Origin of the sequence: Spongiactinospora sp. 9N601, assembly GCF_044326295.1 — a bacterium.
Lineage (GTDB): Bacteria > Actinomycetota > Actinomycetes > Streptosporangiales > Streptosporangiaceae > Spongiactinospora > Spongiactinospora gelatinilytica.
Window position 1 is genome coordinate 225,577 of the sequence record NZ_JBIRBB010000005.1, and the last position, 57,069, is coordinate 282,645.

Here is a 57,069-nt window from a genome sequence, read left to right on the forward strand (position 1 = left end):
AGCTCCCACAGGAAGCCGAAGTCGCCGTGCCGCACGGCGTAGCGCACCGCCCGATCGTGCAGCTCCCTGGCGGAAAGCGACTCCAGACCGTCCGCTCCCATCGAACGCCACCCCCTCTCGGTGCTCTTCCCCGCCGTGGTCGTGATCACGCTGCCTTACCCTGATGTCCGCCGGCTAACCCCCGCGACACCCCCTCCTGGCCCCAGGTGGACGCATAGAGTCGATCTGGGCAGGGTTTTCCGCCCCGGGCACTACCCGTCCGCCGATCAGACCTGGGAGGATGCCTCAGCGTGAAAATAATCATCAAGATTCTCGTGGTGGCCGCCGCGCTATGGGTGGCCACCCAGCTCGTGCCGGGCATCAGCGTCGGTGGTGAAACCACCACGAAGACGGCGCTGACCCTGCTGGGCGTGGCGTTGATCTTCGGTCTGGTCAACGCGGTGCTCAAGCCGATCATCCACACCCTCGGCTGCGCGTTCTACATCCTCACGCTGGGGTTGTTCGCCCTCGTGGTGAACGCCGGCCTGATGCTGCTGACCAGTTGGATCGCCCAGCAGCTCGGCCTGGCCTTCCATGTCGAGGGTTTCGTCAGCGCCCTGCTCGGCGCGCTGATCGTCGGCATCGTGAGCTGGATTCTGGACCTCATCATCCCCGACTGACCGCGAGCGCCGGCCCGGGAAACGGCTCAGCCGACACCCGGGCCGAGCGCGGCGGGCGGCGCCCGATCAGCCGGCCTGGCCGACCGACCCGCGTTCGCGAAGCTCCGGGGCCTGGACGATACGGCGGCGGCGGGTGCCGCCGTCGGCGGCGGCGATAATCAGGCGTACGGCGGCGCGGACGATGCCGTCGATGTCCCAGTTGACGGTGGTGAGCCCCGGGGTGAGCAGGCTCGACATGGGATGGTCGTCGTATCCCATCACCGACAGGTCCCCCGGGATGCGCAGCCCGCGTTCGTCCGCCGCCGCGTAGACGCCGTACGCGATCGAGTCGGCGAAGCAGAACACCGCCCCCGGCGGGTCGTCCCCGCCGAGCACGCCGTGCGCCGCCGCGGTGGCCCCCGCCAGCGATTGAGGGGCGGTGACCAGCTCGATGTCCAGGCCGAGCCGGACGGCCTCGGCCGTGACGTGGACGTCGGCGGGCCGGTCGGGGGTGCTGGCCATGGTCGGGGTGAGCACGGCGATCCGGCGGTGGCCGTTGTCGCGCAGGTGCTCCAGGGCCATCGTGGTGCCGCGGCGGTTGTCGAAGACGACCTCGCCCGCCGTACGGGCCTCGCCCAGGGCGTCGCCGATCGCGACCACAGGAACGCTGTCGCACATCTCGGCCCAGAACTCCGCGGCCGGATCGACCGGCTGCACGATGAGCCCGTCCACCCGCTGGTCGCGAAGCTGCTGGGCGAGGGTCCGCTCGCGGGTCGGGTCGCCGGAGGCGTCCAGGATGAGCGCGTAGCGGTCGTTGTCCTTCAGTGCCCGGCCGATGCCGACCGCCAGGGCCTGCTGCCACAGGTCGGCCAGCGAGCCGCAGAGCAGGCCGATCATGCCGGTCCGGCCGCTGGCCAGGGCGCGGGCGATGGGATCGGCCTCATAACCCAGCTCGGCGGCGGCCTGACGGACGCGCACGATCGTCTCGTCGGAGACCTGCATGCCGCGCAGCGCGTAGGAGACCGCGGCCGGGGAGAGGCCGGTGGCCTTGGCCACTTCGCGGATGGTGGCTCTCTTACGCGGCTGCGTCACCTCGCAAGCTTATGTCGAACCCGGCCGGAGGGCGCGCTTACGCCCCGACGCGGCGGCCGGGTGGGCGAGTTGACACCTCGCGGTCCAGAGCGGTTCACTGAACCGCATCACTGAACCGATTCACACCCCTCCTTCAACTCGACGAGCACCTATTGCCTATATTATCAGTAGGGAATTGGGGGTTGAGAGATGGACGTGCACCAGCACCTGTGGACACCGGGCTTCATCGCCGCGCTGCGCCGCCGGCACGCGCCGCCACGCCTGGACGGCTGGACCCTGCACCTCTCCGGCGAGGCCCCTTACGAGGTCGATCCACGCCACCACGACATCGCGCACCGCGCCTCCCTGGAGGACGCGAACGACCTGGCGCTGGTCGCGCTGTCCAGCCCGCTCGGCGTCGAGCACCTGCCCGCCGCCGAGGCCGTGCCGATCATCGACGCCTACCACGAGGACGCCCTGGCCCTCCCCCGCCCCTTCCGCGCGTGGGCGGCGACCTGCCTGGACGACCCCGACCCCGGGCGTCTGGAGAAGAACCTCGCCCAGGGCATGGCCGGGCTCCAGCTCCCGGCGACCGCCCTGCTCGACGCGGCGGGCTTCGAGCGGGTGGCCGCGCTGCTGGACGCGCTGACGGCCGCCGACCTGCCGCTCTTCGTCCACCCCGGACCCGCCGCCCCCCACGGGGCGGGTCCGTCCTGGTGGCCCGCCGTGGTCGGCTATGTGCAGCAGATGCACGCGGCCTGGTACGCGTTCCAGGCGTACGGCCGGCCGCGCCATCCGCGCCTGCGGGTCTGCTTCGCGCTACTGGCCGGCCTGGCCCCGCTGCACACCGAACGCCTGATCGCCAGGGGCGGCGGCGGGCGCGGCAGGGTCGATCCCCTGACCTTTGTGGAGACCTCCTCCTACGGCCCGCGCGCCATCGACGCGGTGGTGCGCGAGCTGGGCGTGGACGTCGTGGTGAACGGGTCCGACCGGCCCTACGCCACGGCCCCTGCGACGGGCCTGGGGGCCGCCGCCGACCACGCCATCAACACCGTCAATCCACGGCGGCTGCTCGGCCTTCCCGCGATAGCCACCTGTGTCTGAGATACGAGAGGAAACCAACGTGAGCCAGATTTTCGCCGACGTACCCGAGCGCAATCTCGACCGCCGGGAGCTGCGCGAGCTGGTCGACCGGCTCGCCGCCGAGCAGGCGGCGTGGGCGGAGCACGTCGACTTCCCCGACGACGGGGAGGGCAGGCACTACGCCTCCCTGCACCGCGACTCCTATGTGGACGTCTGGTTGCTGTGCTGGCGGCCGGAGGACGACACGGGCTGGCACGACCACGACACCTCCTCGGGGGCCGTCCGTGTGGTGACCGGCAAGCTGAAGGAGTGCAACCCGAGGATCGGCGGGGAGCACCTGGAGACGGAGGTGGCGGCCGGGGACTCGTTCTCGTTCGGCCCCGACCACATCCACCGCCTCACCGGCGCGGTCCACGGCAGCGTGTCGATCCACGCCTACTCCCCGCCGCTGTGGCGGATGGGCCAGTACTCGATCAGCGAGACCGGCGTGATGCGCCGCGTCTCGGTCAGCTACGCCGACGAACTGCGCCCGTTGGACACCGCCGTGGAGGGTGTCCAGGTGGCCTAGCGGGACCTGGCCGCGAGCACCGCGCGGGCGGTGCCGGGGTCGTCGGCGAAGACGCCGTCCACGCCCAGTTCGTACAGCCGGCCCAGCCAGCCGGTGACGTCGCCGTGGGCGCGGGCGTAGACCGGGCTCGCCGGGTTGCCGGTCCGGTGGTCCAGCGGGAGCTGGGAATTCTCGTTGCGGACCGTCCAGGTGTGCACGGCGAGCCGGGTCCGGTGCGCGTCGCGGATCAGCGTGGTCGGCGGCAGCAGCCTGCCGTCCGGCCCGGCCGGGACGATCCGGCGGGTGTCCACTCCGACCCCGTCCGCGTACTTCGCGATGTCGCGCAGCCCGGCGGGCGTGACCATCTGGTCATAGGTCAGCGGGTCGCCCGCCGCCACCCTGTCGTACGGCGCGCCGGAGGCCGAGATGAGCTGGATCAGCGGCAGCCGGGTCATCCTGCTCAGTTCGCGCAGGTTGGCGGTCTCGAACGACTGGATGAAGACCGGGTCCCTGCCGCCCCGCCAGCCGTTCGCGGCGAGCGTGGCGAGCAGCGGCTCCTCCAGCGACAGGCCGATGGAGTCGAAGTACGTCGGGTGCTTGGTCTCGGGGTACACGCCGACGCCGTGCCGCTGGGCGAGCTTGATCACCTCGTCGAAGGTCGGCACCACGGCCAGGCCGTCGTAGGCGGTGTTGCCCGGACGCAGCTCGGGCAGCCGCTCCTTGGCGCGCAGGGTGCGCAGCTCGGCCAGCGTGAAGTCCTCGGTGAACCAGCCGGTGACCTGCGCGCCGTCGATGGTCTTGGTGGTCCGGCGGCCGGCGAACTCCGGGTGCTGGCCCACGTCCGTGGTGCCGGAGATCTCGTTCTCGTGCCGGGCCACCAGAACGCCGTCCTTGGTGGAGACCAGGTCGGGTTCGATGTAGTCGGCACCGAGGGCGATGGCGGTCTCGTACGAGAGCAGGGTGTGTTCGGGGCGCAGCGCGCTCGCGCCCCGATGGCCGATGACGATGGCGGCGTCGGGGCGCCGCCGGTCCGCCGCGGCGGTCTCGGGTTGTAGCAGCACACCGGCGACGGTACCGCCGAGCAGCACGGCGAGGGCACCGGCCGCGAGGGCCTTGAGGGTCGTCATGCCCGGGAACGTACGGTCCCGGGGTGAAGATCAGGTGTTCTTCGCGCTACTCGCGGACACACAGCAGGTGGCGCACGGCTCGGTGTCCGGCAGCGTGACCCACAGGCAGCAGGTGCGCCGCCGGTAGCCGTCGGCGGTGAAGTCGATCAGGCCGCCGACCGGGTCGCCCACCGCGGCCAGCAGGTCGGCCGGGTGGGCGCCTGGGGGCAGCGTGTCCGCGAACGCGCGCACCGGGTGGACCAGCGACTCGGCGGTGGACCCCCACAGGTTGCGCTCGCCGACCTTGGTCAGCCGGCTGATCGCCCTGATCAGCGGGAGCTGGGCGGTCAGCAGCGCCTCCCTGACGGCGGTGCCCAGGTCGTCCACCACGACGGTGCCCGGCGCGCCCGCCAGCGGGTCGCCGGGGAGCACGGCGGTGCGGATCGAGGTGGCGGCGATGGTGATCCCCGTGTCGGAGGCCCGGTAGACGGTCTCGTCGAAGGGCATCAGCGGCACCCGCCGGTTGAGCGCCCAGCCGAGCGCCATCGGCATCGTGTGCCAGTAGGCGTAGGTCTTCCACATCAGCGCGGCGCGTACGTGCCGGGGCGCGTCGCGGACCACCGAGATGTGGTCGATCAGCCCGGCCAGCAGGTCGTACGGCGGGCGCGCCAGCTCGGCCACGGGAATCCAGCCGCCCTCGCCGGGGTCGGCGGTCAGGCCAGGGAGCAGCCCGGGAAGGCCGCCGCGCTCCGCGGCGTACCGCTCCAGCAGCTCACGCAGGCCGGCCAACGGCTCGGCCAGGGTAACCGTCATGATCCCCCCGAGGGAACGCCCACCAATTTAGGGAAGGCTCACCTTACTGAACACGCCTCCAAGTTACTACGGCCCCTGCCGTCTCGCGAGCGGCCCCTCCTGGTCCGGGGGAGTTCGGCATCCGTACAATCATTCACAACGCGAACAAGGCTCGACATCGGGAGCGACGGTGCCCTCAGACGTCTACGTGCTCGACGCAGTACGCACGCCCATCGGCAGGCACTCCGGCGCGCTCGCCGGAGTGCGGCCCGACGATCTGGCGGCGCATGTCGTGCGGTCCGTCGCGGGCCGGGCCCCTGACCTCGACCCCGCCGGGATCGACGACGTGTTCTTCGGCGCGGCCAACGCCGCCGGCGAGGACAACCGCAACGTCGCGCGGATGGCCGTGCTGCTGTCCGGGCTGCCGGTCACCGTGCCCGGCACCACCGTCAACCGGCTGTGCGGATCGGGCCTGGAGGCCGCCATCGCGGCCTCCCGCGCGATCGCGGTCGGCGACGCCTCACTGGTCGTCGCGGGCGGGTCGGAGTCGATGAGCCGCGCCCCGTGGGTGATGGCCAAGCCGGAACGCGGCTACGCGCGCGGCCCGCAGACCCTCCACGACACCGCGCTCGGCTGGCGGATGGTCAACCCCGAGATGCCGGAGCAGTGGACGGCCGCGCTCGGCGAGGGCGCGGAGATCCTGGCCGACCGCTACTCGCTGACCCGCGAGGCCCAGGACGCCTTCGCGCTGCGCAGCCACCACAACGCCGCCGCGGCCTGGGACCGCGGCGTCTACGCCGACGAAATCGTCCCGATCGCGGACCTGGACCGCGACGAGGGCATCCGCCCCGACGCAACGCCCGAGTCGCTGGGCAAGCTGAAGCCGGTCTTCCGCCGCGACGGCACCGTGACGGCGGGCAACGCCTCCCCGCTCAGCGACGGGGCCGCCGCGCTGCTGCTCGGCGACGAGGCGGGCGCGGCCACGGCCGGCAAGACCCCGCTGGCCAGGATCGTGGCCAGGGGCGTCGCCGGGGTCGAGCCGCACCTGTTCGGCATCGGCCCGGTCGAGGCGGCCCGTACCGCGCTCAAGCGGGCCGGGCTGACCTGGTCCGACCTGGCGGTCGTGGAGCTGAACGAGGCGTTCGCCGCGCAGTCGCTGGCCTGCCTGGCCGAATGGCCCGACCTGGACCCCGCGATCGTCAACCCGCACGGCGGGGCCATCGCGATCGGCCACCCGCTCGGCTGCTCGGGCGCGCGCGTCCTCGGCTCGCTGGCCTGGGAGCTGCACCGCCGGGGCGGCGGGTACGGCATGGCCGCCATCTGCATCGGCGTCGGCCAGGGCCTCGCGGTCGTGCTGGAAGGCTGCTGACCGTGGAGAGCGTGTTCGCCGGAACGCTTGCCAGGGGCGCCACGGCGAGCGAGGTCTCCGGCGCGGCCTGGCTCGCCGCGATGCTCGACGCCGAGGCCGGGCTGGCCGCCGCGCACGCGGCGCTCGGCCTGGTGCCCGCCGACGCCGCGGCGGCGATCGCCGCGGCCTGCCGTCCCGAGCGGTTCGACGCGCACGCGCTGGGCGAGCGGGCGGGCCTTTCCGGCAATCCGGTGGTCCCGCTGGTCAAGGCGCTGCGCGAGCTGGTCCCCGCCGAGCACCGGGGGCACGTGCACCTGGGGGCGACCAGCCAGGACATCCTGGACACCGCGGCGATGCTGGTCGCCGGGCGCGCGCTGGTCCCGCTCGCGGCCGACCTCGACGCCGCCGCCGACGCCTGCGCCGCCCTCGCCGTCCGGCACCGGGACACCGTGCTGCCCGGCCGCACCCTGCTCCAGCAGGCCGTGCCCACCACGTTCGGGCTCAAGGCCGCGGGGTGGCTGACCGCCCTGACCGCCGCCCGCGACCGGCTGCGCGCACTGCGCCGCCCCGTCCAGTACGGCGGGGCCGCGGGCACCCTGTCGGCGCTCGGCGACCGGGGCCACGAGGTCGTCGCCGCGTTCGCCTCCGAACTCGGCCTGGACGAACCGCTCATCCCCTGGCACACCGACCGCACCCCGGTGGCCGGGCTGGCCTGCGCGCTCGGCATCGCCGCCGGAGTGCTGGCCAAGATCGCCACCGATGTGAAGCTGCTGGCCCAGACCGAGGTCGGTGAGGCGGCCGAGCCGTCCGCGCCGGGCCGGGGCGGGTCCAGCGCGATGCCGCACAAGCGCAACCCGGTCGGCGCGATCTCCGTGCTGGCCTGCGCGCAGCGCGTACCCGGGCTGGTCGGCGCGGTGCTCGCCGGGATGGCCCAGGAGCACGAACGCGCCGCCGGGGCCTGGCAGGCCGAGCAGGAGACGCTGAGCGACCTGCTGCGGCTGACCGGCTCGGCCGCGTCCTGGGCGCGGGAGATCCTGGAAGGGCTGAGCGTGGACGAGGCGCGGATGCGCGCCAACCTCGCGGCCACCGGCGGCCTGCCGATGGCCGAGAGCGTGGTGGCCCGGCTGGGCGGCGGCCCGCGGGCCCGCGCCCTGGTGGACGCCGCCTGCGCGCGGGCCGTCGCCGAGGGCAGGCCGCTGGGCGAGGTCCTGGCCGCCGACGAAGACGTACGGCTCACGCCCGCCGAGATCGACGCCGCTCTCGATCCGGCCGGCTACCTCGGCTCCGCAGGGGCCTTCGTGGACCGTGCGCTGGCTCGCCGCAACACCCGGGAGGACCGATGATCATGCCCTACTACGAGACCGCGGGCGACCCCGCGGCGCCGGCCCTCGTGCTGTCCAACTCCCTCGGCACGACCACCGCCATGTGGGACGCGCTGGTCCCCCGGCTGGCCGAACACCACTGGGTGATCCGGTACGACCATCGCGGGCAGGGCCGCTCGCCGGTGCCCGCGGGGCCGTACCGGATCGGCGACCTGGGCGGCGACGTGCTCGCCCTGCTGGACCACCTGGGCGTCGGGCGGGCCCGCTTCGCCGGGGTGTCGCTGGGCGGAATGACCGGGATGTGGCTGGGCGCGCACGCCCCCGAGCGGATCGCGAGCCTGGCGCTGGTGTGCACCTCGGCCAAGATGGGGCCGCCGGAGATGTGGTCCCAGCGGATCACCACCGTGCTCGCCGAAGGGCCGCCCGCCGTGATCGAGGCGACGTTCAGCCGGTGGTTCACCCCTGGCTTCCCCGAACGCGAACCCGAGCTGGCGCGGACCTACCGGGCCATGTATCTCGGCAACCCGGCGGAAGGGTTCGCCGCCCTCTACGCCGCGATCAGGGACATGGACCTGACCGGCGACCTGCCGCAGATCACCGCGCCGACGCTGGTCGTGGCCGGGGCCGAGGACCGCTCGACGCCGCGCGAGCACGCCGAGACGATCGCCGGGCTGGTGCCCGGCGCCCGGCTCGCGGTGCTTCCCGGCGCGGCCCACCTGGCGGCCGTCGAACGACCGGACGACGTGCTGCGCCTGCTGATCGACCACTTCGGAAAGGACTGATCCGTTGGACCGGCGTGCTCAGGGCGAGGCGAGGCGGCGTGCCGTACTCGGGGACGAGCATGTGGACCGGGCGGCGGCCCGGACCACCCCCTTCACCGCCGACTTCCAGGACTTCATCACCCGCTACGCCTGGGGCGACATCTGGACCCGCCCCGGGCTGGACCTGCGTACCCGCAGTTGCATAACGCTCGCCCTGCTCACCGGGCTCGGCCACGAGCACGAGCTGGCCATGCACGTGCGCGCGGCGCTGCGCAACGGGGTGACCCCGGAGGAGATCAAGGAGGTCCTGCTCCATACCGGCGTTTACGCGGGGCTGCCCCCGGCCAACCGCGCGTTCGCCATCGCCCAGGACGTGCTCGCCGAAGACGCGGGAAAACCCGATGACGGACCCGGCTGACCCCGCTGCCGACCCTACTGCCGGCCCTCCTGTCGGCCCCGTTGCCGAACGGGCGCCCGAGCACGTCCAGTCGCTGGCCCGCGGGCTCGCGGTGATCCGCGCCTTCGGCGCCGACGCCCCCGAACTCACGCTGAGCGAGGTCGCCAGGGCCAGCGGGCTGACCCGCGCGGCGGCCAGGCGGTTCCTGCTCACGCTGGTCGACGTCGGATACGTGCGCACCGACGGGCGGCTGTTCGCGCTGTCGCCGCGCGTACTGGAACTCGGCTACGCCTACCTGTCCGGCCTCACCCTGCCCGAGGTCGCCCAGCCGCACCTGGAACGGCTGGTCGCCGAGGTCCACGAGTCGGCGTCGGTGGCGGTGCTGGACGCCGACGAGGTCGTCTACGTCGCCCGGGTGGCCACCAGCCGGATCATGCGGGTGGCCATCAACATCGGCACCCGCTTTCCCGCGCACTGCACCTCGATGGGCCGGGTGCTGCTGGCCTGGCTGCCCGGCCTGGCCGAACGGCTGGCGGGCATGGAACTGCACGGGCCGACCTCCCGGACCATCACCTCCCCCGGCGCGCTGGCCGCCGAGCTGGCCTCGGTGCGCGAACAGGGCTGGGCGCTGGTGGACCAGGAGCTGGAGGAGGGACTGCGGTCGATCGCCGCGCCGATCAGGAACCGGGCAGGGACGGTGGTCGCTGCGGTCAACCTGTCCACGCACGCCAGCCGTACCAGCGTCGCAGCCGCCCAGCGGGCCCTGCTGCCGCCGCTGCTGGCCACGGCGGGGCGGATCGAAGCCGACCTGCACGCGACGGGCGCGATGGCGAGCCGACTCACCGCCCCGTGACCGGCGCGTATTTGGGGGCTGTTTCTTTACGGCGGAGCCCAATGCCCGCCGCCCACCGTCCTCGGTAGAGATCGCGTCCCGCCGAGTGGTGGAAATTCCGTCTGCCTCCGCGCTGGTGTAATAGTCCAGTAATCACGTTCATACCTCGCGGACCGGCAGGAACGACCGCCGTCTCACCGCATCCTCAACTCCCGGCCGCACCGTGTTTCAGCGAACTCTCCTGCTGGCGGCGACACGGCCGCAAGGCCGCGGGCGCGGTCTCAGGCGGTGGCCGGGGTGGCCGCTGGTCTGGTACACCGGCGGGCGACTGGAGTACCGCGATGACGCTCTGCCGACCATGGAGCCGCCCTTCCCGGCTCTGCTCTGCCCCCGGCCGGTCATCGGGGTCACCATGGTCGGCGTCGTCACCGTTCACAGTCGGCTCGTCGTGCCGGAAGTGAGCACGTCAGCCCCGCCGAGTTCAGCCGAGGAACAAGCCGTTCCAGCCGTAACCCACCCTGGTGCCGGTGCCGGTGAAGGGGGTGGCGGCGTTGCCGGTGTGAGCGAACAGCAGGAGGTCGCCCGTGCTGGTCTTGCGGGCCAGCAGGTCGATTTTGTGGTCGTTGTCGAAGTCGCCGGAGAGGAGGGCGTTCATGTCATTGAGGCGGGGGCCGGCGACGGTTCCAGTGCCGGTGAAGGGGGCGGCCGGGTTGCCGGTGTGGGCGAACAGCAGCAGTTCGTTGTTGCTGAGTCTGCGGCTGATCAGGTCCACCTTGCCGTCCATGTTGAGGTCGCCCGGGAGAAGGGAGGCGCTGGCGTCGAAGCCGACGCCGACGACGGTTGCCTTCCCCGTGAAGGGGGCGGCCCGGTTGCCGGTGTGCGCGAGTAGCAGCAGTTCGCCGGTGCTGGCTTTGCGGCTGATCAGGTCCACCTTGCCATCGAGGGTGAAGTCGCCCGCGAGGAGGGCGTTGCTCGCGTCGAAGCCGGTGCCGATGACGGTTCCGGTGCTGGTGAAGGGGGCGGCCGGGTTGCCGGTGTGGGCGAACAGCAGCAGTTCGCCGCTGTCGGCTTTGCGGGTGACCAGGTCCGCCTTGCCGTCGAGGGTGAAGTCGGCGGTGACCCAGGCGTTGCTGACGTTGAAGCCGCTGCCGACGCGGTAGGGGACCTTGAAGCTGGGGGCTCCGGTGCCGGGATACAGGAGGAGGTCGCCGGTCGCGTCCCGGGCCAGGACGTCGGCCTTGCCGTCGAGGTCGAAGTCCGCGAGGGATCCCAGCGGGGCTTTCAGGCCGGCGGCGACGTCGAGTTCCAGCCGCGGGGTGGTGGCGGTCCCGGTAGGGATCCGCCGGCCGGTGCTCTCGATCTTCGTTTCGAGTTCCCCTATGGCGATCCGCGGGAAGACCTGGCGCAGCACGGCATAGGCGCCGGTGACGTGCGGGGCGGCCATGGAGGTCCCGCTCATGGAGCCCTGTTTGTTGCCGGGGATCGAGGAGACGATGTCGGTTCCTGGGGCGAAGACGTCCAGCAGCGGGCCGCGGTTGCTGAAGTCGGACACCTGGTCCGCCTTGGTGGTGCTGCCCACGGCGATGGCCGAGGAGACGCAGGAGGGCGAGTTGACGGCGTCGGAGTAGCCGCTGTTGCCGGCCGCGACGACGGTGGCCACCCCGGCCGTGAGCAGGGCGTCGATGGCCGGTTTGAGCGTGTCGCTGTCGCAGTACGCCCTGTACCGGCCGCCGCCCAGGCTGAGATTGACCGCCACCACCGGGGTACCGGCCTGGCGTAACTGGCGGACCTTCTCCAGCGCGGCGATCTGGGCGCTGGGGAAGGAGAGGATGCACGGCGACCCGTCAAGTCCGCAGTAGGAGTCGGAGTCGAACTTGCTGAAGACCTGGATCGCGACGACCTTCGCGGCCGGAGCGACGCCGCCCGCGCCCGCGGCGATTCCGGCCACGTGGGTGCCGTGCGCGCAGTCAAGGCCACCCTGGGCGCAGGGGCCCTTCTCAGAGTCGGCGGTGCCCGGCCCCTCCTGCTGGGCGGTGCCGTTCGGGCATAGGCTGGTGGCGGAGTAGTTCGCGTCGATGGGGGAGAAGCACGCCTCGGCCACGACCCGGCCGCCCAGGAAGGGGTGCCGGGTGGCCACCCCCGTGTCCAGGATGGCGACCGCGGTGCCGGTGCCGGTGAACCCGGCGGCACGGGTACGGTTCGCGCCGATGAGCGGGATGCTCCTGTCGAGCGCCGGGGGGACGGGGGTGTCCTCGGAGACGCTGACCACCCCCGGCTGGCGCCTCAGCCTCTCCAGCGCGGCCCGGTCGCCGCGCACGGTGACCACGGGGAGCTCGGTGAACGTCTGGAGCACCGGACCGGTGGCCGCCGCGTCCGGGAGGTCGGCGCGGTTCTTGGTCACCACGTTCAGCCGGACGTGGCCGCCGGCCGACAGCTTGTCCGCCAGACCGGGTTCCACCCACGGGCTGTCAGGGCCGGGTGGTGCGGCGGCGGCCACGCCACCGGGAACCACCGATAGGGCCACCGCTGTCGCGAGGGCCACCGCTGCCGCCAGGGCGCGACGGGCCAGAGGAATCATGACCACTCTCCGCTCGAATCAGGGATCACGGCCGCCGGTTCGGGGGCCGCGCAGGGGGATCCAGAGCAACCAGGCTTGCAGTGCACCGCAGGCCGCCATCGCGGCGGTCAGTGCGGGGCCGTCGAGTTCCCTTGTGAGGAACCCGGCCCAGGGCGGTGCCATGACAAGGAGGGACGAGGGCAGGGCGACGGCGATCAACAACAGCGCCGCGACGATCGGGGTGCCCCGATACCGGGTGTAGCAGACGACATAAGCCGTGGACGCCGCGACGACGACGAGGTACGTACCCGGCCGCCCATGCGGCCCGCCTGCCGTGCGTGCGCCTGCGGATTCTGGTGACGATCCAGCTCATGAGCGTTCACCGGCCCGGGAAGAGTACGGCGGGGTGGTGGGGCCGGTCGGCCGACCGGCCCCACCTTGACGGACACACGTGCAAGATCAGGAGCTGTGTTCGGCCTGCGCCGTTCTTAGGATTACCGCAGCGGACGCCCCGCCGGTAGACCCACGGCACAACCACTCTTTCGCCGCCCAGCATGCCCCGTTACGGCCTGGTGCCCGGTGTTTCGCGTGCGCCGTGGTCGTGTCCCACCGAGTGGTTTTAACGAGAGCAGTCCGAGCGGAGTTCGTGCAGGTCGGCTGCTTCCGGCGGACAGAAATTCCACCACTCTGCGGGCACTATTGGCGAGATGACCGGCAGTTCGCGATGACCGGTAGGTGGAGCCGGAGGATTGTGTCGTCGGTCGGTGCGAGGCGACGGAGGCGGCAAGTGGCAAGTGGCAAGGGATGCCGACCGGTCGCGTCCGGGTCTGCGGGCGAGAGGCAACGGTCGTCTGCGAATTCGCCAACCGTATCCTCTGCGAGACGCGATCCTCGCCATTCCAGCACCGGCCAAAGAGAGAAGTCTTTTCAGACGTGTCCCGCCGTTGTCCATGTCGCCCGCCCTTACCCACTCACCGCCCTTTACAGGGGGATGCCACCACCTCGGGTTCGCGTCAGGAGATCGACACCCGACACCACCGTAGAGCTCACCAGAAGCAGCACCGCTCCACGAGCCGTCCCCCCACGACACCCCCGAGACCGGGACACACGGCACACGAGAACCCCAACGTCGGGCGAAGCCCGATCCCGGGAAAACGCCCGAGCGCCAGCACGCACTTCAGCACGCGCAACGCGCTCGCGTCCCCGCGAGTGGTGGAAATTCCACCGGTCTCCGCGTTCCGACGCGCCGGAGGGCGTCGGCGGACGCCGGGCGCGTCGTGCGCCTCACGGTGGTGGTGTGGCCGGGCGGTGAGGGTGCGGTAAACGGTGACCGTTCCTGCCGGTCTGCAAGGCTGATCATGATCATCGGGCCTTTACACCATTCGGTGGGACACGACCTACGATAATCCCGAGACCGGGACACACGGCAGATGACCAACCCCGACGTCGGGCGAAGCCCGACCCCAGAAAGCGCCCGAGCACCAGCGAGGCCCACCCGCTCCCCCGCGACCGTGCCGATGGGAAAATGTGGCGGTTGTCGTTCGCTCCACGGAAAGGCTTTTCGCTATGGCCGTCATTCATCACACCACCGTCAAACCGACCAAGCTGGAACTGCTCACCTCCTGGCTGCCCACGCGGCCGTGGTACACCGGCGGCGCGGGCGGCCCTGCCCTCGCCAGGGCGGGCGGCTTTCGCCTGGACGACCCGCAGGGCGCGGTCGGGATCGAGTTCATCGTGGTCAACGACACCTCCGGCACCGCACCTGCCACCTACCTGGTGCCGCTGACCTATCGCGGCGCCCCGCTCGACGGGGCCGAACACGCGCTCCTCGGCACCATGGAGCACGGGGTGCTGGGACGGCGCTGGATCTATGACGGCTGCCACGACCCGGTGCTGCTCGCCGAGCTGCCGGCCCTGATCGGCGGCCGGGTACAGGCCCAGGACCAGAACATCAGCGACACCCTCGACCCGGACGTCGTCCGCTCCTGCGCGGGCCCTGTCCCGGACGGTTTCACCACCGCCACCGACGAGCCGGAGGCCACGGTGCTCTCCGCGCCCGCGCACGGGGCCACCCTGCGGGTGCAGCGGGTGCTGCGCCCCGCCGTGGACGACGCGCCCGTCCTGGCCACGGAGGCGCTTGGCCACGTCGCCGGGGCCTGGGACCTGCCGGACGGCACCCGCGCGCGGGGGTTGTTCGCGGTCCTGTACGCCTGAGCCGGTCATCGCCCACCCCGGCAGGGTGGGTAATGTCTGGGTGTCAGAAGTTAGGGTGACCTAAGGGGGAAGCGCCCATGGAGTCGATCGCGACGGTGGCCACCGACCGCCCCGAACGCTATCTCAAGCAGCTCTGCTCGCACCTGGGCCGCAAGGTGCAGGCCGACTACACCGAGACGCAGGGCCTGCTGACCTTCGCCTACGGCCAGTGCGAACTGGCCGTGCGGCCGGGGGGCCTGGTGCTCAACGCCGCCGCGCCGACCGCCGACGACCTCGCCAAGGTGGAGGACGTGGTCGGCCGCCACCTCATCCGCTTCGGCGAGCGCGACGAACTGGACGTCCAGTGGAAGGCGGCCGGGGAGAGCTGACCACCCCGGCGCCGGTACGGGGATATGCCGTCGCTAAATGTCAGTGGGCCGGGTCACACTGTCAGCATGGCCCGCTCCCCCCGCGCGACGGCACCGCGAGACGGTGCAGACGAAGGTGACGGCGAAGAGCCGATCGAAGGGCTGGGCGAGCTGGCCCTGCCCAAGTGGTTCGCCCTCAACGACAAGATGGCCGGGGTGGGGTTCCTCACCGTGGCCAGGCGGCTGCCCTCGCTGGTCCGCCACGCCCTGCGGATGGCCTGGCAGGCCAGCCCCCGCGACACCGCCGCCACCATCGCGCTGAGCCTGCTCGGCGGGGTCTTCACCGCGTTCGGGCTGCTCGCCACGACCGGCGTCCTTGAGGCGCTGTTCGCCGAGGGTCCCACCCCCGAGCGGATCACGGCGGCGCTGCCCAGCCTCGCCGTGGTCGCCGCCGCCGCGGCCATCCGCACCTCGCTCTCGGCCGGCGCGGGCTGGGCGCAGGCCCGGCTCGACCCGCAGGTCAGCCGGATCGCCGAACAGCGCCTCTACGGCATGACCAGCCAGGTCGAGCTGGTCGCCTTCGACGACCCCGACTTCCACGACGCCCTGCAACGGGCCCGGCTGCGCGGCGTCGGGAGCGCCGACTCCGTGGTGAGCGGGGCGATCGACGTGCTGACCGGCACGGTGGGCATCGCCGCCGTGGCGAGCGTGCTCGGCGTGCTGCATCCGGTGCTGCTGTCGCTGCTGGTCCTCGCCGTGCTGCCGGACGCCTGGGCGGCGGTCCGGTCGGCGCGGATGCGCTACACGACGATGCGGGCGCTGATCCCCGCGCACCGCCGCAAGTGGATCGTCTCCGAGCTGCTGGCCGACCGCGATCCGGCGGCCGAGGTCCGGTCGTTCACGATGCGCGCGTTCCTGATGCGCATGCACGACACGGTGGCCAGGGTCGAGCAGCGGATCATGATACGACTGGCCGGCCGGCAGACCGCCGCCCGGCTGATCGGCGAGGCGCTGAGCGGCGTCGGCAGCGGCGCGGTCTATGTCGCGCTCGGGCTGTTGCTGATGGCGGGGGCGGTCCCGCTGGCGGTCGCGGGCACCGCCGTCCTCGCGATCAGGTCCGGGCAGGCCTCCCTGAACACCCTGCTGTACGCGACCAACCGGCTCTATGAGGAAGGTCTCTACTTCACCGACTTCCTCGACTTCTGCGCCGAGGCCGAGGCCAGGCTCCAGCGGCGGCCCCGGTCCGTCCCGGCCCCCGCGTCCTTCGAGCGGATCTCCGTCGAAGACGTCACGTTCACCTATCCGGCCGCCGACTCCCCCGCGCTGCGCGGCGTGTCGCTGCACGTCGCGCGGGGCGAGGTGGTCGCGCTGGTCGGCGAGAACGGCTCCGGCAAGACCACCCTGGCCAAGATCCTCGCGGGCCTGTACGAGCCCGACGGAGGCCGGGTGACCTGGGACGACACCGATCTCGCCGGCATCGACCCGCACGAGCTGCGCGCCCGCATCGCGGTCATCGCCCAAGATCACACCCGCTGGCCGCTGACCGCCCGGCACAACATCACCATGGGCACCGACAAGGGCGAGCCCGCGATGATCTCCGCGGCGGAGGTCGCCGGGGCCGACGAGGTGGTGGCCGAGCTGCCGGCCGGCTACGAAACACTGCTGGACCGGCGGTTCAAGGACGGCAAGGAGCTGTCCGGCGGCCAGTGGCAGCGCATCGCCGTGGCCCGGGGCTTCTACCGTGACGCGCCGCTGCTCATCTGCGACGAGCCGACCGCCGCCCTCGACGCCCGCGCCGAGCACGCCCTGTTCGAGCGGGTCAGGCGGCACGCCGACGGCCGCACGGTGCTGCTGATCACCCATCGGATGGCCAGCGTCCGCTACGCCGACCGCATCTACGTCCTCGACCACGGCGAGGTCGCCGAACAGGGCACCCACGGCGAGCTGCTGGCCCGCGGCGGCATCTACGCCGATCTCTACACCATCCAGGCCCGCGCCTACGCCGCCGACCCCGCACCGCGCTGACCTCGGGCCGACCTCGGGCCGCGCTGACCTCGGGCCGACCTCGGGCCGACCCCGATCCGACCCCGATCCGACCTCGGGCCGACCTCGGCTCGGCTCACCCGGCCGTCATCGACTTCAGCACGGCGGTGGCCACCGCGCGGGCCGGGTTCGGCCCGGCGGTCCCCTCCGCCGCGCCGTGCGGCTCCACGGTCACCCCGACCGCCACCTCCGGCCGCCCGGCGGGGGCGAAGCCGGTGGCCACCGTCGCCTCGCCCGGGGTCGCCGCCCCGGCGGCGGTGCCGACGTCGTCGCCGTCCCGGGTCATCATCCGGGCGATCCGGCCCGCCACCCGGGCGGACATCGCCCGGCGGTACGCCCTCGGCGCGGTGCGTTCGAGGAGCGTGCCGTCGCGTGTCCGGATCTCGTGCACCAGGTGCGGGCGCATCAGCACGCCCCCGTTCGCGATGGCCGCCGACAGCATGGCGATCTCCAGCGGCGTGGCCCTGGCCCCCTTCCCCGGGAACACGCTCGGCGCCACCCGCAGCGGGACGTACAGGTCGGGGGCGTTGAAGCCGAGCCCCTCCGCCTGCCGGCGCACCGGACCGCCGCCGAGCCGGGCGGCCCGGGTGACGATCCCGAGCGCGGGGCCGAGCGGATATGACCTGTTCAGCGCCCGGTTCACCAGTGGATCGCCGCTGGTGCGGGCCAGCTCGGCCTCGGTACGGCGCAGCGCGGCCGGATCGTGGGTGGCCAGCCGGTCGGGGTCGTAGGAGGGCTGCGAGACCAGCGCCAGGATGGCGCCGGTGGCCGGTTCGAGCACGACGACCGCGCCCCGCCGCCCGGTCGCGCGCAACGCCTGGTGCGCGGCCCGCTGCGCGCGCTCGTCGATGGTCAGCCGTACCGAGGCCGCGGCCCCCGGGCCGAAGCCGCCGATGAGGGCCCGGACCCGCACCCGCGGATCGGCGCCGGACAGCACCGCGTTCCGCGCCGCCTCCATGCCGGTGGCCCCGTGCAGCGAGAGGTAGCCGGTCACCGCGGCATAGGACGCCCCGCCCGGATAGACCCGCTGGAAGCCGAACCGCCCGCGCTGCCGCACGCTCGCCGCCAGGATCCCGCCGCCCCTGGTGAGCAGTTCCCCCCGAGGGCGGCCGAACCGGTCGAGCTGGGCGCGCAGGTTGCGATGATCGAGGCGCAGGCCGTCCGCGCCGAACGTCTGCACCTGGCTGACCTGCCCGAGCGAGACGAACATCAGCACCGCGCAGCCCACCGCGACGCGCCGCAGCGGAACGTTCATCCGCCTCGCCCACGCCCCGCCCATCCCGGCTCCCCAGCCCGTGTACCGTCCCTTTCGTCCGGTCTAACAAGCGAGCGGGAAAGCCCGCCCCCGCTGCGGGCAACCACCGGCTCAAAGCTGGGGATCTCAGACCGTGATGGGACGCAGGTCGTTTTCGGGGGCGGCCACTGAGGTCTCGGCTGAGGTCCCGGCGGCCCGCAGGATGTCCTGGTACCAGGAGATCTTGCTCTTGATCGCCTGCTGCTGCGCCCGCAGATGGCCGAGCCGGTCCTCCACCCGCCGGTCGTGCCGGGCCAGCAGGGCCACCCGATCGGCGATCGTATGGTCACCGGCCCGGGTCAGCTCCGCGAACCTCAGCATCTCCGCGATCGGCATCCCGGTGTCACGCAGGCACCGGACCATGCTCAGCCAGTTCAGATCCCGATCGACGAACCGCCGCTGGCCGGCGGCGTTACGCATGATCGGTTCCAGCAGCCCGATCCGCTCGTAGTAGCGCAAGGTGTCAAGGCTGAACCCCGTCCGCTCGACCACCTGCGCCGGTGTGTAGGTCTCCACCGTCGCAGCATTCCACCTGGAGGGCACTCCAGGTCAAACTCCATCCTGTGGGACGCGACGGCGGCGATATGCGGCAAGCTAGAGGCATATGTCGGCAACCGGGGTTTCGATGCACTTCGTCCGGGCCGCCGTCGAGTCCACCGAGAGGGCCGGGCTCGACGTTCGCCGGGCGATGCGGGAGCAGGCGCTGTGGCCGCTCGCGCCACGGGCGTCCGCCACGCATGTCAGTTGCGAGCGGGCCGTCGAAGCGCTGCGCGTCCTTTGGCGGCTCACCGGCGACGAACTCCTCCGGCTCGGCCCCCGGCCGGTCCCGCTCGGCACCTTCCGCATGATCTCCCTCGGGCTGATCCACGTTCCGGACCTGCGGGCCGCGCTCGAACGCCTCGCGGACTTCGCGTCGATCACCACCGGCTACTCCCGCAGCCGTTTCGTCACGGACGGCTCAGCCGGCCGGATCGAACTCGCCGCCGACCCGGCGACGCCGGCCGTACCGCCGCTCGCCGCCGAGATCATGCTCGCCCAGATCCATCGGTTCGCGGCCTGGCTCACCGGCCGCCGGATTCCGCTCTCCCGGCTGGAGCTGCCGTTCCCCGAACCCGGCTACAGCGCCGAGTATCCGGCGATCTTCGGAATGGCGCCGTCCTTCGGCGCGCCGGTGGCGTCCATCGGGTTCGAGGCCCGTCACCTCGCCGTCCCGGTCATCCGCGCCGAACCGGACCTGCTGCACTACATCGACCGGTCGCCGGCCGACCTGATCTACCGCCGCGACTACGGCACGACCACCGCCGACCAGGTGCGCAACGCCGTGGAACGGTACGGGCCGGGCAACCGGGCCCGCGCCGAGGACGTCGCCGCCAGGCTGTCGATCAGCGTCCAGCACATGCGCCGCCTGCTGCGCCGGGAAGGGACCTCCTTCCACCGGATCCGCGACGAGGTGCTGCGCGACATCGCGGTCGCCGGACTCCGGGACGGCGGCGAGTCGGTCGAGGAGATCTCGCGCCGGCTCGGGTTCTCCGAGCCCAGCGCGTTCCGGCGGGCCTTCACCCGCTGGGTCGGCAGCCCGCCGGGCCGGTACCGCGACGAACACGCCCAGGCGGTCAGGGCATGACCCGCGCCCGGCGGAACGACAGGCCGATCCCGGCGAGCGTGCCCGCCAGGCACATCCAGGCGAAGAGGTCGCCGGCGTTCCCGTACCCGGTGACGGTTCCGCGCGTCGGCACGTCGGAGAACACCACATGCCGGTCTCCGCTCGCGTGGTCGTGGGCGGCGAGCGTCCGGCCCTGCGGGTCGAAGGCCCCCGACACGCCGAACTCGGCCTGCCTGATCATCGAGTACCCGTTCTCGACCGCCCGCAGGAGGGCCTTCTGGCTGTGCACCGGACCGATCTCCGCCCAGTCGCGGGCCGGCACGAGCATGATGTCGGCGCTCACCCGGGCCAGCGCGGGGAAGTCGGCGTCGAAGCAGGTCACCGTGGCCAGCCGCCCGTACGGCGTGCGCACCACCGGCACCACGCCGGGCCCCGGCGGATACGCCTCAAGGCCGGGGATGGGGTGACTCTTGTCGTATGTCCACAACCGGGTGCCGGAAGGGTCGAACAGGTAGGTGCGGTTGGCCGCGTACGGCGGTCGCGGCAGGAAGACGTACGCGGCGGCCTGGAGGTAGATCCGCCGCTCCCTGGCGAGGGCGGCGACCTGGTCCAGGTAGGCCCGCTCACCGGCGGCCGGTACGTTCGCCGCCTGCTCGGACCACACCACGATCTTGGCGCCCGCCTCGGCGGCCTCCCGGGTCCGGGTCAGCAGGTTGGCGTTGACCTGGCCGAACGCCGCGCGCACCCTGGTCTGGTCCAGCCGGGCCACCGACTCCCCGGAGAAATTCTCGCCGATCACGGCGCGCAGCGCGCGGGCGGCCGAGGTGTCCGGGCTGACGCCCGCGACCCGCACGCTCTCCCCCGCGGGCGGGAACAACACGAGCCGGCCACCGCCCACGAGCAGCAGGAGGACCATCACGGCCGCGTAGGACGCCACCGCGGCCCGTGCCCGGCGCAGCGCCCCGGCGTCGGCCCAGACGCGATCCTCCCAGAGCCGGTTGAGCACGGTGGCCGACCAGCCGATCAGGAACCCCATGCCGTAGGGGCCGGTCACCGCCACGATCTGGAGCAGCGCCAGGGTGTCGTGCTGCGTCGCGGCCGAGACCCCGAAGGCGGTGCCGAAGGGGCTGACGATCGTCATCAGGAACTGGCAGGCCGCCATCGCCGCCGGGAACAGCAGCAGCGCCGTGACCTTGCCCGCCCTCGGTGTGACCAGCCGGTCGGCGGCATAGGGCAGGACGGTCATGGTGCCCAGGCCGATCACGCCCAGCACGGTGATCGGCGTCATCGGCACGGCGGTCTCGACCATCCAGAAGACGCCCGCCACTGCGGACGCCGCCCACACCGCGGCCGGTCCGGTGAAGGCCGGGCCGGTCCGCACGTACCGCAGCAGGAAGACCGGCGACAGCCAGGCCGCCACCGCGAGGTCGAACCGGCCGTGTACGGCCATCAGCCCCAGCACGGCCCCGGCCACCAGCCACACCCACCGCCGGCGCACGCGCGCCGTGGCCGGTGCGGCCGGCGCCGTCGGCGTGCCGGCCGCGCTTCGGGCATCGGCCCGTTCCATGGACACAACGTCACCCCTCCGGTCGGGAAACCCATCGCGGCTCGACGTTATGAGCGGAGGGCGTCGCGGGGCTGTGACCCTGGCTCGCACGTCCCATGACCGAAACGCGCAGCCCGCGGGCGGGCCCCTCCGTACCGGCCCGGAAAGTTGACGCGGCCACCCCGCTGTGAGATCCTGATCCCGGCACCGAGGTTGACATTAGTAGTAAGTCTAGACATTCGTTTGCCTTTTGCGGTACGCTGCCCTTTCGCGCCGCTTTTCGACGCCCCGGCTTTCCGGGGCGTTTGGCGTGCGCGCAGTTCGATTCCATCCGTGCCCTCCGGAAGGACATCTATTGGCAGCCCCGCGCAACGCCCCCGCCATACCCGCCGGTCCCCGTCGCATCTCCTTTTCGCGCATCCACGAGCCCCTTGAAGTCCCCGACCTCCTTGCCCTCCAGATCGAGTCGTTCGACTGGTTGCTCGGCAACGAGAAGTGGAAGGCCCGGGTCGAGGCGGCTCGCCAGGCCGGGCGCAAGGACGTTCCGGCCCAGTCCGGTCTCGAAGAGATCTTTGAAGAGATCAGTCCCATCGAGGACTTCTCCGGAACCATGTCCCTGTCGTTCCGCGATCACCGGTTCGAGCCGCCGAAGCACTCCGTCGATGAGTGCAAAGACAAGGACATGACCTACTCCACGCCGATGTTCGTCACGGCGGAGTTCATCAACAACACCACCGGTGAGATCAAGAGCCAGACGGTGTTCATGGGCGACTTCCCGCTCATGACGCCGAAAGGCACGTTCATCGTCAACGGCACCGAGCGTGTCGTGGTCTCGCAGTTGGTCCGTTCGCCGGGCGTCTACTTCGAGCGCACTGTCGACAAGATCTCGGACAAGGATCTGTACGGGTGCAAGGTCATCCCGTCGCGCGGCGCGTGGCTGGAGTTCGAGATCGACAAGCGTGACGCCGTGGGCGTGCGCATCGACCGTAAGCGCAAGCAGCCGGTGACGGTGCTGCTGAAGGCGCTCGGCTGGACGAACGACCGGATTTTGGAGCGGTTCGGTCAGTTCGAGTCGATGCGGGCGACCCTGGAGAAGGACCACACGGCCGGCCAGGACGACGCGTTGCTCGACATCTACCGCAAGCTGCGGCCGGGTGAGCCGCCGACCAAGGAGTCGGCGCAGACGCTTCTCGACAACCTCTATTTCAACCACAAGCGGTACGACCTGGCGAAGGTCGGCCGGTACAAGATCAACAAGAAGCTGGGCGTCGATGCCGAGATCACCCAGAACACGCTCACCGAGGACGACATCGTCTCGATGGTCGAGTACCTGGTCCGCCTGCACGCCGGTGAGACATCGATGCGCGAGCAGGTCGTGGAGGTCGACGACATCGACCACTTCGGCAACCGGCGGGTGCGCAACGTCGGCGAGCTGATCCAAAACCAGGTCCGGCTGGGTCTGGCCCGGATGGAGCGCGTGGTCCGCGAGCGGATGACCACCCAGGACGTCGAGGCGATCACGCCGCAGACCCTGATCAACATCCGCCCGGTCGTGGCGTCGATGAAGGAGTTCTTCGGCACCTCGCAGCTCTCGCAGTTCATGGACCAGATCAACCCGCTGGCCGGGCTGACCCACAAGCGGCGGCTGAACGCGCTGGGCCCCGGCGGGCTGTCCAGGGAGCGGGCGGGCATGGAGGTCCGTGACGTACACCCGTCCCACTACGGCCGGATGTGCCCGATCGAGACGCCGGAAGGCCCCAACATCGGCCTGATCGGCTACCTCGCGTGCTTCGGGCGGCTCAACCCCTTCGGCTTCATGGAGACCCCCTACCGCAAGGTGGTGGACGGCAAGGTCACCGAGCAGATCGACTACCTCGGGGCCGACGAGGAGGACCGCTACGTCATCGCGCAGGCGAACTCCGTGCTGACGGCGGACGGCGGCTTCGCCGAGAGCCGGGTGCTGGTCCGCACCAAGGGCGGCGAGTTCGAGCACGTCCGCTCGGCCGAGGTGGACTACATCGACGTGTCACCGCGCCAGATGGTGTCGGTGGCGACCGCGATGATCCCCTTCCTGGAGCACGACGACGCCAACCGGGCGTTGATGGGCGCGAACATGCAGCGCCAGTCGGTGCCGCTGCTGCGCAGCGAGGCGCCGCTGGTGGGCACCGGCATGGAGTACCGCGCGGCGACCGACACGGGCGATGTGATCATCGCCGAGAAGGCCGGCGTGGTCGAGGAGGTCTCCGCCGACTACGTGACCGTGATGAACGACGACGGCACCCACACGACGTACCGGGTGGCGAAGTTCCAGCGGTCCAACCAGGGCACCTCGTTCAACCAGAAGCCGGTCGTGGACGAGGGCGCGCGGGTCGAGATCGGCCAGGTCATCGCCGACGGGCCCTGTACCGACCAGGGTGAGATGGCGCTGGGCAAGAACCTCTTGGTGGCGTTCATGCCCTGGGAGGGTCACAACTACGAGGACGCGATCATCCTGTCCCAGCGGCTGGTCCAGGACGACGTGCTGTCCTCGATCCACATCGAGGAGCACGAGGTCGACGCCCGGGACACCAAGCTGGGCGCCGAGGAGATCACCAGGGACATCCCCAACGTCTCGGAAGAGACGCTTGCCGATCTGGACGAGCGCGGCATCATCCGGATCGGGGCCGAGGTCGTGCCGGGCGACATCCTGGTCGGCAAGGTGACACCGAAGGGTGAGACCGAGCTGACCCCGGAGGAGCGGCTGCTGCGCGCGATCTTCGGGGAGAAGGCCCGGGAGGTCCGCGACACCTCGCTGAAGGTGCCGCACGGCAAGCACGGCACGGTGATCGGGGTGCGGGTGTTCTCCCGTGAGGACGGTGACGATCTGCATCCGGGGGTCAACGAGCTGGTCCGGGTGCACGTGGCGCAGAAGCGTAAGATCACCGATGGTGACAAGCTGGCCGGCCGGCACGGCAACAAGGGCGTGATCTCCAAGATCCTGCCGGTGGAGGACATGCCGTTCCTGGAGGACGGCACGCCGGTGGACATCATCCTCAACCCGCTGGGCGTGCCCGGCCGGATGAACGTCGGCCAGGTGCTGGAGACCCATCTGGGGTGGATCGCCGCCCGCGGCTGGGACCTCAACGGCGTCGAGGAGGCGTGGGCCGAGCGGCTGCGCGACAAGGGCTTCGGCGAGGTCGAGCCGCGCACCAAGGTCGCCACTCCGGTCTTCGACGGCGCCCGCGAAGAGGAGATCATCGGGCTGCTCGGCAGCACCGCCCGCAACCGCGACGGTGACCGGATGGTCGAGCGGACCGGTAAGGCGCGGCTGTTCGACGGGCGTTCCGGCGAGCCGTTCCCGCAGCCGATCTCGGTCGGTTACATCTACATCCTGAAGCTGCTGCACCTGGTGGACGACAAGATCCACGCGCGTTCCACCGGCCCGTACTCGATGATCACCCAGCAGCCGCTGGGCGGTAAGGCGCAGTTCGGCGGGCAGCGGTTCGGTGAGATGGAGGTGTGGGCGCTGGAGGCCTACGGCGCGGCCTACGCGCTGCAGGAGCTGCTGACCATCAAGTCCGACGACGTGGCCGGCCGGGTGAAGGTCTATGAGGCGATCGTCAAGGGCGAGAACATCCCCGAGCCGGGCATCCCGGAATCCTTCAAGGTGCTGATCAAGGAAATGCAGTCGCTGTGCCTCAACGTCGAGGTGCTCTCCGCCGATGGTGGGTCCATCGAGTTGCGCGACACCGACGAAGACGTCTTCCGCGCGGCAGAGGAGCTGGGCATCGACCTGTCCCGGCGAGAGCCGAGCAGCGTCGAGGAGGTCTGACGGTCGCCGGGACCCGTGGCTGTGGGCCCGCGCCGGAGGAGAAGGCGGCCGCCTTCCGGCGCGGCCCGCGTGGGCGGTGCTGACATGTCGGGGGCGCCGATCGTGGGGGTCTCCCTGGCGCGCCGGAGCTGTGGCTCGACGGCGAGGTCAGGGCACGGATCGGCGGACCGTTCAGGAACGCGCCGTCATGGCAGGTGGCCGGAGAGGTAGCACCGGACCAGGTGCTTGCACTCGGCGATCAGGTCAGGATCTCCGCCGGGACGGACCCGGAAGGCGAGTTTCAGCACCACGTCCGCGGCCTCGACCGCGACCAGTAACGCGCGGTCGAGGTTCGGCCCCGGCGGAGCGCCCAGCCGTTCGATGGTGAGGGCGCGCAGCCGGTCGGCCACCACGGCGTTGTTCTCCAGCGCGGCGTCGAGCATCCGCTCGGTACCGCGCAGTACCGGGCCGCCCGGGGCGGTGAGCACCTCGCCGAAGTCGACGACGGAGAAGCCGGGGGTGCTCCTTTTCATCTCGACGAATTCGTCGATGGCCAGATCGGCCACGTCGGTCCAGTGGGAGAGGTCGGCGGTGGCGAGTTCGGCGGCGATCCGTTCGAGGAAGGCCTCTAGATTTCGCAGGGCAAGGGCTCTGACCAGCCCTTGTTTGTCGGGAAAGAACTGGTAGAAAGTACCGATCGGCACGCCCGCGCGCCGGGCGACCTCCTTGGTGGTGAGCGCGTCGTAGCCGTGTTCGTCGAGCAGGCGCGCGCATTCGTCGAGCATTCGTTCCACGCGTTCGACACTGCGCCGTTGGGCCGGGCGGCGACGCAATGTTTCTCCGGAGACGTTCGTCATGGACCAATCATGTCTGTTGCGCGGAGTTCCGTGGCGGAAAGTGACCAACAATAGCCAGGAGGCCCCGCGGGCCACGACGCGACTAGAAGACGGAAACGTGCACGTGGTCCCAGTGATTGGCGGTGATGCCGCCGCGATCCGACATGGGCCGCCATCCGGCGCCCGTGCGCACATCGTAGTAGCGCTGCTTCCAGATGATGTACATGATGCCCAGTCGCGGGCCGTTCTTAATGCACCACTGGGCGAGGGCGTCGCCGCGTTCGCTGTCGATCTGCCCCGGCATGGTGCCCCGGCTCATCATGAAGTCACAGGCCCGGCCGCTGCCGTGTTCGCCGGGGTCGCCGGGGCGCAGGCAGCCGTAACCGTAGGGCATCGGGAACTCGGCGAGAATGGCGTTGCGGATCGACACCATGCGGGCGGTGAGGCCGTCGCCGCCCGACGGGGTCTGGAAACCGTATTTGGCCAGCAGCCGCTCGATCGACCTGCGTTTGCGCTTCAGCAGCTCGATCTCTTTCTTCAGGTCGTCGATCTTCTGGTCGGCCTGCTGCCGGGCCTTCTTGGAGTCGGCGATCAGCTCCTGGACCCGCCCCAGCTTGCGCGCCCGCTCGCTGGACAGGTGGGAGACCATGGCCGCGGGGCCGAGCACCGAGGAGACGTCACCGGCTCCGATGAGCTGGACCGCGTCCAGCGAGCCGCCCATGTAGGTGGTCTGCGCGATCTCGGTGACCTCGCGCTCCGCCCTGGCCAGCTCGCGTTTGAGGCCGCCCGCCCGGTCGTTGGCCTTCTTGGCCTGGACCCTGATCTCCTCAAGGTCCTGGATCTGGCCGCGGTACCGCTTGTTCAGCGAAGCGGCCTGCTGGGTGAGCTTTTTCAGCTCGGCCTGGGGTTTCGGTTTGGGGGCGACGGCGGCACCCGCGCCGGGGAAAGTGGTGGTGAGGATCAGGGCGGTGAGGACGGTCGCGAATGCGAAGGGACGGCGGCCTGATCTCACGCCACCCTCCCCTCGGAACGACTTCCGCGCAGACGCACCGAAACTATAGAAGGTGATCATTGGGCCTGCCACAAGAACGGGGGAACCAGCGCACCCTTTGAAGAGGTTTGGGGAAGTTTAGCGCTGTTTGTCCGAATTGAGGAGAGGCAAATTCGGTGCGGAATCAGTGACAGAGAGGTACGAACGCGGCGCGCGGAGCCTGTGACAGATCCGCGCGCCGCCGTACGGCACCCCGGCGAGCCCTGCCCAGCGCGCCCCCGCGACGCTGGGCCCGGACCCCCGGCCCCTCAAGGATCGCCCCGGCGGCCCGCGGAGGCGGCGCGGTCACCGTTCGGGGTTCGCCCGGAGGAGTCGTTCCGTACGCTGAAGGTAGACGTCCATAACGCCGAAAAGGTTCGGTGTTATTGATCGGTATTTCTACGGATACCGCCCTGAGCCTGGATCACCGTGATCGCCACCGTGTTGATGATCTCCTCCACGGTGGCGTTGCGTGGCAGGTCGTTCACCGGCTGCCGCAGTCCTTGCAGGATGGGGCCGATGACCAGGCCCCCCGCCGACCGCCGTACGGCCGTACAGGCGCTGTCCGCGCTGTCCAGGTCCGGGAAGACCAGCACGGTGGCCCGCCCGGCCACGGCCGACCCCGGCGCCTTCACGGCCGCGATCCGCTCGTCCACCGCCGCGTCGAAGTGGATCGGGCCCTCCACGGGCAGCCCCGGGGCGCGGGTCCGGACCAGTTCGGTCGCCCTGCGGACCTTGTCGGCGTCCGCGCCCGCCCCGTACGGCCCCGCCGAGTAGGACAGCATCGCGACCCTCGCCTCGATGCCGAAGCGCTCCGCGGTGACCGCCGAGGCGATGGCGATCTCCGCCAGCCGGGCGTCGTCGGGCTCGTCGTGCACCCCGCAGTCGCCGTACACGAGCACCTGGTGCGGCAGGCAGGCGAAGGAGACCGCGGAGACCGCGCGCGTGCCCGGCGCGGTCCTGATGATCTGGAAGGCGGCGGTCAGCGTGCCCGCGGTGGGGTGGGTGGCGCCGGTGACCATGCCGTGGACCATGCCCGCCTGCGTCATCATCGCGCCGAAGAAGACGGGGTCGGTCAGTACGTCCCTGGCCCTGCGGTGGCTCACCGACTTGTGGTCGCGCAGCATGCCGTACGTCTCGGCGAAGGTTTCCCGCAGCGGTGAGGTGACCGGGTCGATGACCCGTACCGCGTGCAGGTCCAGCCCGAGCACCCGGGCCCGCCGCCGGACGTCGTCCTTCTGGCCCAGCAGGGTCACCTCGGCGATGCCGCGCCGCACGATCGTGTCGGCGGCGGCCAGGACGCGCTCGTCGCAGCCCTCGGGCAGCACGATGTGCCGGCGCACGGCGGCGGCCCGCACCACCAGCCGGTGGGTGAACATCCGCGGGGTGACCCCGCCGTCGGGAACGAGGTCCATCCGGGCGGCGAGGGCCGAGGTGTCCACGTGCGCGGTGAAGTGCCCGAGCGCGGTCTCGACCTTGCGCGGGTTGTCCGGGGTGATCCGGCCGCGCAGGCCGGACAGCATCGCGGCGGCGGTGAAGCTGTCGGGGGGCGCGGACAGCACCGGGATCTCGGGCGCCAGGCGCGCGGTCAGGCCGCGCACGTTGGGCGGCGGCTTCTCACCGAGCGTGAGGACCACCCCGGCGGGCCGCGCGGTCCCGGCCGCCCCGGCGGCCAGCGCGCCGAGCAGTACGTCGGCCCGGTCGCCCGGCGAGATCACCAGCGCGCCCTCGCGCAGATGGTCCAGGAAGATCGGGAGGCTGGCGCCGCCGAACACGTACCCGAGGACGTCGCGCAGCAGGCCCTCGGCGTTGCCCTGCACCAGCGTGGCGCGGGTGGCCTCGGCGGCCTGCCGTACGGTGGGGGCGGCCAGGCGCGGGTGCTCCGGGATGACGTACCAGGGCACCGGCAGGTCGGCCGGGATGGACCCGGCGTAGGTGACCCGGTTGGCGATCATCGCGAGCACCCGGCAGCCGTGCCTGGCGAAGGACGCGTGCGCGGCCCGCAGCGCCGCGGCGATCTTCTCCGCCCGCATGCCGCCCGCCGCCACCACCGCGACCACCGGCGCGTCCAGCTCGGCCGCCAGTTCGGCGTCCAGGTCCGGCCGGTCCGGTACGGCCCGCTCCCCGCAGCCCAGCACCAGCATGGCGGCACAGCCCTCACCGGCCGTCCGCACGCCGTCGGCGAGCCGGGCGACCAGCTTCTCCTCCGGGACCTCCGCGGCCTCCTCCCGCGTCATCCCACGGGCATAGCCGGCGACCAGGTAGCGGCTGCGAAGCAGTTCCACGCCATGATCGTCGCCATCGCCCGCGCAGGCGATCGGCCGGCACACGGCGATCCGCTCCACGCGGTGCGACAGCAGTTCCATCAGCCCGAGCTCGACGAGGTCGCGCCCGGCCTTCGGGCCGACCCCCGCAACGTAGATGCTTCGCATCGGCACTCCCCCGGTGAACCCTGTGAGGATTGCCGCAGGGAAGTGGGGTGAACCGTCCGGGTTGTTCAAGCCTCGGTAAGAGTCGTCCGGATCCATCCGCCGATGCGCCGGATGAGCCCTGGGGTGGCGGCGGTCTCGGCGTGGCCGTACCCGGGTTCGATCCACAGCTCCTTCGGCTCGCGGGCGGCCCCGTAGAGCTGGTGGGCGTGCTCGATCGGGAAGAAGGCGTCCCGGTCGCCGTGCACCACGAGCAGCGGCGTGGGGCTGATCAGCGGGGCGGCCTCGTGCGGCGACAGCGGGATCGGGTCCCACGGGCCGCGGGCGATCCTGGTCCGCTTGGCGGTGCGGGCCAGGAACCGGCCGATCGGCCGCTCGATCACCCAGTGCACCCGCTGCATCGGCCGGGTGCCCCGGTAGTACCAGCGCGCGGGGCCGCTCACCGCGACCACCGCGTCCACGCCGCCGTGCAACCCCGCGTGCCGTACGGCGACCGCCGCGCCCATCGAGAACCCGACCACGGCGAGCCGCCGGTAGCCGATGCTCCTGGCGTGCCGGACGGCGGCGTCGAGATCCAGCACCTCCAGGTCGCCCACCGTGGAACTGCCGCCGGACCTGCCGTGCCCGCGGAAGTCGAAGCACACCACCCCGCCGAAGGCGCTGAACACGTGCGCGATGCGCCGCGCGGTGCCGTTCCGCCAGCCGCCGGTGAAGCCGTGCGCCAGCACGACGCCCAAGTCGGCCGCCGGCCGGGGGGTATCGTAGGGGGGTGTATGCGCGGCGTCGATCCGTACGCCGTCCTTGGTGCGGAGCATCGCGCGAAAGTGCGGGGCGAGCGGCATGGGGTCGAGTGTAGGAAGGCCCGCGTCGGCGCAGGTCGCCCGGGTGTGGGAGGACACACCGAAGAGGGCGTCAGGATCAACTAAAATAGTGCTGCCGCAAGGGTCCCGCGGCCGATTCCCGATACAGAGCGAGACTCCATCATGCCTATGCAGAGCCGCGACGACCTGCGGAACATAGCGATCATCGCGCATGTCGACCACGGCAAGACCACGCTGGTGGACGCCATGCTCTGGCAGTCCGGAGCGTTCCGGGCCAACCAGGACGTCGAAGACCGGGTCATGGACTCGGGCGACCTCGAACGCGAGAAGGGCATCACCATTCTCGCCAAGAACACCGCGGTACGACACGGTGACGTCACCATCAACATCATCGATACACCCGGCCACGCCGACTTCGGCGGCGAGGTCGAGCGCGGCCTTTCCATGGTCGACGGCGTGGTCCTGCTGGTCGACGCCTCCGAGGGGCCGCTGCCGCAGACCAGGTTCGTGCTGCGCAAGGCGCTGGCCGCCAAGCTGCCGGTCATCTTGTGCGTCAACAAGGTCGACCGTCCCGACGCCCGGATCGCGGAGGTCGTGGACGAGACCTACGAGCTGTTCCTCGACCTCGACGCGACCGAGGAGCAGATCGACTTCCCGATCGTCTACGCCTCGGCCAAGGCCGGGCGGGCCGGCATGGTACGCCCGGACGACGGCGGCATGCCCGACTCACCGGACCTGGAGCCGCTGTTCTCCACGATCATGGAGACCATCCCCGCGCCGGTCTACGACCCCGCCGCCCCGCTCCAGGCCCACGTCACCAACCTCGACGCCTCCAGCTACCTGGGCCGGATCGCGCTGTGCCGGGTCCACCACGGCACGATCAAGAAGGGCCAGCAGGTCGCCTGGTGCCGGACCGACGGCTCGGTGGAGAAGGTCAAGATCAGCGAGCTGCTGATGACCGAGGCACTGGAGCGCAAGCCCGCCGAGGAGGCGGGCCCCGGCGACATCATCGCCATCGCCGGCATTCCGGACATCATGATCGGCGAGACGCTGGCCGACCCCGACGACGCGCGCCCGCTGCCGCTGATCACGGTCGATGAGCCGGCCATCTCGATGACCATCGGCACCAACACCTCGCCGCTGGTCGGGCGGGTCAAGGGGGCCAAGGTCACCGCCCGCATGGTCAAGGACCGGCTGGCCCGCGAGCTGGTCGGCAACGTCTCGCTGCGGGTGCTGCCCACCGAGCGGCCCGACACCTGGGAGGTCCAGGGGCGCGGCGAGCTGGCGCTGGCCATCCTGGTCGAGCAGATGCGCCGCGAGGGCTATGAGCTGACGGTGGGCAAGCCGCAGGTGGTCACCCGGGTCATCGACGGCAAGGTGCACGAGCCGGTCGAGCGCCTGACGGTCGACTGCCCGGAGGAGTACCTCGGGGCGGTCACCCAGTTGCTGGCGGTCCGCAAGGGCCGGATGGAGCTGATGACCAACCACGGCACCGGGTGGATCAGGATGGAGTTCCTGGTGCCCGCCCGGGGGCTGATCGGCTTTCGTACCGAGTTCCTGACCGAGACCCGGGGGACCGGCCTGGTCCACCACGTCTTCGACGACTACGAGCCGTGGTTCGGCGAGCTGCGCACCCGCAACACCGGCTCGCTGGTGGCCGACCGGGCGGGGGCGGTGACGGCGTTCGCGATGCTCAACCTTCAGGAGCGGGGCTCGCTGTTCACCGGGCCCGGCACCGACGTCTACGAAGGCATGATCGTCGGCGAGAACTCCCGGGCCGACGACATGGACGTCAACATCACCAAGGAGAAGAAGCTCACCAACATGCGGGCCTCCACCTCGGAGGAGACCGAGAAGGTGATCCCGCCCCGGGCGCTCACGCTGGAGCAGGCGCTGGAGTTCATCCGCGATGACGAGTGCGTGGAGGTCACGCCGGAGAACGTGCGCATCCGCAAGGTGATCCTCGACGCGCCGACCCGCGGGCGCATGGCCGCCCGCGCCAAGCGCGGCGGGTGACGCTATGAGCGGCCGGTCGCCGAGCGGTCGGCGGCGTTCCTGAGTTCGCGTTCGCTGCGGTCGGGGTAGAGGCGGCCGGCGCCGGGCAGTCTGTCGCCGAGGAGTTCGGAGACGGTGACGAAGGTGTAGCCGGCCCGGGCGAGGTCGGTCAGGATGCGCGGGGCCGCCTCCACCGTGGTGCGGTGGATGTCGTGCAGCAGCACGATCGTCCCCGGCGGGGCGGCGACGGCGCGCCGCGCGATCAGGCCGGGGCGGCGGTCCCGCCAGTCGACCGTGTCGACGTCCCAAAGGATCTGCGCGAGGCCGTGGCCCCGGGCCACCCTCGCCACCAGGTGGTTCGTCGCGCCGTACGGCGGGCGCATGATCCGCATCCGGGTGCCGGTGGCGCTGCGCACGATCTGCTGCGTCCTGCGCAGCTCCGCCTCGATCCCGGGCCTGCGCAGGTCGGTGAGCATCGCGTGGTCCCAGGTGTGATTGCCCACCTCATGGCCCTCGGCCACCATCCGGCGCAACCCGGCCGCGCCGCCGGCGGCCACCATCCGGCCGACCACGAAGAAGGTGGCCTTGGCCTGGTGCTCGGCCAGTAGGTCGAGCAGCCTGGCGGTGTACCGGTAGGGGCCGTCGTCGAAGGTCAGCGCCACGCACTTGAGCGCGGCACAGTCGAGCGCCCGGGGACGGAACGCACCGAACGCGGCGGGCCACTCGGGCTGCACGGCGGCAAGCCGCTCGGCCAGCTCATGCGGCGGAATGACCTCCTCCACCCGCCCCACCGCCCGCTCCTCCTTGCCCCGCCGCTCCCCGGCACACCCGGCCACCCCGACCAACACCACCACCAGCGCCGCAATCATCTTTTTGGTCCAGAACACCGGGCCGCCCTTGTTCGTTGATCTGGGCCGGCGGTGGGGGGCGGCCGAAAGCCCGGCGGGGTGTCATGGGTAGTCCTGGGCCGACTCCCCCCGCAGAATCCTGGCCAGGTCCTCCCACCATGGTGGGACATCGGCCCGCAGTTCGGCGTAACGACGCGCCACCCGGACGGCACATCCGACCGGATCGCTGCCGGAGTGGTGGTGCCGGACCGGTCCCTCCCGCCAGCGGTAGCTTCCGTCGCGAAAGCTCACCACGAGTCCGATCCACACCGAGAGGGTGGAGTCATCGCAGACCTCGTACGCGTCGGTGACTCCCAGACCGATCAGCTCGGCCCGGAGCTTTCCTATCGCCGCTTGGGCATCAGTCACCAGCGGCCAACTCCCGCGTGTTGCACAGAGAGTGATGTACCCACCATGAAGGCCCGAGTTCGCCTTACCGGCCCGGTTGCTACCCGATCGTAATCGAAAGCGTGGGACGCCCCGCTAACGGCGGTCGGGAAGCTCGGCGGGCTCGGTGACGACCATGATGAAACGGCAGGTGGAGGTGCCGCCGTTGGCGTAGCGGTGCGGGCGGTCGGCGCTGAACAGGGCGGCTTCGTCGGTGCGGACGTGGTAGTCCTGGCCGAGCACGGTGAGGGTCAGCTCGCCCTCGATGACCGTGATCATCTCGCGGGTGCCCGCCGGGTGCGCGTCGCCGTCGTGGTGCTCCCCCTGGGCGAGCCGCCAGTCCCACAGCTCCAGGATCGCCGGGGCGTCGGTACCGACCAGCAGCCGGGCCGACCCCTCGCCGTGCTGGAACGTCACCACCCCCGCGCTGCCGACCACCCGGACCACCGGGGTGTCGGCGACCTCCACGAGCCGGGCCACGGTGACGCCGAGGGCGTCGCCGATGCGGGCCAGCGTGGTCACGCTCGGGTTGGTCCGGGCCTGCTCGACCTGCACCAGCATGCCCCGGCTCACGCCGGACCTGGCCGCCAGCTCGTCCAGGGTCATCCGGCGGTGCGCGCGCTGCGCCCGCACGTTGTTCGCGATGGCCGCGGCGAGAGCCCCGCTGTCGTTCGACATACAGTGCATTGTAGTGAACCCGATTTGCAGTTGGTTGCACCGCTCTGGTGTACTTCGTTGTACTACTGGTACAACTCAGTGAACCGGAGCACTCCTTGACCGCAGTCGTCCTCGCCACCGCGTGCGCGCTGGTGTACGGCACCGCCGACTTCTTCGGCGGGCTGGCCACCAGGCGTTCCCGTCTGCTGGCCGTCGTCGTCCTCTCGCAGTTCTCCGGGCTGGTCTTCGTGGCGGCGGTGCTGCCGGCGATGCCCGGTTCGCCCTCGCTGGAGGCGCTGCTGTGGGGCATGGTCGCCGGCGTGTCGGGAACGACCGGCCTGCTGCTGTTCTACCGCGCCCTGGCCGCGGGCACCATGTCGGTCGTCGCGCCCACCACGGCGACCACCTCGGCCGCCGTGCCGGTGCTGTTCGGGCTGGTGTCCGGGGAGCGTCCCGCGTTGACGGCCCTCGCCGGGGTCGCGCTCGCGCTGGCCGCCGTACTGCTGGTGAGCCGTGCGCCGAAAGGCGCGGCGGCCTCCGCTCCGACGGGACCACTGCTGTCCGCGCTGGCCGCGGGCGCGGGGTTCGGCGGCTTCTTCATCCTGGTCGCCCAGGCTCCCCACGACGCCGGGCTGTGGCCGCTGGCCGGGGCCAGAACGGTGTCGATCGCGCTGGTCGTGGTGCTCGCCCTGATCACCCGGCGCACGGTGCGGCCGGGGCCGGGCGCGCTGCCCATCATCGCGGTCTCCGGCGTGCTGGACATGCTCGCCAACATGCTCTACCTGCTGGCCGCCCAGCGCGGGCTGCTCAGCCTGGTGGCCGTGCTGGTGTCGCTGTATCCGGCGACGACGATCCTGCTGGCCAGGTTCGTGCTGCGGGAGCGCCTGCGCCGGCTCCAGATGGGCGGGGTGGTCATGGCGCTGGCCGCGGTCGCGCTGATCGCCACCGGCTAGCCCGGTCCGCCGACATTGTCAGCATCGGCGGGGGCTTGTTACGTTCATCACCGTGCAGCCCGAGCGCGCACTTTTCAGGTCGGGGTCGTTCGCGCATATCGCTGCGCCGTACGGCTCCGATGAGAGCTACCTGCGCCTGGTCCTCCCGCTGGTCGGCGAGGCGCTGCGGGAAGGTCACGACATTCTCGTGGTGACCGGGCAGCCCATGCTGGACCTGCTCGCCGAGATGCTGGGCGAGGACGCGGCCCGGGTCGACCGGCGGCTCAAGACCACCTGGTACACCCACCCGGCCCGCACGCTGACCGCCTACCACGAGTACGCCGAGCCGTGGGCCAAACGCCAGACGCTGCTGGTCGGCGAGCCGGTCTGGCTGGGACGCAAGGAGCGCGACATCCGGGAGTGGATCAGGTACGAGGCGGCCATCAACCTGGCCTTCGCGGACGCGCCGATCGTGGCGCTGTGCCTGTACGACGAGCGGGCCACACCGCCACAGGTCCTGGAGGACGCCATGCGCGCCCACCCCTGGACTCTGAACGGCAACGGCCTCGACCTCAGCCGCGGCTACGTCCCGCCGCAGCACTTCCTGCTCAGCGGCGACGAGCTGCCCTTCCCCGAGCCCCCGCCCTCCCGCGTCGTCGTCGCCTTCACGCCGCGCGACCTGGGCCGGGTACGGCAGGTCGTGGCGGCGGCGGGCGAGGGCGCGGGCCTGGACCGGGACACGGTCGGCTCCCTGGTGCTCAGCGTGTCGGAGATCGCCGCCAACACCGTGGAGCACGGCGGCGGCTCGGGCTCGGTCGCCATCTGGACGGCGGGCAGCGAACTCATCTGCGAGATCGCCGACCCCGGAGGACGCCTGGACCTACCGCTTCCCGGATTCCTCCCGCCCCGCCCGGAATCACCGCGCGGCTACGGCCTGTGGATCAGCCGCCAGCTCTGCGACCTCGTCGAGACCCGCCACACCGCCGGAGTCCTCCGGGTCCGCCTGCACATGATCCTGCCCTGACCTCCGCCCGAGCGGGCGATGAGCGTCAGGGCGGTTCTGAGCTGGGAGCGGACGCGCCGGACCCCGGGCAAGTGAGGCAGGTGAGGCAGGTGAGGCAGGTGAGGCAGTCGAGGGCCGAGGCCGGGGCCTACACGGCTACGGGGACGCGGAGCGCGCCGACCTCGCGGGCGTAGCCCTCGAGCATGCCACGGAGCTGCCGGCGGCCACGGTGCAGGCGGGACATCACCGTGCCGATGGGCGTGCCCATCCGCTCGGCGATCTCCTTGTAGGCGAATCCCTCGACATCGGCCAGGTAGACGGCCTCCCGGAACTCGTCGGGGAGCGACCGCAGGGCGTTCATCACGACGTTGTCGGGCAGCGCGTCGAGCGCCTCGGACTCGGCGGAACGGAGCCCCGTCGACATGTGGGACTCGGCGGCGGCGAGCTGCCAGTCCTCGATGTCCTCCGTCGCCGACAGCTTGGGCGAGCGCTGCTTCTTGCGGTAGTCGTTGATGAAGTTGTTGGTCAGGATGCGATGCAGCCATGCCTTGAGGTTGGTGCCCTCGCGGAACTGGTGGTACGAGGTGTAGGCCTTCGCCACGGTCTCCTGCACGAGGTCCTCGGCGTCTGCCGAGTTGCGGGTCAGGCGCATCGCGGATGCGTAAAGTTGCGCGGTGACGGGCACGACGTCGCGTTCGAACCACGCCTGGCGCTGCTCTTCGGTCATAGAGATCATGTCGTATCCCCCTCGTACTCTTCCCCCCGTAACCACACAGCGATAGGCATGACGTGCCCATCCGCGTCTTCGGCGGCCACGTCATCGTCCCAGGCAGGCTGTAATGGTTTCGTTAAGAGTCTTTCCTGCTCAGGGGGTCTAGCGTTACCCGGGCATGCGGCGGACGTACTCACACCAAGGGCCAGGCAAGTCTCATTAGGATAACACTGTTTACTCGATTCGGTGCAAAGTGTGGCAGGCATCACACCGAATGCTCTATGGCTACCGTGGTCGTCATGCAGCAAGTCGATCGCCATGACCCCGCGGCGCGCCGCTGGGCGGCCGAAGCCATCCGCCAGGTCGAAGCCGACGCTCACAGAAGTTGTGATACCCACCTCCACGTCTTTCCGCTGCCCGCGCGCTGGGACGTAAACCTCTACCTGAAAGACGAGTCGGTGCACCCGACAGGTTCACTCAAACATCGACTCGCCCGCTCGTTGTTCCTGTACGGCCTGGCCAACGGCTGGATCGGCCCGGAGACCACGATCGTGGAGGCGTCCAGCGGGTCCACCGCCGTCAGCGAGGCGTACTTCGCCCGCCTGCTCGGCCTGTCGTTCGTCGCGGTCATGCCGGAATCGACGTCGCCGGAGAAGATCGCCCTGATCGAGTTCTATGGCGGCAAGTGCCATCTGGTCGAGGACCCTTCGGCGATCTACGCGGAGTCGCACCGGCTGGCCGCCGAGTCGGGCGGGCACTTCATGGACCAGTTCACCTACGCCGAGCGGGCCACCGACTGGCGGGGCAACAACAACATCGCCGAGTCCATCTTCCAGCAGATGGAACTGGAGCCCTATCCCGAACCCACCTGGATCGTGGTCGGCGCGGGTACCGGCGGCACGTCCGCCACCATCGGCCGCTACATCCGCTACCGCCGCCACGCGACCCGCCTGGCCGTGGTGGACCCTGAAGGGTCGGCGTTCTATCCGGCCTGGACCGGCGGCGACTTCTCGGCGACCGCCCCGGGCTCGCGCATCGAGGGCATCGGCCGCCCGCGGGTGGAGCCGTCGTTCCTGCCGTCGGTGATCGACCGCATGATCCGCGTGCCGGACGCGCTGTCCATCGCGGCGATGCGGTGGGTCCGCGAGGTGACCGGCCTGAACGTCGGCGGCTCCACCGGCACCAACGTGGCGGCGGCCGTGCAGGTCCTCACCGAGATGCGGCGGGCCGGCGAGCGGGGCAGCGTGGTGACGCTGATCTGCGACGGAGGCGAGCGGTACCGCGCCTCCTACGACAGCGACGCCTGGCTCGCCGACCGCGGCATCGACATCGCTCCCCATCTCGCCGATCTGCGGGAGTTCCTCAGCCGGTAGTGGCCGGGTCCACTCCGAAGGTGGTGGCCAGGTCGTCCAGTATGATGCCGGCGCCGAGCAGGCCCACCGCGCTCATCCAGGTCAGGTCGGAGACCTCGTGCTTCTTGCCCTTGAGCCGGCCCCACAGCGGGTTGCCCTCGAACTTCTGCTTGATCTCGCCGACGGCCGGGTCGGGGTAGACCGCCACGAAGATGTGGTCGGCGTCGAGCTGGGCGATGTTCTCCTGGCTGATGTTCACCGCGATCTGGTCGCTGGTGGGCTGGTCGGCGGGGCGCGGGAGGCCGACGTCCTTCAGCACGACGCCGGAGTAGGACTTCTCCACGTAAAGCCGGACGGTCGGCTCCCCGGCGAACCGCACGACGGAGACCGTCGGCAGCTTCCCGCCGTTCTTCTCACCGATCGCCGCACCGATCGCGGCGGCCCGCTCCTCGTACTGCTTGATCTTGGTGTCGGCCACGTCCTCCTTGCCGAGGGCCTGGCCCATCAGCCGCAGGTTGTCCTTCCAGATGGCGCCGGTGGTCTCGCTGAACACGGTGGGCGCGATCTTCGAGAGCTTGTCGTAGAGCGCCTCGTGACGGACCTTGGCCGAGACGATCAGGTCCGGCTTGAGGGCGATGACCTGCTCCAGGCTCGGGGCCTCCAGGGTGCCCACCGCCTTGGCCGCCGAGCCGTACTTCTGCAGCGCGGCGCCGAGGTAGTCGGGCAGCTTCTCGTCGATCGCCCGGTAGGTGGTGAAGCCGACGACCTCGGTCTCCAGGCTCAGCACGGCATCGACGAAGCTCTGGTCCAGCGCCACCACGCGTTTCGGCTGGGCCGGAATGACCGTTTCGCCCATGGCGTGCTTGATCGTGCGGGGGTAGGAGGAGGCCGGGGACGCCGGGGAATCGGTGGTGGTGGACGGGGCGGTGGACGCCGGCTGCGCCGCCTGCGGGGTGCTCGATCCGCATGCCGACAGGCCGGTGGCGAACACCGCCCCGGCCAGGCACGCGAGCAGGGCGCGCGACACTCTCATCGGCTGTTTCCTCCGTAGAACTTAAAACCAAGGTAAGGCTAACCTCATTGAGATTAGCTTTCCCTTGACTGGCATACTCCATGGGGTCGTCACAGTACGGAGAGGAGCATGGGTGAGCACCACCGCGCCGCCGTCCCGCGCGCGACCGGCCACCCCGCTCCACGCCATACGCCGGCGCCGCACACTCGTCCTGGGCGCGCTGCTCGCCGCGCTGGCCGCCGCCGTGCTGCTGAGCGTCACCATCGGGGCCAAGTCCGTGCCGCTGGGCGACACCTGGCAGGCGCTCACCGCCCCCACCGGCGCGGAGCACGACATCATCATCCGCACCCTGCGGGTGCCCAGGACCGCGCTCGGCATCATCGCCGGGATCGCGCTGGGCGTCGCGGGCGCGCTCATGCAGGGTCACACCCGCAACCCGCTCGCCGACCCGGGCCTGCTCGGCGTCACCCAGGGCGCGGCGTTCGCCATGGTGCTGGCCATCATCGTGTTCGGCATGTCCAGCCTGTACGTCTACATCTGGTTCGGGCTGGCCGGGGCGCTCGTCGCCAGCGTCGGGGTGTTCGCGCTCGGCATGGCCGGCGGGCGCGGCGGCCCCACGCCGGTCACGCTCGCCCTGGCCGGGGCCGCCGTCAGCGCCTTCCTCTACGCGCTCACCTCCACGATCGTGCTGCTGGACGAGCGGGCCATGGACACCTTCCGGTTCTGGCAGGCCGGGTCCATCGCCGGGCGGGGCTCCTCGATCGTCTGGCAGGTGCTGCCGTTCGTCGCGGCCGGGCTGATCCTCGCCCTGGCCAATGCGCCCGGCCTCAACGCGCTGTCCCTGGGCGAGGACGTCGCGCGCGGCCTCGGCCAGAACGTCGCCCGCACCCGCGCCGTCGGCATCGCCGCCATCACGCTGCTGACCGGGGCGGCGGTGGCCGCCTGCGGGGCCGTCGCGTTCATCGGGCTCGTGGTCCCGCACCTGGCCAGGCCGCTGTCCGGTCCCGACCACCGCTGGCTGCTGCCCTACGCGGGCCTGATCGGCGCGGCGCTGCTGCTGGCGGGCGACGTGCTCGGGCGCGTGCTGGCCTGGCCCGGGGAGCTGGAGGTCGGCGTGGTGCTCGCGCTCGTCGGCGCGCCGTTCTTCGTCGCGCTGGTCCGCCGCAGGAAGCCGGTGCGACTGTGATCCCGGCGGTGATGCGCTCATGACCACGCTGGTGCGGGCCGTACGCCTGGGCGGCGCCTCCTGGCGGCTTCGCCCGCGAGCCGTACTCGTGACCATCCTCGGCCTCGCCGCCCTGGCCTTGCTGATGGCCCTGAACATGCGCATAGGCGACCTGGAGATGAGCCTCGCCGAAGTGATCGGCGGCATCACCGGCGACGGCCCCGCCAACCTCGTGATCATGGAGCTGCGACTGCCCCGCGCCCTGACCGGCGCGCTGGTCGGCGTGGCCCTCGGCATGGCGGGCGCGATCACCCAGGCCATCGCGCGCAACCCGCTGGCCAGCCCCGACATCCTCGGCGTGACCACCGGCGCGAGCGTCACCGTGGTCGCCGTCATGGTGGCCACCGGCACGATGTACGGCGGGGCGAGCGGCGCGCTGGCCGGCGCGGGCGTCCCCGTCATGGCCCTGGGCGGCGGCCTGCTCGGCGGGCTCGCCGTCTACCTGCTGGCCTGGCGCCGCGGGCTGGACGGCTACCGCCTGGTGCTGGTCGGCATCGGCGTGTCGGCCGTGTTCGCCAACGTGAAGTACTGGCTGCTGACCATCGGCGACGTCAACGACAGCACCCGGGCCATGACCTGGATCAGCGGCTCGCTGCACGGGCGCGGCTGGGAGCACGTCGCGCCGGTGGGGCTGGCGCTGGCCGTCCTGCTGCCCGCCGCGCTGTTCGGCGGGCGATCACTGGCCGCGCTGCGGTTCGGCGACGACACCGTGACCGGTCTCGGCGTGCGGACGAACCTGGCCAGAAGCCTGATGATCCTCGCCGCGGTGCTGCTCGCCGCCGTCGCCACCGCCTCCGCGGGACCGATCTCGTTCGTCGCGCTCGCCGCCCCGCAGATCGCGCTGCGCCTCGCCGGGGTCGCCCACCCGCCGCTGGTGGTCTCCGCCGTCGCCGGCGGCGTGCTGACCACAGGCGCCGACCTCATCGCCAGGACCGTCTTCTCCCCCGTCGAGCTTCCCGCCGGCGTCGTCACCGCGGTCCTCGGCGCCCCCTACCTCGTCTACCTGCTCATCCGCGCACGCCGGGAGGCACGCACATGAGACTTCAGGCCGTGGGCGTACGGCTCGGGTACGGCGAGCGGATCGTCGTGGACGGGCTCGACCTCGGCGTCGAGCCGGGCACCATCACCGCGATCATCGGGCCGAACGGCTGCGGCAAGTCCACCCTGCTGCGCGCCCTCGGCCGGCTGCTGCGGCCCGCGGGCGGCGAGGTGCTGCTGGACGGCAAGCGGATCGACAAGATCCCCAGCAAGGAGGTCGCCAAGGTCCTGGGGGTGCTCCCGCAGGCCCCGACCGCGCCCGAGGGGCTGACCGTCGCCGACCTCGTGGCCAGGGGACGCCATCCGCACCAGAGCTGGTACCGCCAGTGGTCGTCGGACGACGAGGCCGCCATCCAGGAGGCGCTGTCCATGACCGGCCTGCTGGACCTCGCGGAACGCCCGCTGGACGAGCTGTCCGGCGGCCAGCGGCAGCGGGCCTGGATCTCCATGGCCCTGGCCCAGGGCACCGACCTGCTGCTCCTGGACGAGCCGACCACGTTTCTCGACCTCGCCCACCAGGTCGAGGTGCTCGAACTCGTCCGCCGCCTGCACAGCGACGCCCGGCGGACGATCATCATGGTGCTGCACGACCTCAACCTGGCCGCCCGCTACGCCGACCGGCTGGTCGCGATGCGCGACGGCCGGCTCGTCGCCGCGGGCGCGCCGCACGACGTGCTCACCGAGCAGATGCTGCTGCGGGTCTTCGAGCTGGACGCCAAGGTCATCGCCGACCCGGTGGCCGGTACGCCGCTGGTGGTGCCGATCGGCACCAGGCACGGCGCGCCGTCAGTCGCCCAGTAGGGCGTCCACGAAGACCTCGGGGTCGAACGGCGCCAGGTCGTCGGCCCCCTCGCCGAGACCGACCAGCTTGACCGGCACGCCCAGCTCACGCTGCACGGAGATGACGATGCCGCCCTTGGCGGTGCCGTCGAGCTTCGTCAGCGCGATGCCGGTGACCGCGACGGCCTCGGCGAACACCTGGGCCTGGCGCATGCCGTTCTGACCGGTGGTGGCGTCCAGCACCAGCAGGACCTCATCGACCGTGGCCTTCTTCTCGATGACCCGCTTGACCTTGCCCAGCTCGTCCATCAGGCCGGTCTTGGTGTGCAGGCGACCGGCGGTGTCCACGATCACCACGTCGGCCTTGTCGGTGATGCCCTTGGCGGTCGCGTCGAAGGCCACCGAGGCGGGGTCTCCGCCCTCGGGGCCGCGGACCACCTCCGCGCCGACCCGCTCGCCCCAGGTCTGCAACTGGTCGGCGGCGGCGGCGCGGAAGGTGTCGGCGGCGGCGAGCACGACCTTCTTGCCGTCGCCGATGAGCACGCGGGCCAGCTTGCCCGTGGTGGTGGTCTTGCCGGTGCCGTTCACGCCGACGACGAGGACGACGGCGGGGCGCTCACCGTGCGGCGCGGTGTGCAGGGTGCGGTCCATGTCGGGGCCGACCTGGGCGAGCAACTGCTCCCGCAGCAGGCCCCTGGCCTCCTCGTGGGTGCGGGTGCCGAGCACCTTGACCTTGGTACGCAGCTCCTCGACCATCGCCCGCGCCGGGCTCACGCCGACGTCGGCGGTGATGAGGGTGTCCTCGATCTCGTCCCACGCGTCGTCGTCGAGCCGGTCCCGGGACAGCAGTTCCAGCAGGCCCTTGCCGAGCGCGTTCTGAGAACGCGCGAGCCGGGCGCGCAGCCGCACCATCCGCCCGGCGGACGGCGGGGGCACCTCGACCTCGGGCTTGACCGGCGGCGGCACCACGACGGGCGCGGGCGGCGGGACCGTGGTGGTGGCCCCTTCCGCCTCCTCCCCGGCGGGCGGCCTGACCGCCTCCTCCTCGCGCTTCTCCTCCACCGGCGGCTTCGGAGGCGCGGGGGGAACACCCTTGCCCCCGGGCCGGAACAGCAGGAAGAGACCGCCGGCCGCCAGCAGGGCGACGACGACAACGATCACGATGATGCCGAGGTAACCTTCCACGCCCGCCAGTTTTGCATGTTTGGGGCACCCCTGCGCGCCACGCTGTGCTCATGGCGCTCGCTCCGCTCGCGCGGGCTGTGCTCATGGCGCTCGCTCCGCTCGCGCGGGCCCGGGCGCCTTCAAGGCCGCGTCCTCCCCTCCTCGCTCCCTCGTTCGTTCCTCACTCGACCGCTCGTCGCTCCGGACACGACCGCGCCCGGGCCGTACATGGTTACGGTAAGTGCATCCCTATGGGCACTCGCTGCGCTCGCGCAGTACCCCGCCGCCCCCGTTCGTTCCTCACTCGACCGCTCGTCGCTCCGGACACGACCGCGCCCGGGGGCGTGCGTGCTCACGGTAAGTGCATCCCTATGGGCACTCGCTGCGCTCGCGCAGTACCCCGCCGCCCCCGTTCGTTCCTCACTCGATCGCTCGTCGCTCCGGACACGACCGCGCCCGGGGGCGTGCGTGCTCACGGTAAGTGCGCCCCTATGGGCACTCGCTGCGCTCCCGCAACACCCCGACCATGAATGCAGTGATCAAACGCGTTCGCGTAGGCGTTGGCTGACGACCTGGGTGACGCCGTCGCCGCGCATGGAGACTCCGTAGAGGGCGTCGGCGATCTCCATCGTCCGCTTCTGGTGGGTGATGACGATGAGTTGTGAACTTTGTCGCAATTCCTCGAACAGCGTCAGCAGGCGTTGCGTGTTCGTGTCGTCAAGGGCCGCCTCGACCTCGTCCATCACGTAGAACGGCGACGGCCTCGCCTTGAAGATGGAGATCAGGAAGGCCACCGCCGTCAGTGAGCGTTCCCCGCCCGACAGCAGGGACAGCCGCTTGACCTTCTTGCCCGGCGGCCGGGCCTCGACCTCGACGCCCGTGGTGAGCATGTCGCCGGGGTCGGTGAGCAGCAGCCGGCCCTCGCCGCCGGGGAAGACCCTGGAGAAGATCGTCTCGAACTCGCGGGCGACGTCCTCATAAGCGGCGGCGAAGACCTGTTCGACCCGTTCGTCCACTTCCTTGACCACGAGCATGAGGTCGCGCCTGGTCTTCTTGAGGTCTTCGAGCTGCGAGGTCAGGAACGCGTGGCGTTCCTCCAAGGCGGCGAACTCCTCCAGGGCCAGCGGGTTGACCTTCCCGAGCTGGGCCATCTGGCGTTCGGCGATCTTTGCCCGCTTCTCCTGCTCCTCGCGCACGTAAGGGACCGGTTCAGGGTCGGCGGGCACCGGTACGTCAGGGCCGTACTCCGTGACCAGCGCGTCCGGCTCCACGCCGAACTCCTCCATCGACCGTTCCTGCATCCGCTCCAGCCGCAGCCGCTGCTCGGTGCGGGCGACCTCGCTGCCGTGTGCCCGGTTGACCAGTTTGTCCAGTTCGCCGCCCAGCTCCTTGACCCGGACCCTGACCGCCTTCAGCTCGGCGTCGATCTGCCCCCTGGCCTGTTCGGCGTCGTCGCGCTCGGCCGCGGCCACCGCGATGGACGACTCCAGCGCCGACAGCGCGCGTTCCGCGCCCTCCACCACGGACCTCGCCACCGCTGCCTGACGCCTGCGGCGGGCGCGTTCGGCGGCGGCGGAGGCGCGTTCGGCGCGTTCGCGTTCGGCGGCGTGCAGCAGTGCGTCGGCGCGGCCGGAGATCCCGGAGACGCGCTCCTCGGCCGTGCGCACGGTCAGGCGGGTGTCCATCTCGGCCTGCCTGGCGACCTCGCAGGTGGCGGCCAGCTCATCGCGGATCTCGGTGGTCGGCTCGGCCTCCAGCTCCTCCCCCGCCTCGGCCTCGGCCAGCCGTTCCTCCAGCTCGGCCAGGCCCGCGGCCTCGCGGTCACGGGCCTCCTCCGCGGCGCGTACGCCGCCCGCCAGGCGGGCGCACTCGGCGCGCGCCGCCTCGGCCGCGGCGGCGAGCTGGGCCAGCTTGCTGGCCGCCGCGGCGGCCAGCCGGTCGGACTCCCGCTGTCTGGCCCGGACCGCGTCCAGTGCCGCCTGGGCGGCGCTCAGCCCGCCCTGCGCGCCGGTCACGCCCGCCTGGGCCTCGGCCACGCGGACCTCGGCGGCCTCGACCGCGCCCTGCGCCTCCCGCTCGGCGGCGACCGCCGCCGCGAGGTCGTCCGCGGTGGTCTCGGCGGTCGCGACCGCACGCGCGAGGTCGGCCACCGCCTCGTCCAGTACGGCCCGCACCTGGAGCGCCGAGTTGCCCTGCGCCGATCCGCCCGTCGCGAGATGCGCGCCGACCAGGTCGCCGTCGTGGGTCACCGCGCGCAGCCCCGGATGGGCCTGTACGAGCGCCTGGGCCGCCGGAAGGTCCGGTACCACGACGACGTCGCCGAGCAGACCCGCCAGCGCCCCGTGCAGCGTGTCAGGGGCGCCGACCAGGTCCAGCGCCCACTGCCCCGCGACCTCGGGACGCTCCCCGCCCGCCGCCTCGGCGGCGATGACCAGCGTGGACCGGCCGCCGTCGCCGGATCGCAGGTAGGCCAGGGCGTCGATCGCCTCCGGCAGGGAGGCCAGGGCCACCGCGTCGGCGGCCGGGCCGAGCGCCGCGGCGATGGCCGCCTCCGCGCCCTGCCGTACGGTCATGACCGCGGCCAGCGGGCCGAGCACGCCGGGCAGACCTGCGGAGAGCAACGCGCCCGCGCCGTCGGCCGCCTGGGAAAGGCCCAGCTCAAGGGCGTCGCGGCGGGCCTGGAGCGCGGCGATGGCGCGCTGCGCCTCCTGGTCGGTGCCACGCGCCGCGGCGACCGCCGACCGGGCCTCGGCCAGCGCCCCGCGCGGTCCCTCAAGGCCGCGCCTGGCCGCCGCCACGCCCTCCTCGGCGGCCTCGACGGCCTCCCTCGCGGCCTCCACCCCGGCGACGGCGATCTCGATCTCCTCGACGAGCCGGGGGTCGGTGGCGGGCCGGGCGCTCTCCTCCGCGTCGTGGCCGGCCTGGGCGAGCACGGCGCGTTCCTCGGCCTCGGCGAGCCCTTGGGTCAGTCGTCCGATCTCGTCGTGCGCCGCCGCGACCCTGCTGCGCACCGCGCCGACCTGCCCGCGCAGCCTGGCCAGCGCCTCGCGCCGGTCGGCCGCCGCGCGGGCCGCCGCGGCGAGCCTGCGCTCCTCGGTGGCCAGCGCGCCCTCCGCGGCCTGCCGGCGCGCCACCGCGGCCTCAAGGGCCGCCTGGGCGGTCTCCAGCTCCTCGGCCAGCTCCTGCTCCTGGGCGCGTACCTCGGCGGCCTCGCGCTCGTAGTCTTCCGGGTCGCGGCCCCTGCGCTCGACGGCGGCGGCGTCGGTGGCGTTCCTGTGCCGCTCGGCGGCCAGCCCGGAAAGGCCGCGCAGCCGGTCCTTCAGCGAGGACAGCGCGAAGAAGGTCTCCTGGGCGGCCCGCAGGCGCGGCTGCGCGGACTGCTCGGCGGCCTCCAGCTCGTTCTCCTGGAGCTGGGCCTGGGCGAGTTCGGTCTCCACCTGCGCGCGCCTGGACTGCACCGCGGCCTCGTCGGCCGCCTCCCTGCGCAGGATCTCGCGCAACGTCAGCACGTCGTCGGCCAGCAGCCGCAGCCGGGCGTCCCGCAGGTCGGCCTGGATGACCGCGGCCTTCCTGGCGATCTCCGCCTGCCGGCCGAGCGGCTTGAGCTGGCGGCGCAGCTCGGTGGCGAGGTCCTGGACGCGGGTCAGGTTGGCCTGCATCGCGTCCAGTTTGCGCAGCGCCTTCTCCTTGCGCTTGCGGTGCTTGAGGACTCCCGCGGCCTCCTCGATGAAGGCCCTGCGGTCCTCAGGACCGGCGTGCAGCACGGCGTCGAGCTGCCCCTGGCCGACGATGACGTGCATCTCGCGGCCGATGCCGGAGTCGGAAAGCAGTTCTTGGATGTCGAGGAGGCGGCAGGTGTCGCCGTTGATGGCGTACTCGCTCTGACCGGACCTGAACATCAGCCGGCTGATGGTGACCTCGGTGTAGTCGATCGGCAGCGCGCCGTCGGTGTTGTCGATGGTCAGCGTGACCTCGGCACGGCCGAGGGGGGCGCGTGAGGAGGTACCGGCGAAGATGACGTCTTCCATCTTGCCGCCGCGCAGCGACTTGGCGCTGTGCTCGCCCATCACCCAGGCCAGCGCGTCGACCACGTTGGACTTGCCGGAGCCGTTGGGGCCCACCACGCAGGTGATGCCGGGCTCGAACCGCAGGGCGGTGGCCGAGGCGAAGGATTTGAAACCGCGGAGGGTGAGGGTCTTCAGATACACGGATCCGGTCATCCCTCCCTTGACATGCGACGGCTAGCGGGACAGCCTACCGCCCTCCTGCCTCACGGAAGGGAAATGACGAGGGACGCCTCCCCGAGGCGTCCCTGTGCGGATTCTCGTGATGACACCGGTCCTCTCAGGTGAGGGCCGGCTCGCGATCCTGCAGGCGCGAGAACGTCTCCTCTCGGGACTGTGCCGAGAGGGCGTCGTTCTGTGCCTGGAGCCGGATGAGCTCTGCCTCCAGGTCACGGATGCGCTGCTGGAGACGGCGCACTTCCGAGACCATTCGAGGATCAGGACCACCGACGTGGCCGAGTAGAGCCTTCGCCATGGTAAAGGGTCCTCCACGCTGAGTGACCAGACTGGTTCGCGCACTTCATGCCGCGGGAGGGGTGCGCGTGGTTCTTATCAAGAGTCGCACCGGTGCGATGAGCGGTCAAGTTGAACGCTCTGCCTCATGCCCCAGTGGGCACTCCCAAGGTATAAATGTACCGCATTTGGGGGGTATAGCGGAAGTCGCTATCTCTCCTCAAAGCCCGTCAAACCACCTCGAACTTCGCTCCAGCGCTCAACCACTCCATCGACTCTGCCCGGCGTGTCGCAACCCCGCAGCGCCCCGAGCAGCTTGACACAGGCTTCCCGATCACCCTCGGCGACCACTTCGACCCGGCCGTCCGGCATGTTGCGCGCATGCCCGCTGAGCCCGAGTTCCAGTGCCCGCGCGCGGGTCCACCAGCGGAAGCCGACCCCCTGCACGTGCCCCCTCACCCAGGCGGTCAGTCGCGCTACGTCACTCATGACCGCCCCCGGGGCCGGACTTGACAGCGAGGGCAACTATAAGAAGACCGATTCATAAAGGGCTCCCTGACCACCGGTGTCCCGCATCGGCCGCAGGGCAGGTCACGTCTGCCGTAAACCGCGAGCGACCGGTCGAAGTATCCGCTCTCCCCGTTGACGTTGACGTACAGGCTGTCGAAGGACGTGCCGCCCTGGTCGAGCGCGTCGGCCATGACCTCGCGTACGCCGCGTAGCAGTTCGGCGATTTTCGGACGGGTCAGCCGCTCGGTCGGGCGCGCCCAGTGCAGTCCGGCCCGCCACAGCGCCTCGTCGGCGTAGATGTTGCCGACGCCGCTGATCAGCGACTGGTCCAGCAGCGCGCGTTTGACCTCGGTGTGCCTGGCGCGCAGCCGGCGGGTGAAGTCCTCGTCGTCGAAGGACTCCTCCAGCGGGTCGGGGGCGATGTGCACGATCGGCGCGGGGACCGGGCGGGCCAGCGGCACCATCTCGGTCACCAGCAGGTGCCCGAACGTGCGCTGATCGACGAACCGCAGCTCAGGACCACCGTCGGCGAACGACAGACGCACCCGCAGGTGCTTTTCCACCGGCGAGCCGGAGTCGGTCACCAGGAGCTGGCCGCTCATCCCCAGGTGCGCCATGAGCGCGTCGCGCCCGTCGCCGAGCGGCAGCCAGAGGTACTTTCCGCGCCGCTCCGCGCCACGGACCTCGCGGCCCTCCAGGCGGGCCGCGAACTCCGCCGCACCCGGCAGGTGCCGGCGGATCGCCCGCGGGTGCAGCACCTCCGTCTTGGCGATCGTACGGCCGGACACCCATTGGTCCAGGCCCCGCCGTACGACCTCCACCTCGGGTAGCTCAGGCATGCTCGCGCCCCTCCCGTGTCGCCGCCCTCGAACCCAGCCGCGCGCTCAGCTCGCCGCCTGCTCCGGGGGCTCGCGAAGGGCCCGGATGCGGTTCCAGGCCGCCTCGGCCGCCTGCTGCTCGGCCTCCTTCTTACTGCGGCCCGCGCCGAAGCCGTACTCGACACCGCCCACCCTGACCACGGCGGTGAAGGACTTGGCGTGGTCGGGACCGCTCTCCTCCACCTGGTATTCGGGCACGCCGAGCGCCTCGGCGGCGGTCAGCTCCTGTAGCGAGGTCTTCCAGTCCAGCCCGGCGCCGAGCGAGGCCGAGCGGGCGATCAGCGGGTCGAACAGCAGATGCACCACGCGGAACGCCTCGTCCAGGCCCTTGTCCACATAGACCGTGCCGATCAACGCCTCCAGCGTGTCGGCCAGGATCGAGGACTTGTCCCTGCCTCCGGTGCCCTCCTCGCCCCGGCCCAGCCGCAGGAAGCGGCCGAGCTTCAGCTCCCTGGCCACGTCGGCGAGCGCGCGCATGTTCACCACGGCGGCGCGCAGTTTGGCGAGCTGCCCCTCGGGCAGATCGGGGTGGTTGCGATAGAGCGTGTCGGTCACGACCAGGCCGAGCACCGAGTCGCCGAGGAACTCCAGGCGCTCATTGGTGGGCAGCCCGCCGTTCTCATAGGCGTAGGAGCGGTGCGTCAGCGCGCGCTCCAGCACCTCGGTGTCCAGCCGAACGGCCAGGACCCGCTCAAGTTCGTCTCTGGCGACCTCGACGGCCACCGGTTTGGGGCCTGTGCCCACGTCTCCTCCTCCGCGGAACCGATTACACCCGGCGTGACGTTCGTCACTCCGGGGCGCGGTGGCGTGAGGGAAGCGGATGCCCGAGAACGTGGTGGGCGCCGGGAGGGCTCCGGCAGACCCCGGCGTCCACCACGGCCGCGGGCGAGTCAGCCACCGCTCGCGCCGACGGCGAAGCCGACCAGCGGCCATACTCGGCTACCGGTCGGCGACACGCGTCAGCACATGGCGATCAGGCCGACGGCTCGATGACCTGACGGCGGTTGTAGGTGCCACAGGACGGGCACGCCACGTGGGGACGCTTACGCTGCCTGCACTGCGGGCAGTCGACAAGCGCCACCGCGGCGGCCTTCCACTGGGCGCGGCGGGAGCGGGTGTTGCTCCGCGACATCTTCCGCTTGGGGACGGCCACGTCAGCCCTCCTGATCGTCGTTGAGTTGCATGTCTTACCGGTCTTGCGTGTCTTGCTTGTCGTCTTTCACCAGGTCCCGCAACGCCGCCCAACGGGCGTCGACTTGCTCGTGCCGATGGTCAGGGCCGGCCTCGGCCAGCTTGACCCCGCACACTGTGCACAGCCCCGGGCAGTCTTCTCGGCAGACCGGGCTGAGCGGCAGTGCGAGGACCACCGCGTCACGGAACGTCGGCTCAAGGTCGAGCAGGTCGCCGTCGAGGAGTGAGTCCTCCTCGCCGGCGTCTTCGGCGGTGTAGAAGAACAGCTCCTGGAACTCGACCTCGACTCGCGAGGTCAGAGGATCCAGGCACCGTGCGCACTCCCCGCTGAGGGGAGTGCTCGCCGTGCCCGTGACGAGCACGCCTTCCATCACCGCTTCGAGCCGGATGTCCAGCTCGACATCGGCGTCTTTGGGGACGCCGATCAAGTTGACGGACAGATCCGCCGGTGCCGGAAGAGTGCGGGTCGTCTTCCGCATCGACCCCGGCCTCCGGCCCAGGTCATGGGTCGAGATCACCCAAGGGGCTCGCGGGTCGAGGTTGCGGGTAGACATTCTGCTCTCATCAGGCATGGCGAATGACCGCCGTTGTGCAAGGCCGATTACAAAGAATACCAGTCGCCGGTCAGCCCCTGAGCCGCTCGACCAGGAGCCGGTGCACCAGGTCGGGGACCAGGCCGGAGACATCGCCACCGTACCGGGTGATCTCCTTGATCCTCGAAGAGGACAGGAAGGAGAACTCCGGGTTGGTGGACATGAACAGCGTCTCCACGCCCGACATCCGGTAGTTGAGCTGGGCCATCTGCAGCTCGTAGTCGAAGTCGCTGATCGCCCGCAGGCCCTTGACGATCGCGGCTATCTCGTTCTGCTTGCAGTAGTCGACCAGCAGCCCGTGGAACTTGTCCACCCGGACGTTGCCGTACTCCTTGGTCACGGCCTGGAGCATCTCGATGCGCTCCTCCACCGTGAACAGGCTCTTCTTCTCCATGTTGATCAGAACGGCGACCACGACCTCGTCGTACAGTCGAGACGCCCGTCCGATGATGTCCAGGTGACCATTGGTGACAGGATCGAACGACCCTGGACAGACGACGCGGCGCAAGGCACACCCCCCAGATCTACGGGTTCCCGGCGGCGCGACCGTACCAAACCGTCGCTTCCCCGTATCGCCTGGCCCTCTCATTGGCGATGCCGGCGGGCCAGCGCAGGTCCGTTCCGCGGGTCTCGCGCTCCACCGCGACCAGCGCCCCTGGGGCCAGCCAGCCGTTGTCCAGCAGCCGTTCCAGCACCAGCGTCAGGTCCGCCCCGCCCATCGCGTACGGCGGGTCGGCGAAGACGAAGTCGTACGGCTCGCCCTCGCACGCGCGCGCCGCGACCCGCTCGGCCTTGTCCAGCGCCAGCTCCGCCCCGGGCAGCCCGAGCGCGGCGATGTTGGCCTTGATCACCCTGGCCGCCTTCGCGTCCGACTCCACCAGCAGGGCGTGCGCGGCCCCTCGCGACAGGGCCTCCAGGCCCACCGCGCCGGAGCCGGCGTAAAGGTCGAGCACCCGCGCGCCGGTCAGCGGCCCCAGCAGCGACCCGACCGAGGAGAAGATCCCCTCCCTGGCCCGGTCGCTCGTCGGCCGGGTGCCCTTGCCGGGGGGCGCGGTCAGCCGCCTGCCCCCGGCGCTCCCCGCGATGACCCGCATCATGGCCCCAATCTAGCGAGGCCCGGCAGGGGGTTCTGCACGCCAGGCCCCGACCGCGATGAACCGGCCGTAAACCCCGCCAGGCCAGCGCAATGAACAGCGCAAGGAGCGGCGAGGAATGCACAAGGGTCGTTCCCATCGGACCGGGCTGCCCGCATGATGAGTGCTGCGGCCTTCAGGTGACCCAGGGGAAGGCCGACCGGCGTGATCGTGAGCCCTTCCGCACGCCGGTGCCCTCGGCACCTGACCCGAGGGTGGGCCCAGCCGGGGACGGCATTCGGGGGGAGGCCGTCCCCGTGGCTGGGCCCTGGGTCACTCTCATCTTCCGGTGCCCGTGGCCTTCCTGGTCACGTCTTCTCCAGGAACTCCGCGCGCTCGTCGGCCACCAGCTTGTCGATCTCGGCGCGCAGCGTGGGATGGCCGGCCAGCTCCGGATCGGCGGTCAGCAGCTCCGTGGCCTCGTCGCGGGCCGTGGCGATGACGTCCTCGTCGCGCAGCAGTTGCAGCAGCCGCAGTGACGACTTGCGGCCCGACTGGGCCACGCCCAGCACGTCGCCCTCGCGCCGCTGTTCCAGGTCCACCTGGGACAGCTTGAAGCCGTCGAGCGTGGCCGCCACCGCGTCGAGCCTGGCCCGCGCCGGGGTGGCCGCGGGCGAGTCGGTGACCAGCAGGCACAGGCCGGGCAGCCCGCCCCGGCCGACCCGGCCGCGCAACTGGTGGAGCTGGGAGACCCCGAAGCGGTCGGCGTCCATGATCACCATGACCGAGGCGTTGGGCACGTCGACGCCCACCTCGATCACCGTCGTGGCCACCAGGACGTCGATCTCGCCGTCGGTGAAGGACTTCATCACCGCGTCCTTCTCCTCGGGGTCGAGGCGGCCGTGCAGCACCTCCACGCGCAGCCCGGCGAGCGGGCCGCCGGCCAGCATGGGGGCCACCTCGGTGACCGCGAGCGGCGGACGGCGCTCCTCGGCCTGGCCGTTCTTGTCGGGCGCCAGGTCGCCCTCGTCGCCCTCCTGCTCGCCGATCCGGGGGCAGACGATGTAGACCTGCCTGCCGAGCCCGACCTCCTCGCGGATGCGCTCCCACGTGCGGTCCAGGTAGTGGGGCTTCTCGGCGGCCGGGACGACGTGGCTGCCGATCGGCGCGCGCCCCGCGGGGAGCTGGCTGAGCGTGGAGACCTCCAGGTCGCCGAACACCGTCATGGCCACCGTGCGCGGGATCGGCGTCGCGGTCATCACCAGCACGTGCGGGCGGGTGTCGCCGGCCTTCTCGCGCAGCGCGTCGCGCTGCTCGACGCCGAAGCGGTGCTGCTCGTCGACCACGACCAGGCCGAGATCGGCGAACTGCACGCGGTCTTGCAGCACCGCGTGCGTGCCCACCACGATGCCCGCCGCGCCGGAGGCGGCGTCGAGCAGCGCCGTACGGCGTGCCGCCGCGCCCATCGACCCGGTGAGCAGCGCGACCGTGGTGCCGCCGAGCAGGCCGCCCGAGGCGAGGTCGCCGAGCATCGCGCTGATCGACCTGTGGTGCTGCTGGGCGAGGACCTCGGTCGGCGCGAGGAGCACCGCCTGACCGCCCGCGTCGACCACCTGGAGCATCGCGCGCAGCGCCACCACGGTCTTGCCCGCGCCCACCTCGCCCTGCAACAGCCGGTGCATCGGGTGGGCGCTCGCCAGGTCGGCCGCGATCTCCTCGCCGACCTCGCGCTGGCCGTCGGTCAGCGCGAACGGCAGGCGGTCGTCGAAGGCGGCCAGCAGCCCGTCGTCGCTGCGCGGGCGGGCCTTGGCGGGCCAGGCCGCCGCGGCCATACGCCGGCGTACCAGCACCGCCTGGAGCACGAACGCCTCGTCGAACTTCAGCCGCCCCCGCGCGCGGTTGACGTCGGCGAAGTCGCGCGGCCGGTGGATGGCGGTCAGCGCGTCGGCCAGCCCCGGCAGCGACTCCCTGGCCCGCAGCGCGGCAGGCAGGGGGTCGGGCAGCGGGCCGAGCGTGTCGAGCACGACGCCGACCGCCCTGCGGATGACCCAGGAGGTGATGTCCTTGCCGGCCGGGTAGATCGGCACCGGCGCGGTGGCGAACTCCGCCGCGCTCGCGTCGCCCTCGCTCTCGTCGAACAGCTCGAAGTCGGGGTGGGCGAGCTGCCAGCGCGGCCGGGTGGCGCTGCCGAACCTGCCGACCTTCCCGGCGAACATGCCCCGCCTGCCGGGTTGCAGCCGCGTCTCCACCGCATGGGACGCCTTGCCGAAGAAGGCCAGGTAGATGCGGCTCTGCCGGGCGTCGACGACCTCGACCTCAAGCCAGGTGCCGGACTTGTTGCGCATCGGCTTGCGCATCGTGCGCGACACCTCGCCCACGACGGTGACGTGCTCGTCCACCGCCAGCGAGTCGATCTCGGTCAGCTCGCCGCGCTCGGCGTAGCGGCGCGGATAGTGGCGCAGCAGGTCGCCGACCGTGGACAGGCCGAGCGAGCCCTCAAGCAGCTTGGCCGTCTTAGGATCGAGGGCCCGCCCCAGCGGCTCGTCGAAACGCGTCACCCGACCAGTTCTATCGTGCGAAGGCGACAGATTCACTCTGCGACCTCACTCTGCGGCGTCGGGCGGCCTCCCGCATGTGGCGTGCCCTTCGCCGCCGATACGCTACGGTTGCGGGGAGAGCATCCCTGTTCGGCCGTTCCCTGGGGCGCGCTTCGCGTTGGCGGGCGGTCATCGACATCGGATACCCTTGTTCGGCTGGCCGGTTCTCCCGGCATGCCCGCGCTCGCCGCCCAGGCCAAGGCACGGGCCTATCGACTGATCTAAGGAGCGATACCGTGGCTTCCGTCTGCGACGTATGCGGCAAGGGGCCGAGGTTCGGCAACAACATCTCGCACTCGCACCGCCGTACCCGCCGCCGCTGGAACCCCAACATTCAGACCGTGCGCGCCAAGATCGGGAGCACGCCGAAGCGCCTCAACGTCTGCACCTCGTGCATCAAGGCCGGCAAGGTCACCCGCTAGCCGCACCATCGCGAGGCTCACCGGCCCGGCGTCCGCATCGGCGTACGCCGGGTTCGTCGTGTCCGGGGGTCTTCCTACCGCGCCCGCGGTATCCGCATACCGCGATGGCCGTATTCCAGGCCCGGCCCGCCGCGGTTAGTGTGCCGGAATGAATAGGTTCGCGCTGGTCATCGCCATCGGTGTGGTCGTGTTCAGCACGTCCATGCTCGCCCAGGGCAACCAGCCCGACGCCCGGGCGATCGACCCGCTCGGCTGGGCGCTGCTGGCCGGGTGCGTGCTGGGCCTGCTGCCACGGCGCGCGCACCCCGAGATCGCGCTGGCGATCACGGGCGGGGCCGCCGCGGTCCACTTCGCGCTGGGCTATCCCTACGCGTTCTGGCCGGCCCCGGCCCTCATCGCGGTGTTCACCCTGATCGCGGCCGACCGCCGGGCGGCGGGTTGGATCGGCGCGGGGGCCATGGTCGCGATCCCGGCGACGGCCGCCCTCGCCCAGCCGAGCGTGGACCACATGGTCGCGTTGCTGATCTGGGGGCTGATCGTGCTGGTCGCCGCCCAGCTCGCCGAGGTCTCCAGGGCCCGCAGGGCCTACACCACCGAGGTCGAACGCCGGGCGGCCGAGGCCGAACGCACCCGCGAGGAGGCCGCGCTGCGCAGGGCGCAGGAGGAGCGGCTGAAGGTCGCCAGGGAGCTGCACGACGTCACCTCGCACACGATCTCGCTGATCGCGCTGCACGCGGCCGTGGCGGCCGAGGCCGTGGAGCGCGCGGGCGGGCCCGGCGAGGCCCGTGACGCGCTCGCGGTCATCCGTACGGCGAGCCGCGAGGCGCTGACGGAGATGAAGGACATCCTGGGCGTCCTGCGCACCCCCGAATCCCCCGAAACCTCCGACGCCCTTGACGCCCGCCGCCCCGCGCCGGGCACCGAGCGGCTGCGCGACCTCATCGCCACGGCGGGCGTCCCGGTGGAGCTGGAGGTCACGGGCGTACGGCGTCCGCTGCCGCCCGCCGTGGACCTGACGGTCTACCGCGTCGTGCAGGAGGCGCTGACGAACACCATCCGGCACGCCGCCGCGAGCCGCGCCCGGGTGAGCCTGAACTTCGAGCCCGGCGGCCTGGTCGTCCGGATCGACGACGACGGCCGGGGGCGAGGCGGTCTGGAGACCGGCGGGCACGGGCTCGCCGGGATGGCCGAGCGGGTCGCGGCGGTCGGCGGGCGGCTCAGCGCGGGCGACGGCCCGGACGGCGGCTTCCAGGTGATCGCCCGGCTCCCGCTCGCCCCGGCCGCCGCGCTGCCGGCCGGCGCCTCATGATCACCGTGCTGCTCGCCGACGACCAGCCGCTGGTGCGGGCCGGTCTGCGGGCGCTGCTCGACTCCGAGGACGACCTGACGGTGATCGGCGAGGCCGCCGACGGCAGGGAGGCTGTGCGGATGGCCGCCGAGCTGCGTCCCGACGTGGCCCTCATGGACATCCGCATGCCCGAACTCGACGGCCTTGAGGCCACCCGCCGGCTGGCCGGGTCGGCCACCCGGGTGGTCGTGGTGACCACGTTCGACCTGGACGAGTACGTCTATGAGGCGCTTCGGGCCGGGGCCAGCGGCTTCCTGGTGAAGGACGCGGAACCGGCCGAGCTGCGGCACGCCGTACGCGTCGCGGCCAGGGGCGACGCGCTGCTGTCCCCCGGCGTCACGCGGCGGCTCATCGAGGAGTTCGCCGCGCGGCCGGACGCGTCGCCCAGC

At 71.5% G+C, this 57,069-nt stretch carries 51 protein-coding genes and 1 pseudogene (2 of these 52 cut by a window edge); 23 read left to right on the forward strand and 29 right to left on the reverse strand.

The genetic code is table 11. The features are described from left to right. Positions 1-101: the beginning of a hypothetical protein gene (locus ACH34R_RS13425; protein WP_397561707.1), read on the reverse strand. Its footprint begins 175 nt before the window's first position; 101 of the gene's 276 nt are visible here — the first part of the coding sequence; the start codon lies at positions 99-101; its stop codon lies off the left edge, out of view. A 189-nt stretch (positions 102-290) separates the two neighbouring features. Between ACH34R_RS13425 and ACH34R_RS13430 the strand changes: the two genes are divergently transcribed. Beyond that, positions 291-659, forward strand: coding sequence for a phage holin family protein (locus ACH34R_RS13430; RefSeq protein ID WP_111171968.1), 369 nt, complete (start codon positions 291-293; stop codon positions 657-659). A 66-nt stretch (positions 660-725) separates the two neighbouring features. Here the strand turns inward: ACH34R_RS13430 and ACH34R_RS13435 are convergent, their stop codons facing one another. After that, on the reverse strand, positions 726-1,730 hold the full coding sequence (locus tag ACH34R_RS13435; protein ID WP_397561708.1) for a LacI family DNA-binding transcriptional regulator: 1,005 nt from the start codon (positions 1,728-1,730) through the stop codon (positions 726-728). Positions 1,731-1,919: 189 nt separating this feature from the next. Between ACH34R_RS13435 and ACH34R_RS13440 the strand changes: the two genes are divergently transcribed. Both ACH34R_RS13440 and ACH34R_RS13445 read left to right on the forward strand, forming a co-directional pair. After that, complete coding sequence (locus ACH34R_RS13440) at positions 1,920-2,813, forward strand: amidohydrolase (protein ID WP_397561709.1); 894 nt, start codon at positions 1,920-1,922, stop codon at positions 2,811-2,813. Between the two features lie 19 nt (positions 2,814-2,832). After that, on the forward strand, positions 2,833-3,360 hold the full coding sequence (locus ACH34R_RS13445) for a cysteine dioxygenase (RefSeq protein ID WP_397561710.1): 528 nt from the start codon (positions 2,833-2,835) through the stop codon (positions 3,358-3,360). On the opposite strand, the gene ACH34R_RS13450 is transcribed toward ACH34R_RS13445, so the two are convergent. Together ACH34R_RS13450 and ACH34R_RS13455 are read right to left on the reverse strand one after the other, a co-directional pair. Then, positions 3,357-4,466: a glycerophosphodiester phosphodiesterase gene (locus tag ACH34R_RS13450; RefSeq protein WP_397561711.1), complete on the reverse strand. Its 1,110-nt coding sequence runs from the start codon at positions 4,464-4,466 to the stop codon at positions 3,357-3,359. The genes ACH34R_RS13445 and ACH34R_RS13450 overlap by 4 nt on opposite strands. 30 nt (positions 4,467-4,496) lie before the next feature. Further along, complete coding sequence (locus ACH34R_RS13455; RefSeq protein WP_397561712.1) at positions 4,497-5,258, reverse strand: hypothetical protein; 762 nt, start codon at positions 5,256-5,258, stop codon at positions 4,497-4,499. Between the two features lie 169 nt (positions 5,259-5,427). On the opposite strand from ACH34R_RS13455, the gene ACH34R_RS13460 reads away from it, so the two are divergent. From ACH34R_RS13460 to ACH34R_RS13480, 5 genes are read left to right on the forward strand one after another with little or no spacing between them, the layout of a single operon-like run. Continuing rightward, complete coding sequence (locus ACH34R_RS13460; RefSeq protein WP_397561713.1) at positions 5,428-6,606, forward strand: thiolase family protein; 1,179 nt, start codon at positions 5,428-5,430, stop codon at positions 6,604-6,606. An 11-nt stretch (positions 6,607-6,617) separates the two neighbouring features. After that, positions 6,618-7,928 (forward strand): 3-carboxy-cis,cis-muconate cycloisomerase, encoded by a 1,311-nt coding sequence (pcaB, locus tag ACH34R_RS13465; RefSeq protein ID WP_397561714.1) that lies wholly within the window; start codon positions 6,618-6,620, stop codon positions 7,926-7,928. Continuing rightward, on the forward strand, positions 7,925-8,689 hold the full coding sequence (gene pcaD, locus ACH34R_RS13470) for a 3-oxoadipate enol-lactonase (RefSeq protein ID WP_397561715.1): 765 nt from the start codon (positions 7,925-7,927) through the stop codon (positions 8,687-8,689). Before pcaB ends, pcaD begins: the two co-directional genes overlap by 4 nt. A 4-nt stretch (positions 8,690-8,693) precedes the next feature. After that, complete coding sequence (gene pcaC / locus ACH34R_RS13475; RefSeq protein ID WP_397561716.1) at positions 8,694-9,086, forward strand: 4-carboxymuconolactone decarboxylase; 393 nt, start codon at positions 8,694-8,696, stop codon at positions 9,084-9,086. Beyond that, positions 9,070-9,918, forward strand: a complete 849-nt coding sequence (locus ACH34R_RS13480) for an IclR family transcriptional regulator C-terminal domain-containing protein (protein WP_397561717.1) — start codon at positions 9,070-9,072, stop codon at positions 9,916-9,918. The genes pcaC and ACH34R_RS13480 overlap by 17 nt, the downstream gene beginning before the upstream one ends. 460 nt (positions 9,919-10,378) lie before the next feature. Here the strand turns inward: ACH34R_RS13480 and ACH34R_RS13485 are convergent, their stop codons facing one another. After that, a complete protein-coding gene (locus tag ACH34R_RS13485) occupies positions 10,379-12,355 on the reverse strand; it encodes a S8 family serine peptidase (RefSeq protein ID WP_397561718.1) in 1,977 nt (658 codons plus the stop codon). 138 nt (positions 12,356-12,493) lie between these two features. Beyond that, positions 12,494-12,748, reverse strand: a pseudogene (locus ACH34R_RS13490) (SCO4225 family membrane protein); the annotation flags it as partial. Positions 12,749-14,020: 1,272 nt separating this feature from the next. Between ACH34R_RS13490 and ACH34R_RS13495 the strand changes: the two are divergent. The 3 genes from ACH34R_RS13495 (at position 14,021) to ACH34R_RS13505 (ending at position 17,040) form a co-directional block, all read left to right on the forward strand. After that, entirely contained in the window at positions 14,021-14,668 is a 648-nt protein-coding gene (locus ACH34R_RS13495; RefSeq protein WP_397561719.1) for a 1,4-alpha-glucan branching protein, read from the forward strand. A gap of 77 nt (positions 14,669-14,745) precedes the next feature. Continuing rightward, on the forward strand, positions 14,746-15,036 hold the full coding sequence (locus tag ACH34R_RS13500; RefSeq protein WP_397561720.1) for a DUF2218 domain-containing protein: 291 nt from the start codon (positions 14,746-14,748) through the stop codon (positions 15,034-15,036). Positions 15,037-15,102: 66 nt separating this feature from the next. After that, complete coding sequence (locus ACH34R_RS13505) at positions 15,103-17,040, forward strand: ABC transporter ATP-binding protein (protein WP_397561721.1); 1,938 nt, start codon at positions 15,103-15,105, stop codon at positions 17,038-17,040. Between the two features lie 94 nt (positions 17,041-17,134). On the opposite strand, the gene ACH34R_RS13510 is transcribed toward ACH34R_RS13505, so the two are convergent. Continuing rightward, positions 17,135-18,313: a penicillin-binding transpeptidase domain-containing protein gene (locus tag ACH34R_RS13510; protein WP_397561722.1), complete on the reverse strand. Its 1,179-nt coding sequence runs from the start codon at positions 18,311-18,313 to the stop codon at positions 17,135-17,137. Positions 18,314-18,439: 126 nt separating this feature from the next. After that, positions 18,440-18,868 (reverse strand): MerR family transcriptional regulator, encoded by a 429-nt coding sequence (locus tag ACH34R_RS13515; RefSeq protein ID WP_397561723.1) that lies wholly within the window; start codon positions 18,866-18,868, stop codon positions 18,440-18,442. Between the two features lie 88 nt (positions 18,869-18,956). Between ACH34R_RS13515 and ACH34R_RS13520 the strand changes: the two genes are divergently transcribed. After that, complete coding sequence (locus ACH34R_RS13520; RefSeq protein WP_397561724.1) at positions 18,957-19,976, forward strand: AraC family transcriptional regulator; 1,020 nt, start codon at positions 18,957-18,959, stop codon at positions 19,974-19,976. Here the strand turns inward: ACH34R_RS13520 and ACH34R_RS13525 are convergent. After that, entirely contained in the window at positions 19,966-21,522 is a 1,557-nt protein-coding gene (locus ACH34R_RS13525) for a nitrilase-related carbon-nitrogen hydrolase (protein ID WP_397561725.1), read from the reverse strand. The two genes, ACH34R_RS13520 and ACH34R_RS13525, sit on opposite strands and share 11 nt — an antisense overlap. A 334-nt stretch (positions 21,523-21,856) precedes the next feature. On the opposite strand from ACH34R_RS13525, the gene rpoB reads away from it, so the two are divergent. Further along, positions 21,857-25,312: a DNA-directed RNA polymerase subunit beta gene (gene rpoB / locus ACH34R_RS13530; RefSeq protein ID WP_397561726.1), complete on the forward strand. Its 3,456-nt coding sequence runs from the start codon at positions 21,857-21,859 to the stop codon at positions 25,310-25,312. A 185-nt stretch (positions 25,313-25,497) separates the two neighbouring features. Here the strand turns inward: rpoB and ACH34R_RS13535 are convergent, their stop codons facing one another. From ACH34R_RS13535 to ACH34R_RS13550, 4 genes are all read right to left on the reverse strand, one after another. After that, the gene (locus tag ACH34R_RS13535; protein ID WP_111166956.1) at positions 25,498-26,148 is read right to left on the reverse strand and encodes a TetR/AcrR family transcriptional regulator; all 651 of its coding nucleotides are present in this window, start codon (positions 26,146-26,148) and stop codon (positions 25,498-25,500) included. Positions 26,149-26,230: 82 nt separating this feature from the next. After that, positions 26,231-27,139 (reverse strand): coiled-coil domain-containing protein, encoded by a 909-nt coding sequence (locus ACH34R_RS13540; protein ID WP_397561727.1) that lies wholly within the window; start codon positions 27,137-27,139, stop codon positions 26,231-26,233. A gap of 401 nt (positions 27,140-27,540) precedes the next feature. Then, positions 27,541-29,589 (reverse strand): phosphate acetyltransferase, encoded by a 2,049-nt coding sequence (pta, locus tag ACH34R_RS13545; RefSeq protein ID WP_397561728.1) that lies wholly within the window; start codon positions 29,587-29,589, stop codon positions 27,541-27,543. 65 nt (positions 29,590-29,654) lie between these two features. Continuing rightward, a complete protein-coding gene (locus ACH34R_RS13550) occupies positions 29,655-30,428 on the reverse strand; it encodes an alpha/beta hydrolase (protein ID WP_397561729.1) in 774 nt (257 codons plus the stop codon). 141 nt (positions 30,429-30,569) lie between these two features. On the opposite strand from ACH34R_RS13550, the gene typA reads away from it, so the two are divergent. Further along, the gene (gene typA, locus ACH34R_RS13555) at positions 30,570-32,423 is read left to right on the forward strand and encodes a translational GTPase TypA (protein WP_397561730.1); all 1,854 of its coding nucleotides are present in this window, start codon (positions 30,570-30,572) and stop codon (positions 32,421-32,423) included. 2 nt (positions 32,424-32,425) lie between these two features. Here typA and ACH34R_RS13560 read toward each other — a convergent pair whose 3' ends face one another. From ACH34R_RS13560 to ACH34R_RS13570, 3 genes are all read right to left on the reverse strand, one after another. After that, complete coding sequence (locus ACH34R_RS13560; protein WP_397561731.1) at positions 32,426-33,289, reverse strand: polysaccharide deacetylase family protein; 864 nt, start codon at positions 33,287-33,289, stop codon at positions 32,426-32,428. Between the two features lie 63 nt (positions 33,290-33,352). Continuing rightward, positions 33,353-33,658 carry a hypothetical protein gene (locus tag ACH34R_RS13565; RefSeq protein WP_111166035.1) on the reverse strand — a complete coding sequence of 102 codons (306 nt, stop codon included), beginning with the start codon at positions 33,656-33,658 and terminating at the stop codon, positions 33,353-33,355. A gap of 114 nt (positions 33,659-33,772) precedes the next feature. Further along, a complete protein-coding gene (locus ACH34R_RS13570) occupies positions 33,773-34,354 on the reverse strand; it encodes a helix-turn-helix domain-containing protein (protein ID WP_397561732.1) in 582 nt (193 codons plus the stop codon). Between the two features lie 95 nt (positions 34,355-34,449). Between ACH34R_RS13570 and ACH34R_RS13575 the strand changes: the two genes are divergently transcribed. Both ACH34R_RS13575 and ACH34R_RS13580 read left to right on the forward strand, forming a co-directional pair. Further along, positions 34,450-35,286, forward strand: coding sequence for an EamA family transporter (locus tag ACH34R_RS13575; protein ID WP_397561733.1), 837 nt, complete (start codon positions 34,450-34,452; stop codon positions 35,284-35,286). Between the two features lie 52 nt (positions 35,287-35,338). Then, the gene (locus ACH34R_RS13580) at positions 35,339-36,289 is read left to right on the forward strand and encodes an anti-sigma factor RsbA family regulatory protein (protein WP_397561734.1); all 951 of its coding nucleotides are present in this window, start codon (positions 35,339-35,341) and stop codon (positions 36,287-36,289) included. 127 nt (positions 36,290-36,416) lie between these two features. On the opposite strand, the gene ACH34R_RS13585 is transcribed toward ACH34R_RS13580, so the two are convergent. Continuing rightward, positions 36,417-37,004, reverse strand: a complete 588-nt coding sequence (locus ACH34R_RS13585) for a sigma-70 family RNA polymerase sigma factor (protein WP_111166031.1) — start codon at positions 37,002-37,004, stop codon at positions 36,417-36,419. Positions 37,005-37,279: 275 nt separating this feature from the next. Between ACH34R_RS13585 and ACH34R_RS13590 the strand changes: the two genes are divergently transcribed. Beyond that, entirely contained in the window at positions 37,280-38,353 is a 1,074-nt protein-coding gene (locus tag ACH34R_RS13590) for a PLP-dependent cysteine synthase family protein (RefSeq protein WP_397561735.1), read from the forward strand. Here ACH34R_RS13590 and ACH34R_RS13595 read toward each other — a convergent pair. After that, positions 38,343-39,365 carry an ABC transporter substrate-binding protein gene (locus tag ACH34R_RS13595; protein WP_397561736.1) on the reverse strand — a complete coding sequence of 341 codons (1,023 nt, stop codon included), beginning with the start codon at positions 39,363-39,365 and terminating at the stop codon, positions 38,343-38,345. The two genes, ACH34R_RS13590 and ACH34R_RS13595, sit on opposite strands and share 11 nt — an antisense overlap. Positions 39,366-39,477: 112 nt before the next feature. On the opposite strand from ACH34R_RS13595, the gene ACH34R_RS13600 reads away from it, so the two are divergent. The 3 genes from ACH34R_RS13600 to ACH34R_RS13610 are packed head-to-tail and all read left to right on the forward strand — an operon-like array spanning position 39,478 to position 42,408. Then, positions 39,478-40,530, forward strand: coding sequence for a FecCD family ABC transporter permease (locus ACH34R_RS13600; protein ID WP_397561737.1), 1,053 nt, complete (start codon positions 39,478-39,480; stop codon positions 40,528-40,530). Between the two features lie 19 nt (positions 40,531-40,549). After that, positions 40,550-41,608 carry a FecCD family ABC transporter permease gene (locus ACH34R_RS13605; RefSeq protein WP_397561738.1) on the forward strand — a complete coding sequence of 353 codons (1,059 nt, stop codon included), beginning with the start codon at positions 40,550-40,552 and terminating at the stop codon, positions 41,606-41,608. After that, positions 41,605-42,408 (forward strand): ABC transporter ATP-binding protein, encoded by an 804-nt coding sequence (locus ACH34R_RS13610; protein WP_397561739.1) that lies wholly within the window; start codon positions 41,605-41,607, stop codon positions 42,406-42,408. Before ACH34R_RS13605 ends, ACH34R_RS13610 begins: the two co-directional genes overlap by 4 nt. Here ACH34R_RS13610 and ftsY read toward each other — a convergent pair. The 11 genes from ftsY to recG form a co-directional block, all read right to left on the reverse strand. Further along, on the reverse strand, positions 42,394-43,572 hold the full coding sequence (gene ftsY, locus ACH34R_RS13615; protein ID WP_397561740.1) for a signal recognition particle-docking protein FtsY: 1,179 nt from the start codon (positions 43,570-43,572) through the stop codon (positions 42,394-42,396). The genes ACH34R_RS13610 and ftsY overlap by 15 nt on opposite strands. Positions 43,573-44,090: 518 nt before the next feature. After that, positions 44,091-47,759 (reverse strand): chromosome segregation protein SMC, encoded by a 3,669-nt coding sequence (gene smc, locus ACH34R_RS13620; RefSeq protein ID WP_397561986.1) that lies wholly within the window; start codon positions 47,757-47,759, stop codon positions 44,091-44,093. A 136-nt stretch (positions 47,760-47,895) separates the two neighbouring features. After that, positions 47,896-48,090 (reverse strand): hypothetical protein, encoded by a 195-nt coding sequence (locus ACH34R_RS13625; RefSeq protein WP_111166026.1) that lies wholly within the window; start codon positions 48,088-48,090, stop codon positions 47,896-47,898. 188 nt (positions 48,091-48,278) lie between these two features. Then, positions 48,279-48,557, reverse strand: coding sequence for an acylphosphatase (locus ACH34R_RS13630; protein WP_111166025.1), 279 nt, complete (start codon positions 48,555-48,557; stop codon positions 48,279-48,281). Next, on the reverse strand, positions 48,554-49,417 hold the full coding sequence (gene mutM, locus ACH34R_RS13635) for a bifunctional DNA-formamidopyrimidine glycosylase/DNA-(apurinic or apyrimidinic site) lyase (RefSeq protein WP_397561741.1): 864 nt from the start codon (positions 49,415-49,417) through the stop codon (positions 48,554-48,556). The genes ACH34R_RS13630 and mutM overlap by 4 nt, the downstream gene beginning before the upstream one ends. A 45-nt stretch (positions 49,418-49,462) precedes the next feature. Next, positions 49,463-50,140, reverse strand: a complete 678-nt coding sequence (gene rnc, locus ACH34R_RS13640; RefSeq protein WP_397561987.1) for a ribonuclease III — start codon at positions 50,138-50,140, stop codon at positions 49,463-49,465. Positions 50,141-50,429: 289 nt separating this feature from the next. Beyond that, on the reverse strand, positions 50,430-50,609 hold the full coding sequence (gene rpmF / locus ACH34R_RS13645) for a 50S ribosomal protein L32 (RefSeq protein ID WP_113983379.1): 180 nt from the start codon (positions 50,607-50,609) through the stop codon (positions 50,430-50,432). A 34-nt stretch (positions 50,610-50,643) separates the two neighbouring features. Then, entirely contained in the window at positions 50,644-51,201 is a 558-nt protein-coding gene (locus ACH34R_RS13650) for a DUF177 domain-containing protein (protein ID WP_111166021.1), read from the reverse strand. A 70-nt stretch (positions 51,202-51,271) separates the two neighbouring features. Then, positions 51,272-51,748 carry a pantetheine-phosphate adenylyltransferase gene (gene coaD, locus ACH34R_RS13655; protein ID WP_111166020.1) on the reverse strand — a complete coding sequence of 159 codons (477 nt, stop codon included), beginning with the start codon at positions 51,746-51,748 and terminating at the stop codon, positions 51,272-51,274. Between the two features lie 16 nt (positions 51,749-51,764). Next, entirely contained in the window at positions 51,765-52,337 is a 573-nt protein-coding gene (gene rsmD, locus ACH34R_RS13660; RefSeq protein WP_397561742.1) for a 16S rRNA (guanine(966)-N(2))-methyltransferase RsmD, read from the reverse strand. Positions 52,338-52,681: 344 nt separating this feature from the next. Then, on the reverse strand, positions 52,682-54,871 hold the full coding sequence (gene recG / locus ACH34R_RS13665) for an ATP-dependent DNA helicase RecG (protein WP_397561743.1): 2,190 nt from the start codon (positions 54,869-54,871) through the stop codon (positions 52,682-52,684). Between the two features lie 275 nt (positions 54,872-55,146). Here recG and rpmB point away from each other — a divergent pair, with 275 nt between their 5' ends. The 3 genes from rpmB to ACH34R_RS13680 all read left to right on the forward strand — a co-directional run. Then, complete coding sequence (gene rpmB / locus ACH34R_RS13670; RefSeq protein WP_111166017.1) at positions 55,147-55,332, forward strand: 50S ribosomal protein L28; 186 nt, start codon at positions 55,147-55,149, stop codon at positions 55,330-55,332. A 148-nt stretch (positions 55,333-55,480) separates the two neighbouring features. Beyond that, on the forward strand, positions 55,481-56,641 hold the full coding sequence (locus tag ACH34R_RS13675; RefSeq protein WP_397561744.1) for a sensor histidine kinase: 1,161 nt from the start codon (positions 55,481-55,483) through the stop codon (positions 56,639-56,641). Continuing rightward, a protein-coding gene (locus ACH34R_RS13680; protein WP_397561745.1) for a response regulator crosses the window boundary here: on the forward strand, positions 56,638-57,069 show its 5' portion. The gene runs 219 nt beyond the window's last position; the window shows 432 of its 651 coding nt (coding positions 1-432); the start codon lies at positions 56,638-56,640; its stop codon lies off the right edge, out of view. The genes ACH34R_RS13675 and ACH34R_RS13680 overlap by 4 nt, the downstream gene beginning before the upstream one ends.

Excerpts from the sequence above, each read along its gene's own strand:
- ACH34R_RS13440 (WP_397561709.1), top strand. The coding sequence starts at position 1,920 with ATGGACGTGCACCAGCACCTGTGGACACCGGGCTTCATCGCCGCGCTG.
- ACH34R_RS13450 (WP_397561711.1), bottom strand. The coding sequence starts at position 4,466 with ATGACGACCCTCAAGGCCCTCGCGGCCGGTGCCCTCGCCGTGCTGCTC.
- ACH34R_RS13455 (WP_397561712.1), bottom strand. The coding sequence starts at position 5,258 with ATGACGGTTACCCTGGCCGAGCCGTTGGCCGGCCTGCGTGAGCTGCTG.
- pcaD (WP_397561715.1), top strand. The coding sequence starts at position 7,925 with ATGATCATGCCCTACTACGAGACCGCGGGCGACCCCGCGGCGCCGGCC.
- ACH34R_RS13480 (WP_397561717.1), top strand. The coding sequence starts at position 9,070 with ATGACGGACCCGGCTGACCCCGCTGCCGACCCTACTGCCGGCCCTCCT.
- ACH34R_RS13495 (WP_397561719.1), top strand. The coding sequence starts at position 14,021 with ATGGCCGTCATTCATCACACCACCGTCAAACCGACCAAGCTGGAACTG.
- ACH34R_RS13500 (WP_397561720.1), top strand. The coding sequence starts at position 14,746 with ATGGAGTCGATCGCGACGGTGGCCACCGACCGCCCCGAACGCTATCTC.
- ACH34R_RS13505 (WP_397561721.1), top strand. The coding sequence starts at position 15,103 with ATGGCCCGCTCCCCCCGCGCGACGGCACCGCGAGACGGTGCAGACGAA.
- ACH34R_RS13510 (WP_397561722.1), bottom strand. The coding sequence starts at position 18,313 with ATGAACGTTCCGCTGCGGCGCGTCGCGGTGGGCTGCGCGGTGCTGATG.
- ACH34R_RS13520 (WP_397561724.1), top strand. The coding sequence starts at position 18,957 with ATGTCGGCAACCGGGGTTTCGATGCACTTCGTCCGGGCCGCCGTCGAG.
- ACH34R_RS13525 (WP_397561725.1), bottom strand. The coding sequence starts at position 21,522 with ATGGAACGGGCCGATGCCCGAAGCGCGGCCGGCACGCCGACGGCGCCG.
- ACH34R_RS13535 (WP_111166956.1), bottom strand. The coding sequence starts at position 26,148 with ATGACGAACGTCTCCGGAGAAACATTGCGTCGCCGCCCGGCCCAACGG.
- pta (WP_397561728.1), bottom strand. The coding sequence starts at position 29,589 with ATGCGAAGCATCTACGTTGCGGGGGTCGGCCCGAAGGCCGGGCGCGAC.
- ACH34R_RS13550 (WP_397561729.1), bottom strand. The coding sequence starts at position 30,428 with ATGCCGCTCGCCCCGCACTTTCGCGCGATGCTCCGCACCAAGGACGGC.
- typA (WP_397561730.1), top strand. The coding sequence starts at position 30,570 with ATGCCTATGCAGAGCCGCGACGACCTGCGGAACATAGCGATCATCGCG.
- ACH34R_RS13570 (WP_397561732.1), bottom strand. The coding sequence starts at position 34,354 with ATGTCGAACGACAGCGGGGCTCTCGCCGCGGCCATCGCGAACAACGTG.
- ACH34R_RS13585 (WP_111166031.1), bottom strand. The coding sequence starts at position 37,004 with ATGATCTCTATGACCGAAGAGCAGCGCCAGGCGTGGTTCGAACGCGAC.
- ACH34R_RS13590 (WP_397561735.1), top strand. The coding sequence starts at position 37,280 with ATGCAGCAAGTCGATCGCCATGACCCCGCGGCGCGCCGCTGGGCGGCC.
- ACH34R_RS13595 (WP_397561736.1), bottom strand. The coding sequence starts at position 39,365 with ATGAGAGTGTCGCGCGCCCTGCTCGCGTGCCTGGCCGGGGCGGTGTTC.
- ACH34R_RS13605 (WP_397561738.1), top strand. The coding sequence starts at position 40,550 with ATGACCACGCTGGTGCGGGCCGTACGCCTGGGCGGCGCCTCCTGGCGG.
- ACH34R_RS13610 (WP_397561739.1), top strand. The coding sequence starts at position 41,605 with ATGAGACTTCAGGCCGTGGGCGTACGGCTCGGGTACGGCGAGCGGATC.
- ACH34R_RS13625 (WP_111166026.1), bottom strand. The coding sequence starts at position 48,090 with ATGGCGAAGGCTCTACTCGGCCACGTCGGTGGTCCTGATCCTCGAATG.
- ACH34R_RS13630 (WP_111166025.1), bottom strand. The coding sequence starts at position 48,557 with ATGAGTGACGTAGCGCGACTGACCGCCTGGGTGAGGGGGCACGTGCAG.
- mutM (WP_397561741.1), bottom strand. The coding sequence starts at position 49,417 with ATGCCTGAGCTACCCGAGGTGGAGGTCGTACGGCGGGGCCTGGACCAA.
- ACH34R_RS13650 (WP_111166021.1), bottom strand. The coding sequence starts at position 51,201 with ATGTCTACCCGCAACCTCGACCCGCGAGCCCCTTGGGTGATCTCGACC.
- rsmD (WP_397561742.1), bottom strand. The coding sequence starts at position 52,337 with ATGATGCGGGTCATCGCGGGGAGCGCCGGGGGCAGGCGGCTGACCGCG.
- ACH34R_RS13675 (WP_397561744.1), top strand. The coding sequence starts at position 55,481 with ATGAATAGGTTCGCGCTGGTCATCGCCATCGGTGTGGTCGTGTTCAGC.